Below are 57,496 nucleotides of genomic sequence, written 5' to 3'. Positions count from 1 at the left end.
CTATTGCAAATAATAATGCAAGAGTTATCGTCAATAAGGAGCTGGCAAGAATTTCTCAATCAGCTATGCAAAAGCTGAAAGAAAAAGATATTATTAAAATTTTCCCAACCCAGAAGCCCCACTGTACTACAAGGCTGGTGTTAAAAACACCCAAAACAGAAACAAGTAATCGTACCGTATGGCTGCCGACAACGCTTGCTCAATTACTGGTTCAATACAAGAAAGACCAGCAGGAATTAAAAGAGTTTTTAGGAAGTGCCTATAACGATTATAACCTCGTTATTGCTCTTGAAAATGGGAATCCCGTAGAAAGCCGCATTGTTCGGAACAGATTTACAATGCTATGTGAGGAACACAATTTTGAAACTGTTGTTTTTCACAGCCTACGCCATTTAAGCACAAAGTATAAGCTCAAAATGACGCATGGTGATATTAAATCTGTTCAGGGAGATACAGGTCACGCCGAAGCGGAGATGGTAACAGATGTTTACTCTGAAATCGTGGATGAAGACAGACGGCTTAATGCAAAGAAGCTGGATGAAGAATTTTATGACACCCTTGATACAGAGGAACCGGAACACAAGCCACTTTCGGAAGCACAGAAATCCATCAGTGATAGCGATAAACTTCTGCTTGAATTGCTAAAATCCATGACACCGGAAACGAAAGACAAGCTCTTAAAAGAATCACTTTCTTACTGTTAGCAAAGGGCTTTGTTCCAAACAGAAAAAAACTGCTAATCGAAAAGTGTTAGCAAATACAGCAAAAATCTATGAAACCATCATCTACCTTAAATGAGTGTTAGCAAGCTTTCTTGTAAAATAAATGACTTTTGGAAACTCCCACGGACATAGGCAGCCGTACATTTGCTTTCGTGTTCGTGATATTCAAAAAGCTGTAAACCCTTAAAAATAAAGGCTTACAGCGTTGTTTACTGGCGTCCATGACAGGAGTCGAACCTGCGGCGTTCCGCTTAGGAGGCGGACCCTCTATCCTACTGAGGTACATGGACTTGTATAAAATTTTCAGTGTTGGGCGATTGCTCCAACAAGCCCTTAGGAGGCGGACGCTCTATCCTGCTGAGCTACAGAAACACAAATATAAGGCGGGCCGTATGATACTCATGCGGTCCGCCTTATATAATAACCTAAGTGGTAAAAAAAATCAAGTCCTATTTTCAAATAAACATCCCGTTGAAACATCCCTTTAAAACAGCACCGTACCCTGCATCCACACCTGTCCCTTAAAGCGCCGTCCTATCCGTGGCTCGCCTAACAGGTCCTGTTTGTTGATGGCCACATGGAATACCATATCGTTGCAGTCCAGCTTCAGGTTATATATTTCTTCCTTGGTAATCCGGTTGGCGCTGGTGCTGATTTCCGTGATTTCCCCTATGACGGAGTACTGGTCGCACTCTATGCCGCAGGGCATGAAACATGTCTCTATGATGGAGTACACATCTTCATGGGCAATCCGTCTGGATACCATGGAATAGAGGTCGATGTCCTCTATGGTCAGCGTCTCAATGGCGTCCTCATCGCCGTGTTTTGCGGCTTCCAGGAGACTGCTGCGTTTTTTGGCGGCCTGACGGGAGTCCTCTGCCTGTTTTTCCGTCTTATTGACAGGCAGCAGCACCTTACCCTGGACTGCCAGTCCTGTAAGGGCGGCTCCCTTTGGCTGGACAGGCTGGCGGGCGCTGCGGCGCATCCTGTACTCCATGGAATTTTCCATGTAGAAGATTAGGGATATGCCCACCCTGTATTCATCAAGAAGGCCTGCATAAGTTTCACGCTCCGTGTGGCGCTGGATGGAACATTCCGCCTCTGAACTTACATCCGGGTTCTTGACATAGGGAAAGTAATACTCGCGGCTGAATGTTCCTTTGGGGCTCATCTCGCCTATCATGGCAACTCCCATGCCGGGGGCCACTTCCGTTCGCAGTTCACAGAACCTGCTGCCTTCCTGTTCCGCCAGGCGGCCGGTCATCTCCGCTTCTTTTACCAGACGCTTTAAAAGCTTCGCCATATCCTGTTTTTTCTGGTACATACTGAATCCTACTGTCCGCATAAACTTATGCATCTTGTCACCTTCTTTCACTTAAGATTTTGCTCACCTAAAACCGTACTCATACAAGAATGAGGCCAAAGGAACCCCTTCGCCTCATCACCTTTGCTCATTATATACTACTTCATAGGAGATTACCAGTATTTTTTCTAAATAAACCGTAAAATATTCGTGAAAATAAGTTTGGAAAATAAGGCGAAAAATGCGATTGATGTGTTAAAATTTAAACACTTTTTAGCTATTGACTGAAAATCGCGCCTGTGTTAGTATGGGATTAGCACAAGGCAAGCCGGTGGGATTTGCGTTTGCGGACAATTTTATATCATCGGAAGATGGATTCGGGAGAGACTGACCAAAATGTATGAAAGATACAGAATACGCTTGATATAGCGTATCCGTGTATTATCAGCATACAGAACACAGCGCCGAAGGGGAAGCGGAAAACTCTCAGGCAAAAGGACCGGATACCGGACGATACTCTGGAGAGCATAGCACCGAAGAAGCCAAATCTTTCAGGTCCAAGGACAGAGCGCATGAACATCTTTTGTTCGTGCGCTTTCATAGTCTATGATTGTTAAGGACCAGACAATTTCATGAAGGAGGTAGTGATTATGGGAACAGAAACAGCAGGGGAGGTTTTGTTAAAAACACCTCTCTACGACACTCACGTAACGTATAAGGGCAAGATCGTACCTTTTGCAGGGTATCTTCTGCCGGTACAGTACGAAACAGGCGTTATCGAGGAACACATGGCAGTGCGTACCAAATGCGGTCTTTTTGACGTGTCACACATGGGGGAAGTGATTTGCAAAGGACCGGACGCCCTTAAGAATCTGAACATGCTCCTGACCAATGACTATACGGTCATGGCGGAGGGCCAGGCCAGATACAGCCCCATGTGCAATGAACAGGGAGGCGTGGTGGATGACCTGATTGTGTATAAGGTCAGGGATGACTGCTATTTTATCGTGGTGAACGCTGCCAACAAGGATAAGGACTATGCGTGGATGAAGGCCCACCAGTCAGGGGATGTTGTGTTTGATGATATTTCCTCCCAGGTGGCACAGCTTGCCCTGCAGGGACCAAAAGCAATGGATGTGCTTAAAAAGGTGGCGAAGGAGGAAGATATTCCTGAAAAATACTATACCTGCCTTTTTGACCGCATGGTGGGCGGCATGAAATGCATCATTTCCAAAACCGGTTATACCGGAGAGGACGGAGTGGAGATTTATCTGGCGCCGGAGGATGCGCCTAAGATGTGGGAACTGCTCATGGAGGCAGGAAAGGATGAGGGCCTGATTCCGTGTGGTTTGGGCGCCAGGGATACCCTGAGGCTGGAAGCAGGCATGCCTCTGTACGGACATGAGATGGACGATACTATTTCTCCCAAGGAAGCCGGATTGGGAATCTTTGTGAAGATGGATAAGGATGATTTCATCGGAAAACAGGCTATCCAGGACAAGGGACCTTTGACCAGGAAGCGTGTGGGATTAAAGGTAACCGGCCGCGGCATCATCAGGGAGCACCAGCCTGTTTACATAGGAGAACAGCAGGTGGGTATGACCACCTCCGGCACACACTGCCCGTTCCTGGGATATCCGGCAGCCATGGCCCTGGTTGACATAGGGTTTAAGGATCCGGGGACAGCGCTGGAAGTGGATGTGCGCGGGCGCCGCGTGGCCGCGGAGGTAGTGAAGCTGCCATTTTATAAACGGCAGTAATTTATGGGATATAATAAACAAGTTTTTAAAATATAATAAAGAACAGCATGTTCAAGGAGGTATTAAGAATGAATTTTCCAGAAGATTTAAAGTATGCAAAGTCACATGAGTGGGTAAAGACCCTGGAGGACGGCACGGTTTTAGTGGGAGTGTCTGATTATGCACAGGACGCTCTTGGGGATCTGGTATTCGTAAACCTGCCGGAAGCAGGGGACGAGGTGACAGAGGGAGAGCCGTTTGCAGATGTGGAATCCGTAAAGGCTGTATCCGATGTGTATTCACCGGTAAGCGGCACAGTGGCCGAGATCAACGAGGTACTGTTAGACGCCCCGGAATCCATCAACGAGGCGCCTTATGAGGCATGGTTCATGAAGGTGGAGAATGTAACCGGCACAGCGCAGTTAATGAGCGCGGCAGAGTATGAGGAATATGTGAAGACCCTGGATTAGGGGATTAAGGCGGGGAAGGTATTCCATCCCATGAGAGGTGAGGTGAGATTATATGGGAAGTTATGTACCAGGTACGAAGCAGGAGCAGCAGGAGATGCTTCGTGAGATTGGATATGCCAGCTTTGAGGAGATGTTCTCCCATATACCGGATGAGGTAATGCTGAAGGAAGGGGTCAATATCCCTTCAGGACTCAGCGAGCAGGCAGTTAAGGCAAGAATGGAGGACATAGCCGGTAAGAATGTTGTGTTCCGCCATATTTTCAGGGGGGCAGGGGCTTATAACCACTACATACCTGCCATTGTTTCAAACGTGACGTCAAAAGAGGAGTTTGTCACTGCCTATACGCCTTATCAGGCGGAAATCAGCCAGGGCATCCTCCAGTCCATATTCGAGTATCAGACCATGCTCTGTGAACTCACAGGAATGGACGCCTCCAATGCATCCATATACGACGGTGCCACGGCTGCGGCGGAAGCCATTGCCATGTGTAAGGAGAGAAAGAAAACCACAGCCTATATTTCTGCGGCTGCAAATCCGGGCGTTATCGAGGTCATGAAGACATACTGCTTTGGCAGCAATACAAAGGTTGTTATGGTTCCGGAAAAAGACGGGGTAACGGATGGGGCAGCTCTGGAAGAGATGCTGAAGGCAGACCCCCAGGCCGCCTGCTTCTATGTGCAGCAGCCCAACTATTACGGCAATATAGAGGACGGGGACGCCCTGGGCCGCATCGTCCATGAGGCCGGCGCCAAGTACATCATGGGCTGCAACCCCATGGCCCTGGCTGTTATGAAGACCCCGGCAGAATACGGGGCGGATATCGCTGTGGGCGACGGCCAGCCTCTTGGCATGCCTCTGGCGTTTGGAGGACCTTATCTGGGCTTTATGACAGCCACGGCAGCCATGACCAGGAAGCTTCCGGGCCGTATTGTAGGCGAGACAGCCGATCATGAGGGACGAAGGGCATTTGTTCTTACTCTCCAGGCCCGTGAACAGCATATACGCCGTGAGAAGGCCAGCTCCAACGTGTGCTCCAACCAGGCATGGTGCGCTCTGACCGCCTCTGTATATATGACAGCCATGGGAGCAGACGGTATGGCTAAGGCAGCAGGCCAGTGCATGTCCAAGGCCCACTATCTCAGGGATGTATTAAAGGAAGCAGGACTTGAGCCAAAGCATAACTGTGAATTTTTCCATGAGTTCGTTACCGTAAGCCCTGAGGGCGGGTGCACGGACAGCGCCCACATTTTAAGGGCATTGGAAAGCAAGGGAATCCTGGGCGGACTGCCGCTTTCCGACAGGGAAATCCTCTGGTGCGCTACGGAGATGAACACCAGGGAAGAGATGGATGAACTTGCCTCTGCTGTACGGGAGGCGCTTCACAGGGAATGCGGACAAAAGGAGGTGTGCGGTTCATGAAACTTGTATTTGAAAAAGGGTCAGCCGGGAGAAGACTGGATTTAATCAGTCCCTGTGACGTGCCACAGGTATCTTTTGAAAAAGCACATATCCGTGAGAAACAGCCCCGCCTTCCGCACATGTCGGAAAATGAAATAAGCCGCCATTATACGGAGCTGGCAAAGCGTTCCCACGGTGTCAACGACGGTTTCTATCCTCTGGGTTCCTGTACCATGAAGTACAATCCCAAGGTAAATGAGGAAGCAGCCGCTTTAAAGGGTTTTAGGGGAGTCCATCCGCTGCAGCCGGAGGCTACGGTGCAGGGTTCCATGGAAGTTTTATATCTGGCGGAGAAATATCTCTGCGAAATCACGGGCATGGATGCAATGACATTCCAGCCGGCAGCAGGCGCACACGGTGAGTTTACAGGACTGCTTTTAATCAAGGCATACCATGTACATCACAATGACACCAAACGTACCAAAATTATTGTTCCCGACTCTGCCCACGGAACCAATCCGGCCAGTGCGTCCATGTGCGGCTACGACGTGGTGAGCATTCCGTCCAGGGAGGACGGCTGCGTGGATCTGGAGCAGTTAAAGGCAGCGGTAGGGGAGGACACAGCCGGTCTGATGCTGACCAACCCCAATACCGTGGGATTATTTGACAAGAACATTCTGGAGATTACCAAAATCGTACATGATGCAGGCGGACTGTGCTATTATGACGGCGCCAACCTGAACGCGGTTATGGGCATTGTGCGGCCGGGTGACATGGGATTTGACGTGGTCCATCTGAACCTGCACAAGACATTCTCCACACCTCACGGCGGCGGCGGGCCAGGAAGCGGTCCTGTGGGCTGCAAGGAAATCTTAAAGCCCTTTATACCTGGCGTGCGTGTGGAAAAGGAAGAGGATACATACCACTTTGTGAAGGCGCAGGATTCCCTTGGGGATGTGAAGATGTTCTACGGCAACTTCCTGGTGGTGGTTAAGGCATTGTCCTATATCCTGACCCTTGGAAAGGAGGGCATCCCGGAGGCTGCCCGCAATGCAGTGCTGAATGCCAACTATATGAGGGTGAAGCTGTCGGATGTCTATGACATGGCCTACAACGAGACCTGCATGCATGAGTTTGTCATGAGTCTGGAGAAGATGAAGCATGACAAGGATATATCCGCTATGGATATCGCCAAGGCCCTTCTGGATTACGGCATCCATCCGCCGACCATGTACTTCCCGCTGATTGTACATGAGGCGCTGATGGTGGAGCCTACTGAGACAGAGTCCAGGGAGACACTGGATGAGGCAATCGAGGTATTCCATAAGATTTACGAGCAGGCCCTGGCAGATCCTGAGGCACTTCACAGTGCGCCCCACCTTACACCGATTGGAAGACCGGATGAGGTTACGGCGGCCCGTAAGCCGGTACTGCGCTATACATGGGAATGATGAAAATGAAATAGGACTGCCTGGACAGCCGGCATGTCCCTGGTTATGTATGGATATCCCGGATATCCGTACATGGCCGGGGAAGGGGCTGCCCAGGCAGCCTTTCTATAGAATGGAGACTGACATGATAAACAGACTTGTGTGGATGGAGACAGATAATACATACCCCTACCGGAATCTGGCCATGGAGGAATACATGACCCTTCATGTTCCCCAGGGAACCTGCATTCTGTATCTGTGGCAGAACCGCCATACGGTGGTGATAGGAAAGAACCAGAATTGCTGGAGGGAATGCAGGGTGAATTTCCTGGAACAGGAGAACGGATATTTAGTGCGCCGGCTCTCCGGCGGAGGCGCGGTGTTCCACGATCTGGGGAATCTGAATTTTACATTTATTGTGGGCGCCGGCGATTATGATGTTTCACGGCAGCTGGATGTAATACTGGAAGCCGTAAGGAGTCTGGGAATCCATGCTGAGAAGACGGGGCGTAATGATATCACGGTGGATGGACGCAAGTTCTCAGGCAACGCATTTTACAGAACAGGGGACGGCTGCTACCATCACGGAACCATACTGATACGGGCGGACAAGGAAAATATGTCGCGGTATCTGAATGTATCAAAAGAGAAGCTGGCCTCCAAAGGAGTGACCTCTGTAAAGTCCAGGGTGGCCAATTTATGCGAGTTTAAGCCGGATATCACATTGGAGGAAGTAAAGTCGGCGTTGGTGGAGGCATTTTCCAAGGTTTATGGTCAGCCTGCCGTAAGGATGGAGGAAGGGGAGCTGCCTCAGCCGGACATAGATGCCCGGACAGAGAAATTTGCTTCCTGGCAGTGGAAATACGGAAGGAAGATCCCCTTTGAGTATGAAATGGAGAAACGGTTTCCATGGGGCAATATCCAGATACAGTTTCATGTGGATGAAGGCATGATACAGGATGTGAATGTATTTTCAGACGCCATGGACCAGGAGATGATCGGAATGCTGGCTGAACAGCTTAAGGGCTGCGCCTATGCGGAGGAGGATATATGCAGGGCGGTAAAAGCCATGGGAACAGACGCGTTTCAGGCAGGGGAATATACGGGCGCGGATGAACCGCAGTCATGCCGGATAAAAGAGGATATCATGACCCTTGTGAGGGAATCGCTGTAAACGCAGAACATAAATGGAAGAGAGGTTAGGTTTATATGGCTGACAAATTTGATTTGGTGGTGATTGGCGCGGGGCCGGGCGGATATGAGGCCGCCATTGAAGGGGTTCAAAAGGGAATGAAGGTCGCTCTGGTGGAAAACCGTGAGCTGGGAGGCACCTGCCTGAACCGGGGATGCATTCCCACCAAAACAATCATCCACACAGCAGAGCTGTACCATGAATTACAGTCAGGGCCATCCATCGGCCTGACGGTCCGGGAACCCGCGGTTGACATGGAGATGGTCCAGAAACGAAAGGATGAAGTGCTGGAACAGCTGAGAAAGGGCATTGCCTCCCTTATGAAAACCAACAAGATTTCAGTTTATTACGGTACGGGAACCATACTGGACAGGGAGCATGTAAAGGTGGCGGCGGCTGAGGATACATCAGAGGGAAAATCGGAAGGCAAACCGGAGGGGAAATCAGAGGAACAACCGGGCGGACAGAAACAGGACCAGGTGGTTCTGGAAACCAGCCATATTCTCATTGCCACTGGTTCCGTTCCCGCGTGCCCGCCCATACCAGGCTCATCCCTGCCGGGAGTGGTCACCAGTGACGGTCTGCTGGACAAAAAGGATATGTTTGAACATCTGATTATTATAGGCGGCGGAGTAATCGGTATGGAATTTGCGTCTGTATACAGTTCCCTGGGCCATGGTGTGACTGTTATTGAGGCCCTGGACCGTATTCTGCCCACCATGGATAAGGAAATTGCCCAGAACCTGAAAATGATTATGAAGAAAAGAAATGTGGATATCCATACGGGGGCAAAGGTGGAGGAGATCCTTCAGACAGAGGATGGAAAAGGACTTATATGCCGATATACGGAAAAGGACAAACCCTGCGAGGCCAGGGCGGACGGCATCCTTATCGCTACGGGCCGCAGGGCTTATACAGGCGGTCTTATAACCGATGAAAGCAGCCGGGAAGTGAAGGATATGGCCATGGAACGCGGGCGTATTATCACGGATGAAAAATATGAAACCAGCGTACCGGGCATATATGCCATTGGCGATGTGACGGGCGGCATTCAGCTGGCCCATGCAGCCACTGCCCAGGGCAGAAACGCAGTGGCGCATATGGCAGGAGAGGATATGGTGATCCGCACGGATATCATTCCGTCCTGTGTGTATACCAATCCGGAAATCGGCTGCGTGGGAATCAGCGCAGATGAGGCCAAGGCCCGGGGAATGGAAGCAGTGACAAAGAAGTATATCATGTCTGCCAACGGCAAGTCTATTCTGTCCCAGCAGGAGAGGGGATTTATAAAGGTGGTGGCGGACAGCGGTTCACACCGCATCCTGGGCGCCCAGATGATGTGTGCCAGGGCCACGGATATGATCAGCCAGTTTGCGGTGGCTATGGCCAACGGGCTGACGCTGGAGGATATGGCTAAGGTTATATTCCCTCACCCCACATTCAGTGAGGGGATACTGGAAGCTGTGAGGTAATGGAGCTTTGGCTGCGTTCCTGCTCACTGCCTGCATTGATTTTTAAGGGTTTGGGTATATAATACAGTAGGCGGACAAAATGCCGCCATAGGAATGGAATACTCAGGAAAGGCGGGCAGGAATTTCATGTGCGGCAGATATCATTTCAGCGCGGAGTTATTAGATGAGATAAGAGACATAACGGAGCAGAAGGACTGGAAACTGGAACTGGGAGTTCTGGACCGGGACATCCATCCGGGCGACATGGCGCCGGTCATTGTGGCAGCCCTGGAAGAGGCATCTAATGTACCGGCCCCGGCAAAGAACGCCGGGACAGCTTCTTACGCGGGCCGGGGCGGGAGTCTGCGGGTCTGCAGGCAGAAATGGGGGTATCCCGGGCCGGGCGGAAAGGGGCTGGTTTTTAATGCCAGGTCAGAGTCGGTGTTTGAAAAGCGGATGTTCCGGGACAGTGTGAGCATGCGCCGGGCAGTGATCCCGGTTTCTTGGTTTTATGAGTGGAATAAGAATAAAGAGAAATTTACATTCACTAAGGAAGGGAGCCGGATTCTGTTCCTGGCAGGATTTTATGGCAGGTATGAGGACGGGGAACACTTCGTTATACTGACCACCCAGGCCAATGCGTCCATGGCCCCTGTCCACAGCCGTATGCCTCTGGTTCTTGAGAGGGAACAGGTTAGGGAATGGATTCTGGACAGTGCAAAGACAAAGGAACTGCTGGGCCAGGAACCGCCCCAGCTGGAAAGGGATTGTGAGTATGAGCAGCAGACCTTGTTCTGAGATGTATATGATATGAGCATATGGATGGGCTTATCTGAAATTGGTTATTTGAATATGGTTATCTGAACATGAGGGCGCCTCCTTTTGACGTGAGTCTGAAAGGAGGCGCCTGCTGTTATGTTTTATGAAAGTTGGCCCAGAGCAGATAAAGCGGGGATAAGATTTATCTGTCAGGCTTTAATAAATCCCGGTTTTCCAGCACATACTCCGCCACTGCCCGGTTGGTATCAATCCAGGCCCCATGGGACAGCATATAGCCTATAAGCTCACTGAGCATGTTTACCCGGCTGGCGCGTCCTATGAACTGTGGATGGAGGACAAAGTTAATCATCCTGCCTTCCGCTGCCAGGGAATCAAATTCATCCTTCCAGATTTCTAACATTTCCCGGGGGGATTTCAGTTCATACCGTTCCGGAGCAGAATCCGTGTAAAAATCGTATGCGGTATCGTCAAAAATAGAATCCTTGGGAAGCTCTACCAGAGGAACCTGCCGGCCGTCTATGGTATGGATAAAGGGACCGTCGGAGTCCCTCCAATTGGAGCTGTATAGGTAGCCGTGCTCCAGAAACAGTCTCAGGCTGTAATCGTGTATCACGCCACCCGGTCCGCGGTGTCCTGCTATGGACTGTCCGGTCAGATCCTTTATAATGGTCTCGCAGCGGGTCATGGTGGCATCTTCCTCCTCGTAGGAAGTGGCGGTGGATTCCTCATGGAGGTATCCGTGAAATCCGATTTCATGGCCCCTGCGGCTGATTTCCTTTACCACCAGGGGATAATGTTCCGCTATAACGCCGGGAATGAAAAAGGTTGCCTTTACCCCATACACATCCAGCATGTCCAGGATTCTGGGTACGCCCTGCTTGGGGCCGTATGCGCCCCGGGATAAGTTGGTTATATGGTCATGGTTGCCGTCGCCTCTGGTGGTCCACATGGTCTCTGCGTCCAGATCAAATGCCATCATGACAGCGATACGCTTGTTGTCAGGCCAGGTCATCATAGGGCTGCACCTCCTTTTTCAGGATTCTCCTGATTGGCTTCTGCCTGTGCCAGTACATACCGCGCCGCTTCCTCGCAGGTGGTAATCCAGGCGCCGTGGCGCTTCATATAGGCAATGAAGTTTCCCAGGGCGGCAATCCGGCTGGCGCGTCCTATCATCTGGGGATGAAGCTTCAGGATAAAGATTTTATTTCCCTCTTCCACAAGGCCGTCGAACTCATCCTTCCAGTTTCCGAATACTTCCCGGTTGGTATACATGGAGCGCACAGCAGGGTCGCTGAAGGTGAAATAAAAATAGGTAAAGTCATCCATGGTAATATCACACGGCAGCTCCACCAGCGGAAGGACCTGCCCGTCCTTTTCCCATAGATATGCCCAGTCGCAGTCTTTCATGGAGGAACTGTACAGGTAACCGCGCTGTGCCAGCAGCTCAGGGGTAAATGGATGGATGATGCTCTCAGGCCCCCTGTGTCCCACGGGACGCCGTCCCGTGATGCGTTTTAGTATAGCCTCGCTTTTTTCCAGTATTTCAGTTTCTTCTTCCGCGGATATGCCGCGGACGGATTCATGCATATACCCGTGACAGGCGATTTCATGGCCTCTGGCATGGATGGATTCCACCTGGGCAGTGTATTTTTCCGCAACGATTCCCGGCACAAAGAAGGTGGATTTAATATCATGGGTGTCCAGCATATCCAGACACCGTTTCAGACCTTCTCGGGGACCGTACTGGCCCCGGGAATAATCCGTGAATCCGATGGTGGTACCTTTGGAGGCAGCCCTGGACATGCGCAGGTATTCTGCGTCAAAATCAAATGTGACCATGACAGCAATCCTGGCGCGTCCGGGCCAGGTTATGGCAGGTCCGTTTGTCCTGCCGTCTATTTCATATGACATGGTAAATTGCTCCTTTTATTCATTTCTGGTTTTCATTATAACATGGACAGTTGGTAAGTCAACCAAAGGCATGGGCCAGGTTGGATAAATCTGGTATTACGGAGTAAGACACAGAGTGAGAATTAGGGGGACAAGGGTGGGAAAGGCCATAGACAGGGGCAGAAAAAAGCCCGGAATCTATTGAATCTGATGTATATTTATGCTATGATTATGCAAGTTCTTCCTTTATTAATGCCGGTCAGGCAGAGGGAAGGGATAAGGTTTGCAGAAAGCAGACTTTTTATTTTTATATACATATAACAGAGAGGAGAATTATTATGAAAAAAATTGCACTATTGCTGTGCGCTGTTCTGACAGCAGGCGCACTCACCGCATGTTCCGGCGGGGCAGATGCCACCACGGCCGTTTCTCAGGCCGCCGCCCAGGAGGCTGCGGACAAGGACGGGGCAGGTAAGGACGCGGCGGAGACCCCGGCGGCAGGAGCTGAGGAGAAGTCAGATGAAGCAGGAGAGAATTCCGCGGACACTGCCACAGAGAATCCATTTTCCGGCAAAACCGTGAAGGTGGGCTGTTCCGCTACCTTTGTTCCGTTTGAATCCATCGAGATGGCGGCAGACGGAAGCAAGACCTATGTAGGTATGAATATTGATATTGTAAAGGCTGTTGTGGAAAAAAACGGCGGCCAGGTGGAATTTGTGGACATGCCCTTTAAGAGCCTGATGGCTGCTATCCAGGCCGGCCAGATTGATTTCTGCAGCGGCGGTATGGCGCCTACGGCAGAGAGGGAGAAAACACTGGATTTCAGCGAAATCTTCTTCTATCCCAGAAATGCCATTGTGTACAGGGCAGAGGATAATTACCCGGATTTGGATTCTCTGAAGGGTAAGAAGATTGCCTATGTGTTCGGCACCAACTACCAGCAGGTAGCGGAGAGCGTGGAAGGGGCGGTGACCGTTGGCATCCAGGGCAGCCCTGCCTGTATCGAGGAAGTAAAGAGTAAGAGGGCCGACGCGTGTATCGTTGACGGCGCAGGCGCAACAGAGTTCTTAAAGAACAACGAGGGGCTTAAACTGAGCCTTATGGATAAGGTGGATGATGACTGTTTTGCCATCGGTTTCCCCAAGGAATCCCCTTACTATGAGACATTTAACAACACACTGAAGGAAATGATGGAAAACGGAGAACTGGATGATATCATCGCAAGCCATTTAAGCGAACAGTTCATCCTGGACTAAGGCAATGTAAAAAGGGGCTGCACATATGAAATTAGATTTTACCAGCGTTTGGCAATACTGGCCATTCCTATACCATGGAGCACTGCTCACCCTGAAGATTACGGCAATCTGCGCCGTGCTGGGGTTTTTGCTGGGCATCGTACTGGCTCTTGTTAAAATCAGCAAATATAAACCTCTCATATGGTTCGGAAGGTTTTATACATCCATTTTCAGGGGAACGCCTCTCCTGGTACAGCTGTGTATTGTCCATTTTGGACTGCCGCAGCTGCTGGGTTTCACACTGACCACCACCCAGTCCGGAATCCTTACATTTACACTGAACTCCGCAGCCTATGTCTCGGAAATATTCCGTGGAGGAATCATGGGTGTGGACAAGGGACAGTATGAGGCGTCCATGTCACTGGGGATTGGCTATGGGGATATGATGAAGGACATCATCATTCCGCAGGCTGTGAAGCACATACTTCCCAGCCTGGTAAATGAGGCCATTGCCCTGTTAAAGGAGTCTTCCATCCTGTCCTACATCGGTGCGGTGGAGCTTTTAAGGGCTGCGGACCAGATTACGGTCCTGACCTTCCGGTTCTTTGAACCCTACCTGGTCATTGCGGTTATTTATTACGTATTTGTCATGATATTGTCGGCAGTTGCCAGCCGTCTGGAAAGGTGGGTGAACAGAAGTGATAGAGTTTCGTGATGTGCATAAAAGCTTCGGTAACCTGGAAGTATTAAAGGGGATTAACCTGAATATTGAGAAGGGCCAGGTGGTTACGCTGATTGGTCCCTCAGGATCCGGTAAGTCCACCATCTTAAGATGCATCAACCTGTTAGAAAAGCCCACCAAGGGTCAGGTGTTCATAGACAGTACGGATATTACGGTTCCAAAGGCTGATATCCAGGCTGTCAGAAAGAATATCGGCATGGTGTTCCAGCATTTTAACCTGTTTCCCCATATGACGGTCATGGAAAATATGACCTATGCCCCGGTGAAGGTGAACAAGATACCAAAGGACAAGGCAGCGGAAAACGCCCTGGAGCTTCTGAAACTGGTGGGTCTGGTGGAGAAGGCGGACGCCTATCCTGGAAAGCTGTCCGGCGGCCAGAAGCAGAGAATTGCCATAGCCAGGGCCCTGGCCATGGAGCCGCAGATTATGCTGTTTGATGAACCCACCAGCGCCCTGGACCCGGAGATGGTAAAGGAGGTTCTGGAGGTCATTAAGAACCTGGCTCATACAGGCATTACCATGGCCCTGGTAACCCATGAGATGGGATTTGCCAGGGAGGTATCGGACCGCATCTGTTTTATAGATGACGGGCAGATAGTGGAGGACGCCAACCCGGATGAGTTCTTTAAGAATCCCAAGAGCGACAGAGCCAGAGGATTTTTGGAGAAGGTGCTGTAGAGAAAGCACGGATAAGGAAGGAGTAAGTCCTGAACGGATTGAATTTCTTCATTATGTTGAGAACACATGTGATTGTTAGGCGGACAGGATCCAAAGCCAACAGGTCAGGGAAATACACAGACAGCAGGCCGCCCGGGCAATATGCCCGGGCGGCCTGCTGTTATGTTGCATACTAAAACGCATCTTATGATTTCCCTAAATTAATCCCATCAGGCCCGGAATACCCAGCGACAGCGCCGGTATATAGGTAACGGCCATAAGCAGGAGGAACAGTACCGCAAAGTAGGGAAGCAGCGTTCTGGTCACCTGTTCAATGCTGATTTTGCTGATGCCGCAGCCCACGAACAGTACGGAACCAACAGGAGGCGTGATGTTGCCCAGGCACATATTGAAGATTAACATGACGCCGAACTGAATGTCAGTCATTCCTAAACTCTGGGCGATAGGAAGGAAAATAGGAGTAAAAATCAGGATAGCCGGCGTGATATCCATAAACATTCCCACAACCATCAGGATTATGTTCATCAGCAGCAGGATCACGTATTTGTTGGTGGATATGGACATGATGCCCTCGCTGATGGCTGCCGGGATTCCTGAGTATGCCATGACAAAGGACATGGCGGAGGAAGCGGATATCAGGAACAGGATGATGCCGCTGGTGCATGAGCTGCTTACTAGAATCTTCATGAAGGACTTCACGGTAAGGCTCTTGTAACAGATGGAAAGAATCAGGCAGTAAAGCACGCAGATACCTGCTCCCTCAGTGGCAGTGAAGATGCCTCCCACGATACCGCCGATTACAATGATGATGAGCAGCAGGCTGGGAATGGCTTCCAATGTCACTTTTACGGCTTCCTTCATGGGGGTGCGGCCGGATACCGGATATTTATGCTTTTTGGCGTAAATGAAAGCCACCACCATGGAGCCAACGCCCATCAGTATGCCGGGAATGTATCCGGCCATGAACAGAGTGGATATGGACACGCCGCCTGCTACCGTGGAGTACACGATGAATGCGCTGGTAGGGGGGATCAGGAGTCCGGTGGGAGCCGAGGCAATGTTGACGGCTGTGGCAAAGGCAGGGTCGTAGCCCTCGTCTTTCTGGATGGGATAGATACAGCCGCCCATGGCGGATGCAGCTGCCACGGATGAACCGGACAGCGCGCCAAAGAGCATGTTGCCCACAATGTTGGCCTGGGCCAGGGAACCTGGAATCCAGCCCACAAACAGCTTGGCAAAGTTGACAAGGCGTCTGGCGATTCCGCCGTTATTCATGATGTTGCCGGCCAGGATAAAGAGAGGGATGGCAAGCAGGGAGAAGCTCTCCACGCCGCTGTTCATCTTCTGCATGGTGATGAAGGTAATCTGGTCCCAGGACAGGCTGGAGACGGCAGTTACGATGGATGCGATTACGATGCTGACGGAGATTGGGCAGCTGAGGAACAGCAGGATGCCAAATACCGCAAACAGAATGACTGTTGTAAGTCCGATACTCATTACTCATTCCCTCCTTCTATGGTGATTCCGGTTACATCCTCATAGATGTTGATAATCTGTGCCAGGATGATGAACAGTCCGGAGATGGGCGCCATGGCATATACCAGGCTTCTGGGAATCCCCAGCAGCGCGGAGAACACCTTCTGGGCGCTTAACGCCAGCTTGAATCCGCCTATGGTGATGACAAAGACGGCAAAGAGCAGAATCAGCACATCAATAACTGTCATCAGAATCCGGCGGCCTGCCGGGCTTAAGCTGTCACGCACCAGCACCAGGCACATGTGTTCCCTGGTGATGAAGGCATAGGCAGCTCCGATGAAACCGGTCCAAATCAGGAAGTAACGCACCAGCTCCTCGGTAAAGGCAGCCGGGCTGTTGAGCACGTAGCGTGTAAATACCTGGTACAGGACCAGAAGGGTCATAACGGACAGCAGCACAGTGGCTATGCCGGCTAAAAGACGGGTCATCCACTTTTTGATGACAGATAATATTTCATTCATGTGATTACCTCCCCTTATTCTACCGAATCAATGGTGTCAAGCAGTTCCTTCACACCCGGATACTGTGCGCAGTAATCGTCAATCATACCGCTTGTGGCCTGGCGGAACGCATCTTTGTCAACATCGTTTACGAATTCCACTCCCATCTGGGACTCTGCCTCCTGGATGGCCTCATCAATGGCGGCATCCCATGCAATCTTGTGGCTTTCCGTGGATTCGCGGGCTGCTTCCAGGATGATGTTCTGGTCCTGGGGACTGATGGTCTTCCATACCTTGGCGCTCATGACCATTACATCGGGAATCATGGCGTGCTGGTCTGTGGAATATACCTTGCAGATTTCGCCATGTTTGCCGGTGGTAAGTGCTGTTTCATTGTTCTCAGTGCCGTCGATAATGCCGGTCTGGAGAGAGGTATATACATCGCCGTAGGACATGGCTACCGGGATTCCGCCTAAGGCCTTCATCATATCAGTCTGGGATTTCATATCCTGTACACGGATTTTCAGCCCCTTTAAGTCAGCCGGCGTGCGGATTGCCTTGTTCTTGGTGTAAAAGGAACGGGCGCCTGAGGTGTAGTAGGTCAGGGTGACGAATCCGTCGTCAGAGGAGGAAAGGAAGAAGTCCTGCATCGGATCAGAATCCATTACATGGTAAAAGTCTTCCGTATCGTCAAAGATATAGGGAAGGCCGAAGGCGTGATAGGATTCGTTGTAGGTGGCAAGGCCGGGAGCAGATACCTTGGTCATGGAAATGACACCGGCCATCAGCTGCTCCATGTTCTCATTTTCGGAACCCAGCTGGCCGTTTGGAAGGATGCGGACCTGGATTCGTCCGTTTGTCCGTTCCTCCACCTTGTCTGCAAATTCCGTCATCGCAATATGTACCGTATGGGTTTCGCTGAGGCCGTGAGCCAGAGTAAGCACCATGGGATTTTCCGCTGAGGCCTCCGCGCTGGTCTTGGCGCCGCTCTGGGCGCACCCGGAAAGCCCCAGTACCGCCAGACTCAAAGCCGCTGCCATTGCTGCTGCAAATTTTTTCATTTTCAATATCCCCTTTCTATGTAGCGGCTTCCCCTCTGTAAGCGGGAGGGGAAGCGAATGCCTGTCTTTACATACCAATCAGGTCGAACTGCTCAAAAGATACGATCACCTGATAATCCTTCTTAGGATTAGGGTATTTAATCTGAACGGACTTAAGCCTCTGGCTGTAATACCATCCGCAGTCCGCATCCTCAAATTTTCTCCTGTGGAGGAAATGAGGAATGGTCTCGCCGTCTGCCTTAACCCAGTAAGGTGCTTTCTCACGGTGTATCATATCCAGATACAGCGTCTTTACGGCTGTCTCATAATGGCCTTCCTGATGGAAATCCAAAACAGTGCGTTCTCCGGCTGTCATGGTTATGGAGGTCTTCAGGCAGCCTCCCTTTTCATAGTCCATGGAAATGCCGTCGTCCTCATAGAGCTCAAACCGGCCGTCCCTGTCGGCCGCGCACAGGATTCGTATGTGTTCTGCCTGCTGGGTCTTTAGGTTATCAAGCCTGTCTTCCGCCATGGGAATAATGGCTCCGCTTCTCACAAACAGAGGTATGGATCCCAGGTCCACAGGGAGCTCCACGGTGCGTCCACCCTCATAGGCGGCCCTTGTATAGAAATCGTAGAAGGTTTCGCCTTCAGGCAGGTATACCTTTCTGGAGACGGCGCCCTTTTCCACCACATTGGCCACCAGCAGGGAATCACCCAGCATAAAGTCCACGCCCTCCTCGTAGCACTTCACATCTTCCTGGAATGCACTGCACATGGGCTCCATGATGGGAAGTCCTGTTTCATGGGCCCGCTCCATCAGTGAGTAGAGGTAGGGACTTAACTGGTAGCGCAGTCCGATAGCCTCCAGGATGTAATCCGTACAGTCGCCGTACATCCAGGGTTCTGTCACCGTGTTGTCGGTGTTGGTGGAGTGGATGGAGAAACGGGGCTGGAATATACCGTTTTGAATCCAGCGCACCATAAGCTCTGCTTCCGGCGATGGTCCGTAGAAGCCGCCGATGTCGCAGCCCTGGTTGGCTACGCCGGAAAGGCTCATGCCCAGGATGGTTGCAATGTTGTATTTTAAGGAGTCCCAGCAGGTCAGGTTGTCTCCTGCCCAGGTCTGGGCATAGCGCTGGATGCCGCAGTGGCCGGAACGGCACACGATATAAGGGCGGGTGTTGGTGAAGGTTTCGTGAATAGCCTCATCCGTGATATGGCACATGATATTGGACATGACGGACTTCAGCTGGCCGATGGTACCGCCCTTGCCCTCAAAATCACATCGGCAGTCCTTATCCACCAGGCTGTCATATTCACAGTTGTCGTTCCACACAGAGCTGGTGCCGTATTCCAGGACATTTTCCTTAAGCATTTCCTTCCAGTAAGTCCGGGTGGAGGGGTTGGTAAAGTCTGCGAACACACCCTTGCCGCCCCACCATGTTCCGATACCGGGTTCATCGCTGTCGCTGGCCTTTATAAACATGCCTTTGGCCTTCATCTCATCCAGCTTAGGATGAATCAGGAGGATGCCGGGCTTAACGTTAGGGGACACGGTTACTCCTCTCTTTTCCATCTGAGCAAAGAATTCCCTGGGGTCCTTGAAGCGCTTTTTATTCCAGGTAAAGACGCAGCGCTTGATGCCTTTGTCCGTTTCCACGGTGCAGTAGCCGGAGGAAAGCTGGAAACCGTCAACCGGTATCTTCTCTTCCCTAGTGGTGTCGATGAAATCCAGGATAGCGTCATCGCAGTCATTATCCAGCTCCGGATAGTACATGGAGGATCCCAGGTATCCAAGCGCATACCGGGGAAGCATGGCTGATTTGCCGGTGAGATCCGTATAGCGCTCCACGACCTGACGCACGGAGGGGCCTGCAATGAGGAAGAGGTCAATGTCGCCGCCGTCTGTCCGGTAACGGCTGTGGGGCTTCCAGTAGTTGCTCTTTTCGCGGCCCATATCAAAATCGCACTCACAGGTGTTGTGGTAGAAATACCCCACAGCCTTCCTGGTTCCGCGGTTTAATTTTATGTAAAAGGGGATATGTTTGTAAAGTGAATCGGTTTCCCTGGGGTTGTATCCCATGGCGTCTTTGGGGCTCATGCTCATGAATTTCTGGGCTTTGTTGAAGCTGCCGCTCTTCTCACCAAAGCCGTAGAAACAGTCTTCCGGTGAAATCTCACTGGTGTGAATCCGGCGGTGGTTGCTGTCCTCCATATAGGCCAAATCCACGATGTCGGCGTGAAGCAGGGTACCCTCTTTGTCATACACGCAGATGCGAAACGGATCCTTCTCCACCACTACCTTCAGAATACGTCCTTCAATTACTGCCTCCCTGTCCCCGTCCGACAGGACTGCGTCTGCCGCTTCCACCCGTGTTCTGCGGCCCTTCAGGAAATCATCCATCCGGTCTTCCCATGCTGTCATCACAAGGCTGTAGGATTCCTCCGCGAAATCGCCGTCAAATCCGGCCCTGATACGCAGGATGGAATCTGTCAGAAAAAGAATGCGGATTTCCACACTGTTGGTCATCACTGAAAAGTAACTGTCCTTTTTGGCGACCGTGTAAGCATTCGTACAAACCTTCATAAATTGTTGCCTCCTTGTTTTATTTCAACCGGTTTTATGTTATTATCATATAGAATTAAGGCCGCCTAAACTAGACAATATTTGCAGTATTATGGTGGAAATTAAACATATCTTGCTGTATTAATTTGGAAGCGCTATGGTGTTTCCGTGTGTTTTACGTATATAAAAACATGGGAATTGGATATATGTACCAAAGAAGGGAGAAAACGGATTGATAGACCAGGCTGGAATTATGATGGCTCAGGGAAGGAGCATTGCCGGCGAACGCATACAGGGAGTCAATGACAATATGTCAAAGTCCCATTATCATGATTATTTTGAATTATATTATCTGGAGGAAGGAGAACGGTTTCACATTATCCAGGACCGTCTTTACTGCATCCATCCGGGAGAATTCCTTATATTTTCCCCCTATGTGATGCACCATTCCTACGGCCAGGAGAATGTGCCGTTTAAGCGGCTTCTGGTGTATTTTTCTAAGGAGGAAGTGGACTCCGTGCAGCTGTTAAAGGTGCTGGAAAAGGGAACCGGGGTATATAAGCCGGACCAGCGGGAAAAGCAGGTGGTGCACCGCATGCTGGATGACCTGCTTAAGGAACAGGACGACCCTCAGGCTTATCATGAGGACTATATCCATACCCTGTTAAACATGGCCTTACTGACCATTGCCAGAAACATTCAGACACCGGTGAAGCCGGAAAAGCGCAACCGGATAACAGATGTAATCAGCTATATCCACCAGAATTACCAGGAGGACATATCCATAGACCAGCTGGCCCAGATGTCCTATGTGAGTCCCTACTATCTGTGCAGGGAGTTCAAGCGGTATACCAACAGCACCATTATCCAGTATGTGAATGTTACACGGGTCATGAATGCCCAGAGGATGTTTATGGAAACCAATAAAAATATCACGGAAATCAGCCGGGACACAGGATTCTCTAACATCACTCATTTTAACAGGGTGTTTAAGTCGGTCATGGGAATGACGCCATCGAATTTCAGGAAAATGTATAAGACGGAGGCCGGACATGGCAGAAGGACGATTTGATACGGCCCGGCCCGGCGGGAACCGGGCTGCAAAGATGCCGAAGGGGCAGCCCTATGCGGGGTTCAATATGCAGTTCTGCATCCTGTCGGCCCTGGGTATGTTTTTTGTGGTGGACGGGCATCTCAATAACAGTTATCTGGACATCGGGGGACTGGTGCCCTACTACTCCTTTCACATGCCCCTGTTTGCCTTTATCTCCGGGTATTTTTACAAAAAGGGAAGCGAGCATCGGCTGGGTGCCTATACGAAGAAAAAAATAATCCGTCTGCTGGGGCCGTATATGGTGTACAATCTGATTTATGGCATGATTGTCCAGGGGCTTCACAGAGCCGGCTTTGCCTTCGGGGGAGATTTGAGCTTATGGAATCTGTTTGTGGAACCATTTATCACAGGACATCAGTTTGAATATAATCTGGCTGCCTGGTTTGTGCCGGCCCTGTTTCTGGTGGAAATGGCCAATGTACTTTTACGCCGCCTTTTAAAGCGGGTGGATTCTGAATATGCAGTGTTTTTTTTGTACCTGTCCATAGGGGTATGGGGCATCCTTCTGGCATTTTCCGGCCGGTATCAGGGCGGATGGCTTACGCTGGTGCGTATGATGTTCCTGCTGCCCTGCTACGGCGCAGGTACCCTGTATAAGGAAAAACTGGAGGCAGGAGACAGGGCAGACCATGGGCTGTACTTTGGCATTATCCTGGCTGCCTGGCTGCTTCTGGCCATGTCCGGCCGCCCCCTCATCTACTCCGTGGCCTTCTGCAACGGTTTTACAGGAATCCTGATGCCCTATGTCACGGCTGCACTGGGAATCGCGTTCTGGCTCAGGGTATCCCGCATCCTGGCCGGAGCATTTGGGGAGGGCAGGTATATCAGGTATTTTGGCAGCCATACATATGCGGTGATGATGCATCATATCATGGCTCTCATGGTTCTTAAAACCCTGTTCGCTGCACTGGCAAAGTACACTGCCCTCTTTCCTGGATTCAGTTTTGAACAGTATAAGGCAGACCTCTGGTACTGCTATTTCCCCAAAGCTCTGCCTCAGTTCAGGGTGGTTTATCTTATATGGGCCATTGTGCTGCCGCTGCTGTTCCAGTGGATATTTGACAGGTTAAGGCTTCACTGGGGACGGGAGGCCCTGGGCCGTCCCCGTGCCGGCTTTAAAGGGTAACTGTGGTGCAGAATCAGGTTGTCAGCTGTTTCCTGATGCATCTGGTAGTAGGCGCTGCAGATGTGGTCCGCGATGACTCCCACATTTTCTATGGACACATCCAGCACCATTACCAGGTACTGGCAGCTGCTGTATCTGGTGTACACATCTCCCATACGCAGGCTCTGTTTTATTTTCTCCCCCAGAATATCCATCTCAGCATCCCTTTTGTCCAGGGGGAGAAAACCGTTATTTCTATCTGTCAGGGTAAACAATATGATGAAAGCTCTTTTCTTATCCCTTCTGAGGCGCCGTTCTTCCAGGCGGTAGATTTGTTTAAAGGTTTCATAATCCTGGCAGTAGGCTCCTGGCTGGGTTTCCTTTTCCTCCATTTCCATGGCGATCAGACTCATATCGGGCTGTATGCCGGCCGGTTCCCTGGACGGGGATATGAGGCCGGTGTCATCCTTTAGATTGCGAAGGCGCTTTTTTGCCATGATTTTCTGATCCGCGCAGTCAAACATATCCCGGTATTTGGTGCAGGTCCGGCTGTCTGCACTATCTATGGTGATGGACAGCTTAATTAGGATGGAATCACCCAGCCGCACTTCGCGGAACCGCTCCTGAATCCGCAGGCATTCTCCGGCTGTCATTGGGTCGTCCAGAACAGAGGGAATGAAAATTACGAACTCATCTCCTCCCACACGCCCCACCAGATTGCGGCCGCTGAACATTTTTTTCAGCACATTGGCAATGGTGCACAGCAGCATATCCCCGGCAATATGGCCGTAACGGTCATTTACCTGTTTGAAATGGTCCAGGTCCAGAACGATCATGGTTCCCGGCTGCTTCCGGCACAGATGGTCGTCCACCCTGCGTTCCATGGTGATGCGGTTATACAGTCCGGTCAGTCCATCCAGTTCCGCCAGGGTCTGCAGGGCACAATTTTCCTGCTCCAGCTGTTTGCGCGTCTTTTTGTAAATGTCTGTATGCTGTCTCTGTTTCATTTTACATCCCTCCAGATATCACGTTGTGCCCTGCCCTTTCAGAGCACACTCCAGAGCCCGCTGCATTTTCTGACAGCTGACCGGCTTCATGAAGAAGTAGCTCACACACATTCTGTAGGCCTGTACTCCGAAATCCAGGTCGGAAATCCAGATAAGCCTTCTGGAGAGCGGCTGCGCGCTGGATGCGGTATCCAGGCCTCTCACGCCGTCCAGGGAAACGATGACTATGTCCCATTCCCTTCCTTCCAGGGCAGCGGCCAGTTCCATCCAGTCTTTACAGGTATTAATCTGTATTTCAAGGTGTTTTTCCGAGGCCCATTTAAGAATGTAATCTATCATTAAGGATCGTTCTGACAGGTTGTCGTCACATATGATGATTTCCATGCCGTGCTCCCCCTTTCGTATATGGGTTCTTAGATTTAATTCAAACATAACGTTTTTCTGCCATATTTTCAATGGGGTGGCTTCATTTTGCAGGTTTTGGCCCGATTTTGCATTTGCCATACGGATTTGTTTTTTGTAAAATGAAATCAGGAAAGCATTTCTTGCCGGTACGGGGGGAGGATTTTATGCAAGTTGCCATTATAGACGATTTAGCGGTGTGCAGACAGGAGATAAAGGAATATCTTCTGCGCTATATACGTGAAAATTACCAGGGGGAGGAGCCGGAACTGGATGAGTTTGAAAGCGGGACCAGGTTCCTTGACGCCTTCCGGCCTCAGGTATATGATGTAATTTTTATTGATCAGTATATGGAGGGGATGTCTGGCATGGACACTGCCAGGGAGATACGGAGGGTGGATGAGGAGGCTGCCCTTATTTTTGTTACCACCAGCTGCGACCATGCAGTGGACAGCTATGGGGTCAGGGCCTGCGGTTATCTCATAAAACCCTTTACATATGAGGCGTTCGGGGAAACCATGAGACTGGCCCGTTTGGAGAAGATAATGAATGCCCGTTTCATTGCCCTGGGTGATGACAGGATATTGTTAAAGGAAATCCTCTGGTGTGACCGGGACGGCCATTATGTGCAGATCCATACGGATATGCGGGGAGTCCTGAGATACCGTGTGACCATTGCGTTTCTGGAGGCGGTATTATCCGCCTATCCCCAATTCCTGCCCTGTTACAGGGGACTCATCATTAACATGGACCGCGTGAGGCGCATGGAGGAGCTGGAATTCCTTATGGATACCGGTGAACGTGTTCCGTTTCGCAAGCGGGACCATAAGGAAATCAAGAGCCGGTTTTCACAGTACATGTTCCGGCGGGCAAGGGGGGAGGATTTGTTATGATAGATACTGCCATGATATTACTGTTTCCATTTCTGGATTTTATACCCTTCGGCCTTCCCAGGTATTGGATTCACAGGGATAAATTAAAAATCCGGTACAGGTATGTGGTGGTGCTGCTGACAGCGGTATCGTGCGTGAACAGCGCAGCCTTCTATCTTATCAATCAGGAAGGTTATGAGGCAGCTGCCCGCTGGACTACCCTGATGCGGTATGGTTTTATGTTGTTTAATCTGATGTGTTCATTTTTATTAATCAGAGAGCAGTTCCAGAAGCTTATGTTCACATACCTGCTTTTAATGTCCTGGTCCTTTTTTGTGTTTGGCAATGCCAATTTCATTGAAAGCCGGTTTTTCTGGGACTTTTCAGACAGACATCCGTATCTCATCTATAATACGGCCAGGGTGGCGATTCTGCTTATCACCTATCCCTTTATACTCCATTTTCTGGGACATACCGTGAGGGAAGCCCTGAAGATGGAGGACAGGAAGATGTGGCAGTACATGTGGAAGATTCCGCTGTTTTCCACTTTGTTCGGCATGCTGTACTGCACGGTGCAGGATGTGTATGCCTATGCTTCCTGGCAGTTCCTGATTTCCAGGTATCTGATGCTGCTTGGAACCTGCTATGTGTCCTATGTTTTTTTGAAGGTGTTAGAAATATCCCGCAGAAAGACACAGCTGGAGGAGGAATTAAAGTATGCGGACCGGAGCCTTCTGGCCCAGAAAAAGCAGTATGAAACCGTATCAGCTCATATGGAGGAAATGAAAAAGGCGCGCCATGACCTGCGCCAGCATCTGGCCGTGGTTCAGTCCTACATAGAGAGGAATGACAGGGCGGGTCTGTCCGAGTATATTGAGATTTATAAGACAGAGCTGCCTCCTGATATCATAGAAATATACTGCCGCAACCAGGTAATCAATGCGTTAATCTGCTACTATGCCTCCCAGGCCCGCAGGCATAAAATCCGTTTTGAAGCCCAGGCGGACTACCCGGAGCAATGTCCTGTCCCGGATACGGAGGTGACGGTGATACTGGGCAACCTGCTGGAAAATGCGGTGGAGGCCTGTCTGCGTGAGAAGAATGGTAAATGCTCCATCCGGCTGCGGATATTCAGGAAAAACAGCAGCCTGGTATTTCTGACAGATAACACCTGTTCCGGGACAGTGCCGTTTGACGCTGACGGAAAAACACCCCTTTCCTCCAAGCGGAAAGGGGTGGGAATCGGCGTATCCTCCATCCGGGAAATTGCGGACAGGTATGGAGGAGATACATTATTTGAACAAAAAGCCGGTATGTTTTATGCCTCCGTATGGCTGCAGATCCCGGAAAAGGCGGATAATTAGCCAGCCTTAGTTTGGAGCCAGGGGAATGATGATGGCGGCCACAAAATAAGCTATGATTCCGGGGCCGGAGCAGGCAAAGATGGCCCAAATAAGGCGGATGATGGTGGGGTCAATGTTAAAGTACTCTCCAATGCCTCCGCATACGCCGCAGAGCATTTTATTTATGTTTGAACGGTATAATTTCTTATCCATAGTTCTATCTCCTTTTCTGTAGGAATCTATAAGATTTGGTCAAAGTTTACAGCAATGTTTCCCACGCCGCATTCCAGTTCCATGGTGTAGGGAGCCTTGTTGTTGATGTGAGTTTCGTGTGAGAGCATGCTGTAGTGTTCAGCGCCCACATCAATGCTTCCCACGCCGCACTCCACCTGGTAATTGTACCCGTCTTGGGAACCGGTCAGGTTAAGGGTCACATCTCCCACCCCTGTCTCGATTTCCACATCCCCGTTGACAGTGCCTGAAAATGTAATGGCGCCAACTCCTGTGTCAATCTCCAGTTTGGAGACAGTGACACCAAGGACCGTGCACTCCGCGGCGCCCAGATCCAGGGACAATTTGTCAAGCCCGTATCCGGCCGGAATCAGAATCTCGATTCGAGGAGCCTCATTGCTCCGGCTGCGTCCTGATTCCCTCTTAACCTTCAGTGTGAATTCATCCATGTAGCATTGTGTGCGGTTATAGGTATCCTGTACATTGACCTGGATTTGGGAAATACCCTCTTTTTCTAAAACGCGGATTACCCCTTTGTCTATATCCACATCCAGTTTTCTGGCCTGTGCATAGGAGGGATCGGATACCGTCTTTATCTGTGAGGAGCCGGGGGAGCGGTCTGTATCATCCGGGTCATCCGGGTTATTCCAGTCATCCCAGTTATCCCAGGCATCCCAGTCATCCCGGTCATCCCAGTCATCCGCCCGGTCATCCCCCCAGCGGACCAGCCATGGCATGTGGTTGTGCCATACCCTGGAGGCCAGGCGGGACGGCAGGCTGTTTGTATACCGTCCTCCCATGGCGGCTGAAACGGCAGTGATGCCCAGGCCAAGAAGAAGGAGTATCAGTCCGGTGATGGCGCATATTTTTACGAATCTCTTCATTTTATTACCTCCCTCGGTGAAGCAGGCGGCTAAGCCCATTTACGATACTTCGTATAATGAAGGGGATGAACCTCCCGTAAAACAGTACGGATAGAGCCAGGCACAGGGCACCGGCGCCCAGCAGTATTAATCCTGTGCCGGAGGCCATGAGTCCATCCAGTGGATGGGAAAACATGTGGAACACACCGTAGGGAAGCATAACGATACCGCCCAGGAGCACTGCAAAGGTGGTGGCCCCAAGTGTCACCAGGACAGCTGTCAGAATGCCCAGGACTCCCGCGGCCAGACCCAGCAGACCGCCGCCAACACCAAGGAACACGGGAAAGGCCACAATGATGAGCACAGCCCATAATATGAGCTTTATCACCTTGCTGGTCCTGGGCGGAGGGGGATTGGAAGTTCCATTGTTCTCCTCTGTATAAGTCTGCTCCGGGCCATGGTTAAAACCGCGTTTCTGGTCAAAGCTCTGTTCCCGGTCAAAGTTCTGTTCCCGGTTATAGCCCTGTCCCCGGCTGCCGCTTCCCTGGCCGCCGCTCTCCTGCTCTTCCGGCAGGTCCAGACGCTTTGCCATGGCATAGCCGGGATCACGGAACCGCTCATCCTGATATCCCTGTTCTGTGAATTCTCCGCCGCTCTCCAGATGTCCGGCTATGTCAGCACGGATGATGGCGGCAATCCGTTCAGGGCTTCCTAATTCCTGGATGACCTCTGCTTCCTTATCAGGACCGGCCTCTTCAAAGTAATCTGTATAGTATTGGACCGCATCGTCCTTGTCTTCATCCTGGATGTCCTGCAGAAGATATGCAAGCTCCTTCATAAACTCATCCCTGGTCATAGCTTCGCCTCCTTAAATATCTGGGATATCTTCTGTGAATAAGTTACCCATTCCCCCCGGTACAAATTCAGCTGTACCCTGCCTTTTTCCGTCAGCCTGTAATATCTGCGGTTCCTGCCGTCAATGGCCATATCATACACTTCCAGGCAGTCCTCCTTCTGGAGGCGTCTCAGCACCGGATATAAGGTGGACTCCGAAATATCAATGGCCTGCCGGACATCCTGGGTGATTTTATATCCATAAGTCCCTTCCGCATCCTTAGAGACAACTGCCAGCACAATAGCGTCTAAAAGCGCGGAGCCAGTGTTAAATATCATAAGCACCCCTCTGTTCTAAAAACAATATTATTAGTTGCATCATATTATACAATATATAATATAGTTATACTATACAGCATATAGTATTATATGTCAACACAAGAAATTCAAAAGATTCTGTTATATTTTCTTAAGCCTCTTTAGAAACAATTTACCAATCAGTCAAACTTAAGACACAAATAGCCGGTATACTATAAGACATAAACAAGCAGTCAGAGCTTTTAATATAGATACCATACATAATAAGCCGGTGGGATTGGCAGAGGGCCTTTCTTACCGGCTCAACCTAATTTATGGAGTAATGATTGAAAATAAGAATGGAATCAGCTACAATGGAACAATCAAGATAAAAAGCAGGTAATAGAAATGAACGCAGGAATCATTGCCGGGCAGATGCTGGTTTTGTTTTTTATGATGTTGGCAGGTTTTATTGCCTTTAAGGCGCACATAGTCTCACAGTCCGGCTCTAAGAGCCTGTCCTCGGTTATCATTAATATCTTTAACCCATGTCTCATCATATCCGGAGTACTGAATAAGAAAATCACATACAGTCCCCGCATGGTAGCAGAGAACCTGGTTCTGGTGGCCGTGTTTTTTCTGGTGCTCATTGTCCTGAGCCGTCTGTTCACAAAGATGATGAGGCTTCTGCCGGGGGAGGTAAACAGCTACCGTCTCATGATGATATTTCCCAACCTGGGGTTTATGGGAATCCCGCTGGTGCGCAGCCTGTACGGTGAGGAGGCTGTAATATTCGTGGCATTTTATATTGTTGGTTATAATCTTCTGGTTTATTCTTACGGCATACTTTTGGCTATGGGGACAAGGGATGATTGCGAAGACGCTGGAAAGGAAGCGGCAAAACGGGCCGGGCTTCCCTGGAAGAAGATGCTCAATATCGGAATGGGCGCCTGTATCACGGCAATTTTTATATTTGCCTTTCACATAAGGGTGCCGGAGCCGGCAGCTGATTTTGTGGACAGCATGGGAAACGCGGCAGTGCCCTTATCCATGATGACTGTGGGCATCATGGTGGCCCAGTCGGACTTAAAGTCCCTGGTAACAGACAAAAAGCAGCTTCTCTTTGCCTTTATCAGCCTTTTGGTCATACCGGCAGTCTGCATACCGTTTATGAGAATGCTGCCTGTTGACAAGGTTTCTTATGGAATTTTTATTCTTTTGATTGCAATGCCGGTGGGCAGCGTGGTTATGCTGGTTGAGAAGGAATATGGCGCCACGGATGGAAGGATATCGGCCAAAAGCATTGCTTTGACCTCCATCCTGTCCGTGCTCACCATTCCTGTGATTACATATCTGGCATGACAGGGGACGGTTAAGAAGGGGTGGCTGAACCATCCCGGGATGTACGGTAGATATTCATTCTGTTTCTGCGGGCAAATCCGATGACAGTCAGATTGTATTCAGCAGCCAGCTCCAGGGTAAGGTCTGTGGGTGCGGAGCGGGATACAATGACAGGTATGCCTGCCCATATGGCCTTTTCTGCAATGGGGCGCGGAATCCGGCCTGTGGTATATACACTGGTGCCTGCAAAATCCACACGGTCCTTTAAGGCGCGGCCCACTGTTTTTTCAAAGGCCCGGCTTCGGTCCAGGTCCTCTGTCATGTAAAGGACCGCACAGTCACGGCACAGCATTACGCTGTGGACATTGCCGGTTTTGCGAAACAGCTCCGAGGCATCCAGAAGGTGCTGTGACAGAGAGAGTATGTGATCAGGACAGATGTGTAAATCCGGGAGGCGGACCATGGTGCGGTCCGTTTCCCGGATTTTCAGATCCGCCCGGTTAAGAGACGGACGGATGCTTAAATCCATTATATCCTCAGGGGAGGAGATGACGCCTGAGGTATAAAGCCTGCCTAAGAGCATCTCCTCCAGATATTCCGGAATACAGTGAAGGACTTCGGTGCAGCGGCCGTTGATATGGACGTTTAGGGAACATTCCGCCAGCACTTCGTCCATGGAAGGCGTTTCCCTGCCGTCTTCATACCGTATGACAGGATACTGTTTCGTGAATTCCATCATGTTTATATTCCTTTCCATCACGCTTTTTGGATTCGGATTGCGCAGGCTTTATATTCTGGGATTCTCGCCAGGTCGTCCAGCGCAGCGTTGGTAATCCGGTTCACATTGCCGTCCGCGAAGTGGAAGGTCATGAAGGCCTCCTGCGGGCTGACTTTCTGTCCCACCCGCGCGGTGCTGGTAATCCGGCCGCGTCTGGAGGACACAAGTACTTTGTCTCCATGGCTGATGCCAAGGACCTTAGCATCCTCCTCGTTGACCTCGATATAGGATTCGCTGCAGATTTCATTCAGGCCCTCGGTCCGTTTTGTCATGGCACGGGTGTTATAGTGGTAGAGCATGCGCCCTGTGGTCAGCAGGATTGGGTACTCCTCATCCGGAAGCTCCCTGGATTCCTTGTAAACAGCGGGATAGAAATATCCAAGCCCTCTGGAGAATCTGCCCGCATGGAGAATGGGCGTACCCGGATGATCTTTGGAGGGACAGGGCCACTGCAGGCTCTCACCCGCATCCAGCCTGGCGTGGCTGATTCCGCCGTAGGACGGGGTTACGCAGGCTATCTCATCCATGACCTGGGCTGCGCTGTCATAATGGCAGGGATATCCCATCCTGCCCATAACGTCGCAGAATATCTGTATGTCATCCCTTGCCAGCCCCGCTGGTTCAACAGCCTTGCGGACCCGCTGGAGACGGCGCTCCGTGTTGGTGAAGGTGCCTTCCTTTTCAGCATAGCTGACGCCCGGAAGAACCACGTCAGCGTAGGCAGCTGTCTCTGTCATGAAAAGTTCCTGGACCACCAGGAAATCCAGGCTCTTTAATGCTTTTTCAATATGTCCTGTATCCGGGTCAGTCACGATTGGGTCCTCGCCAAAGATATACAGTCCCTTTATGCTGCCCTTTATGGCTGCCGGGAAAACCTCGGTGGAGGTAAGGCCGGGCCTGGTATTTAATTCCACGCTCCACGCTGTCTGGAATTTGTGGATGACGTCCGGGTTGGCCACCTTCTGGTAGCCGGGGAAATCTGTTGGCAGGCATCCCATATCGCAGGCGCCCTGTACATTGTTCTGGCCCCGCAGCGGGTTGATGCCGCAGCCTGGCCTGCCCAGTTTACCGGTCATCATGGCCAGGTTGGAAAGGCTCATGACGCCTTCTGTGCCAGTGGAATGCTCTGTTACGCCCAGACAGTATATGATGGGCGCCTTGCGGGCGCCTGCGTACATCCGGGCAGCCTGTATCAGGTCCTCCTGACGGATGTGGCAGATTTGGGCCACCTTCTCAGGGGGATAATCCTCTAAAATCTGTTCCAGGATTTCAAAGCCTTCTGTCCGGGAGGATATGAAATCCATATCAGCCAGGCCTTCCTTTAATATAATGTGCATCATACCGTTGGCAAAGGCCACATTAGTGCCCGGCTTTATCTGCAGGTGCAGGGCCGCGTCATTTGTCAGGTCAATTTTCCTGGGATCCACCACAATCAGTTTGGTGCCCCGCCTGACTGCGCGGCGTATCTGAGTGCCTGCTACGGGATGGGCTTCGGTTGGATTGGAGCCTACAAGGAGAATCACATCCACATCCCCTGTAATATCCGCAATGGGATTGGTCATGGCGCCGGAACCAAGGGTCATGGCAAGACCGGTCACAGAGGCAGAGTGGCAGATACGGGCGCAGTTATCCACGTTGTTGGTGCGAAAGGCAGCGCGCATCATTTTCTGGAACACGAAATTGTCCTCGTTGGGTGCTCTTGAACAGGAGAAACCGGCGATAGCGTCATTGCCGTACTTTTTCTGGATTTCCCTGAACTGTTCTGCCATGTAATCCAGGGCTTCATCCCAGGATGCCTGTTCAAGCTGCCCGTTCCTTCGTATGAGGGGATGGGTCAGACGGTCGCCGGAACCCACGAATTTGTAGGAACCGAATTTGCCCTTTACACACAGCAGATTGTGGTTGGACGGCCCGTCAGCCGGTTCTGCGCCCACGATGCGGTTGTCCCTGACCAGCAGATCCATCTGGCAGCCGGTGGCGCAGTGGGGGCATGTGGTCCTGACCTTCCTGACCTCCCAGCTGCGGTACTTTTTGTGGTCCTTGGCTGACAGGGCTCCTGTGGGACAGTGGGAAACGCAGTTTCCGCAGGATTCACAGGTGGTCTCAGACCAGGGCCTGCCGTAGGCAGTGGTGATGATGGTATCAAAGCTGCGGTCCTTCAGGCTGATTACGTTTCTGCACTGCAGCTCTTCGCATATCCGTACGCAGCGCCGGCACATGATGCAGAGCTCCGGATTGTATTCAAAGAATGGATTGGACGTATCCTTTGGGGCGTTTACCCGCTTTCCACTGTCATAGCTGGTATACTCCACGCCGTACTCCATACAGTAATCCTGAAGCTTGCAGGAGCCGTTCTGAGGGCAGGAGAAGCAGTGCTCCCGGTGGTTGCTCATAAGGAGGTCCAGGACAAAGCGCCTGGCTTCCATCACCTTTTCTGAGCGGGTGGAAATGACCATGCCTTCAGTGCAGTGCTCGGAACAGGCAGTGACAAGCCCTTTTTTCCGCCCGCCGTCTACTTCCACCACGCACATGCGGCAGGAGCCGTCAGGAGCCAGTTCTTTCATATAGCACAAGGTGGGTATCTGGATTCCCAGCCCGGCGGCAGCTGAAAGTATGGTGGTCTCCGGCGCCACCTCGCATGGTATATGGTCAATTTCAATATGTATCCTGGTATCCGGATCTATATGGTGAGACATGCTTTATTCCTCCCGTTTTCATGACATGCGCAGGCTCCCGCAGGACAGGCGCCTCCGTTTATATGTGCTTCAAAGTCGCCTCTGCGGTGGCGGAGGGCAGACATCAGGGCAACATTCACAGACTGGCCCAGGCCGCAGGCCGAAAGCTGGGACACCTGCCGGGCCATGTATTCCAGGCGCTCCACATCCCCGTCCTTAGCCCTGCCTTCCACGAAATCCGTGAGGAGTTCCAGAATACGGGTCGTGCCCAGACGGCAGGGAGTGCATTTTCCGCAGGACTCATGGACAAAGAATTCAAAGACCTTCTGTATATATTCCACGATACAGACACTGTCGTCCAGGACCACAATGGCGCCGGAACCCACTGCCAGCCCCTTAGGAGCCAGGGTCTCATATGTATAGGGTGTATCCAGCTGTTCGGGAAAGCCGATGGGGCCGGACTGGCCGCCCATGTGGAAAAATCCGGGTTTTCTGCCTGTAGACGTGCCCCCGCCGTATTTCTCATCCATTATCAGTTGGCGCAGGGAAATGCCAAGGCCCACCTCAAACACGCCTCTGTTTTTGACATGACCGCTTATGGATACCAGTTTGGTGCCGCCGCTTTCAGTTGTGCCGTAAGAAAGGAACTTCTGGCTGCCCTCCTCAAGGATGATGGGCACGCAGCACAGCGTTTCCACATTGTTGACCAGGGTGGGTTTGCCGTACAGACCTACTTCGGCCAGATGAGGCGGTTTGATTCTGGGACGCCCTGTTTTCCCTTCAATGGAGTTGAGCATGGCGGAATTCTCGCCGCATACATAGGCTCCTCCTCCGGAAACCACGGTGATGCTGTAATCAAAGCCCGGAACTCCCAGGATATCTTTTCCCAGGTATCCCGCATCCTCTGCATTTTCAAGGGCTGTCTCAAAAATTTTCTGTATCCTGCGGTACTCTCCGCGTATGTAGATATAACCCTGTTTAGAGCCGAATACATATCCCGCAATGAGCATGCCTTCTATGACGCTCAGGGGCGTTTCTTCCAGCAGCACCCGGTCCTTAAAGGTGCCGGGCTCTCCTTCGTCCGCATTGCATACAATATACTTTGTATCCCCTTCGATCCTGTATAAGCTTTTCCATTTCCGCCCGGCAGGATAACCGGCGCCGCCCCTGCCCTTTAGGTTGGAGCGGCTGATTTCTTCCAGGATTTCTTCTTTTTCCATGGACAGAGCCTTGCGTATGCCTGAAAATCCTCCCAGAGCTTCAAACTCAGGGACAGATACAGGGTCCATTCTGCCCACGCGTCTTAATAAAACAGATTCTTGTATTTCCATGTAAGTGTTCTCCCCCAATTATTGATTGCGTTTACCGGACCTTAAGTCAGCCAGAAGCTGACGTATTTTCCGGCGGTCCAGATTCCCGTATACCGTGTCCTTAACCTTGATGACAGGCCCTATGTCGCAGGCTCCCACACAGGGGATATAGTGGTAGGCAAAGACGCCGTCCTCTGTGGTTTCGCCTATGCCCACACCCAGCTCCTCCTTCAGAATCTGTGCGATTTCCTCAGAACGGGAGAAATGGCATGGAGTGCTGTTGCATACCTTCAGCACGTACCTGGCCTTTGGTTCTGTCTTTAACATGGCATAAAATGTTATGATGTCATATACCCGTGTGGGATTCATTCCCACTTCCTCTGCCACCAATGCAGCAGTTTCCTCATCAATGTAGTTGTAGCCTGAGGCGTTTTGCAGCTCATAGAGGATAGCCAGAAGGTGTTCCTTGTCCCCTCCGTTGTCCCGGATGATAGCCCTCTTTTCCTCGGCGGTCAGTTGGCTGGTGATTTCCATGCTTTATTCTCCTTATGTCCGTTTTCTGAAATAATGTGTATCCATAAAGACTAACCTAACAAATATGGGCAAAATAGTCAATAAAAGTTAAATTAATAACGCGGAATTTGTTGAAAATGCGAGAGCGTGTTTTAGAAAAAAGTGACGAAACAGATCAATTCAGAGCAGATCAATAAAATCAGTCATCTTGGGGTTCTGGGACATTTCCTCCTGGTAGATAACTACCTGATACCGATAGACTTTAGGTGTCAGGGATACATAACGGATCTGTTCATTCTCAACTTTAAGACCACTGGGCAAAAAGGCAAGACCGGTACCCTCAGCTACCATATGTATGGTGGCTGAGGTATTGTCCAGTTCACATACAATATCAGGGTTAACCCCCAGCTGTTTGAATATATGGTCCGTAATACTGCGCATGGTTGAGTTTTGCTTGGATAGAATAAAATGTTCGTTTTTAAGCAGCTCCCACTTAAGACGGCGGTTTTCGCCCCATATTTTGTATGGAAGAGTCCTGGGAACCAATAGAAGGATTTCTTCACGGTTGAGTACTTTATAAGGAAGGGTGATTTTTTGCAGGGAATCCAGGGAGGTAATAATTAAAGCAAGCTGCCCCATGTTTAATTTTTTCAGAAGATTTTTGGTACTTTCATCTGTGGCATATAGTTCCACACCAGGGTATTTTTTCTGAAAAAGACCGGAGGCAGTCAAAAAACGTTCCATTCCTTCCTGGGAAGATATCCCCACGCGGTAACGTTCTTTACCCGTAACAGAGATACTGCGTATCCTATCATATGCCTGTTCTTTTATATGCATAATATCTCTGGCCGCCTCAATGTAATACTGGCCTGCCTCGGTTATGGCAAGCTCTCTCTGATTACGAATAAAGAGCGGCGTGCCCAGCTCTTTTTCTAAATTAATCAGTGTCTGGCTCAGTGTAGATTGGGATATAAAAAGTTTCTCCGAAGCCCGGAGAATATTTTTTTCTTCCGCGATGGCAAGAATATATTCTAATTGCCGTGTATTCATTTACAACACCTCTCTGAAAATTATCGTTTTTCTCGATAATAGAATCCGGAAAAAAGAATTAGTAATTATGCTTATGTTAAAGTATACTATAAATATCAAAAATATACAATATGTCAAAATAAAAGAAAACCCCCTCTCCGTATAGGAGGGGAGAATAAAAAAAGTGCATAATAAATCATGCCGTTATTGTACGTTTTTGACAATAAAAAATATAACAGGAGGAATTTGACATGGGTGGAAATGAAGTACTTGCAGGAATTGAAAAGGAAAAGTTAATCGTAATTTTCCGGGGGGTTCCCACGGAAGATGCCGCAGATGTGGCCAGAGCCCTGGCTGATGGGGGAGTTAAGTTTATCGAAATTACCTACAATCACTGCAAGGATGATCCTGAGGCATATTTTGAGGAACAGATGATGGCCGTAAAGGCTGCTGTGGGTGACCGGGTGTGTATGGGCGCGGGAACTGTCCTGACTGTGGACCAGGTGGAACTGGCCTGCCGTCTGGGAGCTGGTTACATCGTATCGCCAAACTCAAACGATGCGGTTATCAAGCGCACAAAGGAATTAGATATGGTATCCATACCTGGTGCCATGACTCCCACAGAGATTGTTCACGCCAGGGACTGCGGAGCAGATATAGTGAAGCTGTATATAGTAGACGATATAAACCATGTGAAGTACCTTATGGGACCATTGGGGCATATCCCCATGCAGGCTACCTGCAATGTAAGTCTTGATACGATTCCGCAATTCCTTAAGGCAGGGATAAAGGCATTTGGGACAAGGGCCTTTCTGACCAATGACCTGATTGAGAAGAAAGATTATAAAGAGATCGAGAAACGGGCAAGAGAACATATTGAGATAATAAAAGCTAATTCTTAAAAAATTAAGAGGGGAAGGGTTACTATATGATAAATAAAAATAGGTTATCTGTTCTGGCAATAGCAGCACTCATAACAGTCTCTCTGGCGGCATGCAGTTCCGGGAAAAAGGAGTCGGCAGCGGGGAGCCAGACATCTGCAGCCCAGGTGGACGAAAACCAGACATCCGGGACACAGACAACAGAAACTTCTGCCGGGGATACGGCTGGCAAAGATGCGGTCAAGCTGATTACATCCACTTCCCAGCTGCCCGGAGCATCGACCCAGCTTCTGCAGTCCAGGATATCCGAGGTATCAGAACAAAAGGGCGGGGGAAACTTTCAGTTTGAACATTATGACAGCGCCACCCTTTTTAAGTCCAGTGCAGAGTTGGGGGCTCTCCTGGATGGAAATATTGATATAGGATTCATTCAGCTGGGATATTTCTATGACAATGGAGCGCTGTGGGCAAATATGTTTGATATTGCGTTCCTATATGATGACGTGGACGATATGATGCAGGTATTGGACACGCAGGGGGAGGTTGGAAAATGGGTGCAGGATCAGATTTGGGATGAATTTCACGTTAAAGTAATCGCCCCGTTTTACCTGGGAAGACGTGATGTATGGATTTCAGACGGCTCACTTACAGTACAGACCCCTGAGGATTTAAAAGGAGTAAAAATCCGTATGCCAAACTCAGCGTCATTCCTTGACATGGGGACGGCAATCGGCGCGGAGCCCACGCCCCTTGACAGCAGCGAGACATATCTTGCCATGCAGACAGGTACTGTGGATGCCCAGGAGAATATCATTCTGTCTTCGTATGCAAATGCTATGCAGGAGGTGTCAAAGAGCATTGTCATGACAGACCATATGATAACAGCCAATCTGGTGTGTGTTAATGGTGATAAATGGGAGAATATGACTCCAGAGCAGCAGGAACTGTTGACGCAGGTTATAAGGGAGGCTGTTGAACAGAATAACCAGGATGTGATGGCTGAGGAAGCGAAAATATTGGATGAATGTGTAGAAAAGTATGGGATTAATCTGCAGGAACCAGATAAGGATGCATTTAAGGAGTACGCATTCAAATACTATCTTTCCAATCCGGACAACGAGAAAAACTGGAACATGGATATTTTTAACGAGATAATCAAATAGGCCGCCAGGATGAGAGGAGGCATGCAATGAGAGCGAAGATTAAATGGTTATTTCTAAGAATAAGGGATTTTGTGGAAGTTTTTATTCCGGTTATTACATTTTCAGCTCTTTTCCTGGCATTTGTGTATTCTGTTTTCTCCAGGTATATACTGAACCGTCCCCCGGCGTGGGGGACGGAGGTACAGGTAGCGACTTACATATGGACTGTTCTGTTAGGAGCATGTTATGTGCGCAGGCTGAATAAACATGTAAATTTCACTATGATATATGATTTACTGCCGCAAGACGGTCAGAGGTGGTTAAGGATTTTTCGCAATTTGCTCATGGGCGTCACATATGGAATTTTGATGAAGCCCACAGTTCAATATATTGTAAAATACAGAACCGTTAGTCCATCCTTAAAAATTCCGGTTAAATTTTACTTCTTTCCAATCATAATCCTTGTTTTTGGTGTGATGTGTTATTCCTTCGCGGATTTGTACAGGGATATAAGAGGGTGGTTCCGGCAGAAGCGGGGGCAATCAGGGTAGAGAGGGGGAAAGATAGTATGAATATAGGAATTGTTGTGTTTTTAGCGGCTTTTGCCATGATATTCCTTACAGGTATGCCCATTGCGTTAGGTATGCTTTCTGTAGGCGTCATATATATGCTGGCTACAGGAGGGAATATGGGGGTGATACCTAACTGCATATGTGAGGCATATTGGAATAATTATGTCATCATAGCCATTCCGTTGTTTGTATTTACGGCAAATGTAATGAATACAGGTAAGATATCTGATATGATTTTCCGCTTTTCAGATGGTATCGTGGGAAGGATGCGGGGCGGCATGGCTCAGGTTAATGTTCTGGTATCTCTTATCTTTTCAGGAATGACAGGCTCAGCCATGGCGGATGCTTCCGGCGTTGGTATCATGGAAATAGCAGAGATGAAGCGCCAGGGGTACGACGATGGTTTCAGCTGTGCCATAACAGCAGCATCCGCTACAATTGGACCCATCTTTCCTCCCAGTATGACCATGCTGCTGTACTCGTCCCTTACAGGCGCTTCCGTAGGAGCACTGTTTATGGGAGGTATGCTGCCGGGGGTTATGCTTGCGTTATTTTTGGGAGCGTACTGTCTGGTGGTATCCTATAGGAGAAAGTATCCTTATGGTACTAAATATACAATACCTCTTTTTTTGACATACACATTTAAGGCAATACCCGCACTGCTGACGCCGGTCATCCTTTTAGGAGGAATCTATGGAGGCGCGGTGACACCCACTGAGGCAGGTGCGGTGGCAGGGGCTTATGCGCTGATAGTGTCTGTACTGGTGTACAGGATGTTAAACTGGGAGTCTTTAAAAAAAATACTGCTGGAAACAGCGAGGACTGTAGGCACGGTTTCCATAACCGTGGGCTGTGCGTCCGTGATTGTTTATATATCCACACTGGAGCGCATACCTACACTGTTAGGCGGTTTTATTATGGGAATCACAGATAACAGATATGTATTCCTGCTGATATGCAATATTATGTTCCTAATACTGGGTATGATATTCGACAATAACACCATTACACTGGTATTTATTCCCATGATATACCCGCTGGTTCAGGGATTTGGTATCGATCCGGTCCACTTCGGGGTCATGTTCGTAATTAATATGATGATAGGAATGGTGACGCCTCCTTATGGTCCTCTGTTGTTTGTAACATCAGCCATTTCTGAAACGCCATTAAAGGATATCATAAAGGAGATACTTCCTATGATTGCAGTCATGATAGCTTTTCTGCTTGTCATTACATACATACCGGATGTTGTTTTGGTTCTTCCTAAGATATTTCTGAACTATTAAAAACGGTTAAATCGAATTTAAGTAAAAATAAAAAGGAGAAACATTATGAGAGAAAATAAGATGAAACAAATATTGGATGAAGGTAAGCTGGCAGTGGGAATGGGGATATTCACAGGAAGCCCTATCGTGGTCCAGATGATAGGATACTCAGGATTTGATTTTGTCTTTATTGATATGGAGCATACACCTGTGACCATTGACAGGGAACTGCAGGCATTGATCATTGCTGCCAATGAGAGCGGAATGGGGACATGCGTCCGTGTCAAGTATAATGACGAGGTACTGATTCGCACAACTGCTGAGTTCGGGGCAGACGCAGTAGTGGTTCCGCATTGCCGTACAGCTGAAGATGCCAGAAAAATGGTACAGGCTGTCAGGTTCCCTCCTTATGGTGTGAGAGGCTCAGCCACGGATTGCAGAAGCGCAGGCTATGGTTGCTATCCTGACTTTAATTTTGGAGAGTATGTTGAAAAATGCAACCGGGAGACATTGATAATACCACTGGCAGAGGACCCTGAATTCTTTGATAATATGGATGAGATACTGGATGTGGAGGGACTGGGGGGAGTGCAGCTAGGGCCATCGGATCTGGCGCTTGGCTTGGGTATTAAAGAGACATATAACTTTGACAACCCACAGGTGAAGAGTCGGTTTGAACGTTTGTTTAAAAAGGCCAAAGAAAAAGGCATTCCGCTGATGGGTCCCATCGCGCCTCCCAATCTGGAGCGGGCAATTGAGATGGCGGAAAATGGAGTCAGGGTAATGACGCTGAGAAACGATGTAACGAATTTCAAGATGCTCTTAGCCGGCCTGAGGAAGGATGTCTATATTCCGTTAAAAAAGCATTTTGAGACTGTATAGGGAGGGTGACTATATGATATCTTCATCTATTTATACCAATGAGGACCTGGGAAAATATCCGGAGGGAATCCAGAAAGCCCTGGAATATCTTATGAGCAGGGATTTTACACAGATGGAACCAGGCACATATGCCATTGACGGAAAGGATATATATGCGATGGTAATGGATATAACAACCTGTGCTTCCGCAGATAAAAGACCAGAAATACATAAGAAGTATGCAGATGTACAGTTTGTTGCAAAGGGAAGAGAAATGTTGGGATTTGCTCCGGATATAGGAGATTTGACCATTACAGATGGGAAGGAAGAAGGAGATATTTACTTCTATGACGATGTGGGAGACGAGAGCTTTCTCATAGCAACCAAAGGCTGCTATAACATTTTTTTTCCAAATGATATCCACCGTCCGGGATGTATGGTGGAACACCCTGGAAAGGTGAGGAAAGTGGTTGTGAAGGTGAGCATGGACAGGGTATAGGATGCTAAGCAGTAGTAGAAGGGAGTTCGTCAGCACAGTGCTGGTTGACGGATTCCCTTTTTGCATGCAACTTAAAATCCGGTAATCTTTCCAAATATATAAAAGTCATAAATGTTTAGGATATGCTGCATTTATGAAAAGTTTATGATACATGGAAAGCGGTAATGGATTCCAACGAATGTTATCAGTATTTCATGATCTGATGAGTGGCGGAAGATATTAACTTCTGACTATAAACTTTAACCGCAGCCGTACGATAACATAAATAGAAATAAGAAGCCCCAAAAACCCTATAACACCAGTGGGAGGTAAACAATGAGGATAAATTTTAACGCAATCCAGCCTAAAAACACCATTATCAATGCGGCAAGGGTAAACGCCTCCTTTGCAAAGAATAATAGCAGAACCGGAAAATCTGCCGGAACCGGGCGCAGTGACCGGGCCGATTTCTCGCCCCAGGGAAAGCTGATGAGCATGATAGAGAATCTGACAAAGCAGAAGCAGACCATCATTGACAGAAAGAATGAACTGGTGGAGAACACCTTAAAAAACGGCGGTAAGGTGGATGACATCAAGGACCAGCTTAAAAACTACGGAAAGCAGCTGGCCGACCTGGATAAACAGATAGCAGGACTGTATGCCCAGCAGGCCAAGGCATGTGCGGAACCGGATGACAAGAAAAAGACGGACAGGACTGACCCTCATAAGACGGAGGAACAGCGCGAGGTGGAGCGTTTAAGCAGTCTGGCCAATGTATCGGATGGTATCAGGAATGCTGAGAAGATATCCGCCGTAAAGGACCGGGTTGAGGGTGAGATGCATGTGAAGGAAGCTGAGGTCAGCCAGGGCGGTGTGCATGTGGATGCCCTGGTCAGCAAAGGCATGGGCGGCGCTGCCAATGTGGCGGACATGGTTGACAATGAGACGAGCGCATTAAAGCGGAAGGAAATGGAAATTGCGGCGCTGGGAGACCGGGCTTCGGCCCTTGGGGACAGTCAGGCAAAGAGCCTTGGAGACAGCATGGATGCGCTGGAGGAGAACCGGGAAGCGGATGATCCGGTAAGGGAAGATAAGGCAGAAAAGAGCCGTGAAGAAAACAAGACGGAAATCCGGGCAGAAAACAACACAGGAATTTGGACAGAGGAAAGCGGGAATGCAAAAAATACAGGTTCCGGAAAGACGGATACCGGAACCTTAGTTTCATGATTTACAGAATGGATTTATCAGGACAGACCCTGTCCGCGGCCAACTGTAAAATATAATATGACAATAATAACCGCCGGAGCCAGGAACTTTACCAGAAAGGCCCACAGGCGTTTCCAGGCCATGCTGTGGCCTGAGGCTTCAATTTCCTTTGAGGCGTTGTCTGTTCCCCAAACCCATCCCACGAACAGACAGAAGCACAGGGCTCCCAGGGGAATCATCAGATTGTCAGTGAATTTTTCCATGACAGCGTTCATGGGGAGATATTGGACGCCGTTGGTAAAATCAAACCACGGCAGCTTTATGTCCATGGCTCCCTGGGACAGCGAATAACCTGCGCTTAAGAATGACATGGGAATCACAAGGAGCAGGGTTGCTTTTAACCTGGCAAAACCGAATTCTTCCGTAAGCCATGCGATGCAGCTCTCAAGGATGCTGATGGCGCTGGTCAGGGCTGCCACGAACAGCAGGAGGAAGAAGGCAAAACCAAAGAACACGCCGCCAGGCAGCCGGCTGAACACCTCAGGAAGAGCCATGAAAGCAAACCCGCCTCCCATGCCCATGGCTTCGGGACCAGCCGTAATATAAACCACAGGCACGATGGCAAGTCCGGACAGGAGGGCCACAAGGCTGTCCAAGATACAGATACAGCCGGCGCTTTTGGCCAGATTCTCTGTCCTTGGCACGTAGGAGCCGTAGGTCACCATGATGCCCATTCCCACACTGAGGGAGAAAAAGGCCTGGCCCAGGGCGGCTACCACGGTTCCTCCGTTGAATTTCGCGGGGTCCACTGCCAGCATATATTTAAGGCCTTCGGCGGCTCCGTCCAGGGTTATGGCATAGACCACAATTCCGGTTAAGAGCACGAACAGGCCGGGCATTAAAAATTTACTGACCCGTTCAATTCCTTCTGATACGCCCCGCACAACCACGTAGATACACAGAAGGAGGAAGGCGGCGCCCCAGAGAAGCGGTTCTGCAGGCCGTGATATAAAATCTGCAAAATAAGCGGAAAATCTGCTGCTGTCGTTTCCAAAGGCACTGAAATCCGCCCCGGTAAGGTACACCGAAATGTATTTCATCACCCATCCTCCGACTACACTGTAGTAGGACATGATTACAAACAAGGTCAGGACCCCGATGCCCCCGGCAAAGCTCCAGCGCGGGTTCAGCCGGCGGAAGGCGCCCACCACATTTTTCTGGGTGCTGCGCCCGATGGAAAGCTCTGCCAGCATGACCGGGAATCCTACGAACAGGACAATCAGCGCATAGCAGATTAAAAACGCCCCGCCGCCTCCGGCAGCCACCTTTCCCGGAAATTTCCATATATTTCCCAGTCCCACAGCACTTCCCGCAGCGGCCAGTATAAAACCTATGTTGCTGGCCCATTGGCTTCTTTTATGTTCCATTTTCAAAACCCCTCCATTATATCCATCATATATCTGGCATATATCTACACATATTCATCAAAAATCCCGGCCATATGCCGGGAAAATAACCTTGTTTATTCTATCACAATGCCCTGGCACCGTCTATTCCTTTTTACAAATTAATACAGTCCAGCGGGCCTCGGCAGCGAATAGATTTTTTCTATCTGATTTTCTGCCTGTTTGTTTTTTTCTATACAGACAGTCTGTATATTGACTTAAGGGCCGGTGCTCATTATAATTCAACAATGGTTATTGCTGTCCTTCAGAAGAGGACAGGATAGTGATATAAAATACGATTAAGAAAGGATACGACCACAGATGAGAAAGAAAATAGTTGCCCTGTTAATGGCGCTTACCATGGTACCGGCCCTGGCAGCCTGCGGCAGCAGCAATGGCACAGGCAATAATACTGCAGGGGCTCCTGCCGAATCCCAGACCGGGGAAACCACCGCAGCCCAGGAAACTGAAGTCCGGAGCCAGGGGGAGACTAAGGCAGAAGCCAATGCAGAATCTAAGGCAGAAGCACCGGCTCTGTCCGGCACCATGAAGGTAGTGGCCACCAGCGAGAATTATGTAACATTGTTTGACAAATTCACAGAGGATACCGGTGTTAAGGTTGAGCTGCTGTCCATGTCCTCAGGAGAGGTGCTCTCCAAGCTCCGTGCGGAGGGCGGCACACCATCTGCCGATTTATGGTTTGGAGGCGGCATTGACGCATTCATGAGCGCGAAGGATGACGGACTGTTAGAACAGGTTACCTTTGACGCTTCTGGGGACCTGGCAGAGGACTTTAAGGACCCGGAGGGCTACTGGTATTCCAAGGGAATCACCATCGTAGGCTTTCTGCTCAACGACGGCCTCATGGAGGAGCTTAATATAGAGGCACCTGCCAGCTGGGATGATTTGTTAAAGGCAGAATATGAAGGCGAAATCATCATGTCCAACCCGGCTGTATCAGGAACCAACTATGCTGTGGTCAATGCCCTGCTTCAGGCTAAGGGCGAAGAGGATGGCTGGTCCTATTTTGAAGGTCTGAATAAGAATATAGCTTACTATGCAAAACGCGGATCCGATCCTAAGAATAAGGTGACCACCGATGAATATGCCATCGGAATCACATACATCGACGGCACCATCGAGTCCCTGTTAGACGAGTATGATGTGTCCATCGTTTACCCGGCGGATGGTATTCCATGGGTTCCCGAGGGAGTGGCGGCATTTAAGAATGCAGAGAATACAGACGCGGCCAAGTACTTTATAGAGTGGCTGTTCAGCAGTGACGAGAATCTCCAGATGCTGGCAGAGATTGACCAGAAGAACAGCGTAAAGACCATCAAGCCGTCCCTGGAAGGACTGGACCTGGGATATGACACCGGCATGCTGATGAAGGAGGACCTGTCCCTGTTCGGTGAAAAGCGTACGGAAATCCTGGAGCATTTTGAGGCGCTGATGGGAGATAAGGCAGCAGATGAATAGGTTTGACAGCATCCATAGAGATATGAATACAAATAAACACGGAAACATGCATGGAGACATGTATGGCAAAAGGGCATCGAAAGATGTCCTTTTTGGCATTGCAGGATATGGGGCGGATAAAGTGCTGCTGGCAGTTCTGCTGGCCAGCGTTTTCCTGTTTGTGTTCTGGCCCATGCTCTGCATCCTGATACGGAGTCTGTGGGACGGAAAGGGCATAAGCTATGACGCATATGCTGCTGTCTGGAACCAGTACAGGGGAAATCTCTGGAACAGTGTGTTCGTGGGTGTCTGCGCATCCCTGCTGTGCACTGCCTTTTCCACGGCGGCAGCCCTGTTCCTTACCACAAGACGGGGAGCTGCCAGGATGCTCTGCATGGCGCTTCTGCTGATTACCATGGTCTCCCCTCCCTTTGTATCCTCCCTGGCCTATATACAGCTCTATGGACGCCGGGGATGGATTACGTACCGGCTGCTGGGGCTGAGCTGGGATCCCTATAACTGCTGGGGAGTTATCCTGATGCAGAGCCTTTCCTTTGTGCCTTTAAATGCCTTGTTCCTGGGGGGAATCCTGACCAAACTGGATGGAGACAGCATACGGGCAGCCAGGGATCTGGGAGCCAGCCCCAAGGCCATTTTGGGGGACATTGTACTGCCTCTTATACGGCCGGGGATCTGGGTGGCCCTGCTCCTTTCCTTTGTCCGTTCCCTGGCAGATTTTGGGACTCCGGTCATCATCGGCGGAAGGTTCAGCACTATTGCGTCAGAGATATATCTCCAGCTGGTGGGATACTCTAATCTGGAGAAGGCCTCCGCCATGAATATGGTTCTGATGCTTCCCTCCATAGCTGCGTTTTTCCTCTACCGGAAACTGATGAAACGTTCGGATATGCTGACAGAGGGAAGCAGGGGGAGACAGGAGCCCCTGGCCCTTTCACTGGGAAAATGCGGGGCGGCCGGGATTCTGGCAAACCTGGGAAGCATACTGTTCTTTTTTATGATGGCTCTGCAGTACGGATGTATATTCATATCCGGTTTCCTCAAAAGCACCAGAGGTGTGTATTCCTTTACCACCCGGTATCTGGAACAGATGGTCCGTTTTGACCTGGACACCATGGGGCGCAGCGTGGCATATGCGCTCATTGTATCCCTGGCCGGAACCCTCTTTGCCATGCTGTTCGCCTATTACATGGAGCGGAGACAGATTCCGGGCCGGAATTTCTTTGACTGTCTGGTTACGCTGCCCTATATGCTGCCGGGAACCTGCTTTGGAATCGGCTATATCCTGGCCTTTAATTCTCCGCCCTTAAAGCTGACAGGCACTGCCCTGATTGTTATTTCCAACATGCTTTTCAAGCAGCTTCCCACGGCCACAAAGATATGTTCGGCCACCCTGACCCAGGTGCCCAGAGCACAGGAAAAAGCAGTGCGGGACCTGGGCGGGGGGCAGATGTCGGTGCTGAAGACCGTAATACTGCCCGGTCTCAGACCGGCCTTTCTCAGCTGTTTTGTGTATAACTTTTCCAGCAGCATGACTACGGCCGGAGCCATCCTGTTCCTCATAGATCCGGGCCGCAAGCTGGCAGTGTTCAAGCTTTTTGATGCGGTTTATACCGGAGACTACGCCTTGGCCTCCCTGATAGCCACCAGCATCATCCTGGTGGTGCTGGCAGTGGAAGGCATGGCTTATTTAATAACATGGAAGGCAGGTAAGCGACGTGTATCTTGAACTTGACCATTTGAAAAAACACTTTGACGGCAGGGAAGTGGTGCGGGATTTATCCCTTACCCTGGAACAGGGCCAGCTTCTGTGCATCCTTGGGGCGTCAGGGTGCGGGAAGACAACGACCCTCAATATGATAGGAGGCTTCCTGGAGCCGGACAGCGGCAGCGTGCGGCTGGATGGCCAGGACATCACCCGTATCCCTCCGGAACAGAGGCCTGTGACAACCGTCTTCCAGTCCTACGGCCTGTTTCCCCACATGACAGTGCTCCAGAATGTGGTTTACGGCTTGAAATTCCGGGGAGTGAAGCGGGAACAGGCCCGGCAGAAGGGGATGCGTTATCTTGAGATGGTGGGGCTTGGAGATTATGCCTCGGCCTATATCCAGGAAATCAGCGGAGGACAGCAGCAGAGGGTGGCCCTTGCCAGGGCGCTGATTGTGGAGCCTAAGCTGTGCCTTCTGGATGAACCCTTCTGCAACCTGGACGCTGCCCTGCGCACCAGGATGCGCTATGAATTGAAACGGCTCCAGAAAGACCTGGGGCTGACCATGGTGTTCGTCACCCACGACCAGGAGGAGGCCATTATCCTGGCTGACCGTATCGCTATCATGGACCAGGGCGAGCTGGTCCAGAATGACGCGCCCCTGGACCTTTGCCGGAAGCCGGCCAGCCCGTTTGTGGCTGAATTCATGGATCTGGAGAGCCTGGTATGGACAGAGGACGGCAGGCTGCTTAAAATTATCAAGAGATAGGAGGAACCTAAATGCTGGTTGACATGCATCTTCATGAGTGTACTTATTCATCGGACAGCAAAATAAGCCTGGAGGAAATTGTGACCACAGCGCGGGGCAGGGGGCTGGACGCTGTCTGCATCACGGACCATGACAGCATGGGACTCAGGGAATATGCGGCAGAGTATTCAGACAGGACCGGTTTTCCCATTTTTGTGGGTATTGAGTTCTTTTCCCTTCAGGGGGATATCACGGCGTGGGGGATTGAAGATTATCCCGGCTGCCGGGTGGATGCCCAGGATTTTATAAACCATGTTAATGAGGCCGGCGGTTTCTGTGTCTCCTGCCACCCTTTCCGGAACAATAACCGCGGTCTGGAGGAAAATCTCCGCGCGGTCAAAGGGCTCCACGGGGTGGAGGTGTTAAACGGCAGTACGGCCCTGGAGGCCAACCGCAGGGCATTTTCTTACTGCCGGGAATTAGGACTTAAGACCATAGGGGCCAGTGATGCCCACACCAAGGGCCAGATTGGAAAGTATGCCACATGGCTGCCGGAGAAGGTAGACTGTCTGAAGGATTTTGTGGAACAGCTTAAGACCAGGCAGGTGCGTCCGGCAGTGTGGAACGGAAGCAGCTATGATGTGGTCGATATGTTATAACAGATGCCGGTTCTTTGTGGATTGCTTTTCGGATTTTTCTAATTGCCGCTTTTTTGCTTTAAAACTTTGACTAAATGGTGTAAATGGGGTAGTATATTAAAGATGGCGTTACAGGCAGTCCTGTTTCATTTTCATGCAGGACCGCAGGCCGTCTAAATGTATGTCATAAAGGAGAAGTTATGAACAAGCAGAAAAAAACGGATTCCTCACCGGCAGCCGTGCACCAGAACGGCGGCTTTGGAAGCAGCCTGGGATTTGTGCTGGCCTGTGTGGGTTCCGCAGTGGGAATGGGCAATATCTGGATGTTTCCGTACCGCGTAGGGCAATACGGCGGCGGCGCGTTTCTGGTGCCCTATATTCTATTCATTGTATTATTTGGCCTGGTAGGGCTGTCGGCTGAGTTTGCCATTGGACGCCGGGCCAGGACCGGAACCCTGGGCGCCTATGAATATTGCTGGAAAAAAATAGAAAAGGGCAGGCTGGGGTATTTCCTGGGCTGGATTCCTCTTCTGGGTTCTTTAGGTATCGCCATTGGGTATGCCATTATCGTGGGCTGGGTGGTAAGAGCCCTGGCAGGATCCGTAACAGGGGCTATCCTTACAGCGGATGCAGCGGCCTATTTCAGCCAGGCCACAGGTGAGTTCGGAAGTGTTCCCTGGCATGTCCTGGTGGTGGTGACTGCGGCCGGCATCCTTATGTTTGGGGCCACCAAGGGTATTGAGAAGATTAATAAGGTCCTGATGCCTTCCTTCTTTGTATTGTTTGCAATACTGGCCATCCGTGTGGCCTTCCTGCCGGGGGCGGCAGAAGGATATAAATTCCTCTTTGCCCCGGACTGGAGTGATTTATTAAAGGTGGATACCTGGGTCATGGCAATGGGACAGGCGTTTTTCTCACTGTCCATCACGGGCTCGGGAATGATTGTGTACGGCACCTATCTGGCCAAGACAGAGGATATACCCAAGGCATCCATCCGCACTGCTTTTTTTGATACGGTGGCTGCCATGATGGCTGCCCTTGCCATCATGCCTGCTGTATTTGCATTCGGCATTGAGCCAAACGCAGGCCCGCCCCTTATGTTTATCACCCTGCCTGAGATTTTCCGGCAGATGCCTATGGGAAGGCTGTTCGCAGTGATATTCTTCCTGTCCGTGGCTTTTGCGGGCATCACCAGCTTAATTAATATGTTTGAGGCCGTAAGCGAGTCATGGCAGAACCGGTTTAAGCTTCCCAGGAAAGCGGCCGTGGCTCTGTGCAGCGGCATTGCCCTGTTAGTGGGTATTTTTCTGGAGTCAGAGCCTAAGGTGGGTTCGTGGATGGATTTCATCACCATTATTGTGGTGCCCTTCGGCGCAGTGCTGGGGGCTGTATCCATTTATTATATTCTGGGATATAAGGAGATACGGGAGGAACTGGAGGAAGGCAGGAAAAAGCCTTTGGGAGAGTTCTTCGGACCTTTAGCCAGGTATGTCTATGTGCCGCTGGCCGTGATAGTGTTCATACTGGGAATTGTGTATGGCGGGATTGGATGATTGAATGTGCCTGCACCTGCAGAACCCCGGCGGTATTGTATACTGACAGAAAACATGATGGAAAAAGGCGGTGTCTGGGTGAGACAAAAGACAGAGACGCTCTCGGAGCGGGTGGCCGTGAAGATACGGCAGTATATTATTGAGAATGAAATGAAGGCGGGCGATAGGCTTCCAAATGAGCTGCAGATGGCCGAATACTGCGAGGTTGGCAGAGGGACTGTCCGGGATGCGGTAAAACTGCTGCGGTTTGAAGGGTTGGTGGAGGTTGTTCAGGGCAGCGGCACCTATCTTTTGAGGCAGAAGCAAAAGCCCATTGAGATCAGCGGGGGAGAGACGCCAAACCTTTTGGGAGCATTTTTGCCGGAAGAGCTGCCAAATAAAGCGCTGGAGTTTTCAGAAGTAAGGCTGATGCTGGAACCGGATATCGCTGCCCTGGCAGCTACCAATGCGACTTATGAGGACTGCCGGAAACTGATGGAGCTGGAGGCGGAGGTGCGCTGGCAGATCCAGATGCAGGAATCCCATTATGAGAAGGATATAGAGTTCCATCTTCAGATTGCCAGGTGTTCTAAGAATGAGATTGCCTGCAAGCTGATGGAGATTGTAGTCAAGGGAATCCCTCTGTTCTGCAAGGTCACAAATGACGAGCTGGCAAATCAGACGGTGAAATTCCATCATATGATTTCGGAGTCTATCGAACGGGGAGATGCCAGTGGAGCCCGTTACAGTATGATCGATCACTTAAACAGTACCCGAAGAAAGATTATTGAGGAGATTGAACAGCAGAAGGCGGGAAAGTCATCGAATGACTTTTAAAAATATTGTACAATATACACAATAAATATCTGCAAATATAGAAACAAAATCCAACATATCGACAAAATATATCCGATGTGCTACACTGCATTCGTCGGATATATTTTTTTTGTTTACAGAACAATTTAGAAAACGGAGGGAAATCAGTGTGTTGAAAAGAACGTATTTATTATCAGGAATTGCGGTACTGACAGCTCTTGGGCTTATGGCCTGCGGCTCGTCCGGCAGCGGACAAACAGAGGCAAAGGGAAGCGTTTCGGGGAACAGCGGGACGGAAGCTGCTGCCAATGAAGAATCTCTGAATTTCACAATGGCATTGGTGGATAATTCCCAGTCGAATTATTACAAGGGAGCAGAAAAGATTGCCGAGCTGGTGAATGAGGCCACGGAAGGAAAAATCCAGCTTACCATCCAGGCAGGCGGCGTTCTGGGTGGAGAGGCAGATACCCTGGATATGGCGATCCAGGGCGATCTGGACATCGCTACCTGCGCTAATTCGGTTTTGGCCAACTATATTCCAGAAATGTCTATTTTAGACCAGGCCTTTCTCTGGGACAGCGCAGACCAGGCTAATTACGCGGTGCAGAATGAGCTGGGAGATCTGATTTCTGCCGAGGCGGAAAAGCATGGCCTTCACGTCATTGGCTATTTAGAGTCAGGATTTCGGGATGTGTTCTCTAAGAAACCAATTCAGACCCCGGCAGATTTTAAGGGTGTAAAAATCCGGGTGATGCAGAACGAGGGCCAGCTGGCGGCATTTACTGCCTTTGGGGCTAATCCGGTGGCCATCTCTGCCTCCGAGCAGTTCACAGCGCTTCAGCAGGGAACCATTGATGCCTGTGAGAATGCAGTATCTAACTGCTGGATTAATAAGTATTATGAGGCAGGAGTGAATTCAATCACGAATACAAAGCACTGCTTTGTCTACATTCCGATCTGTATGAGCGACAATGCCTGGAACAAGATTCCTGAAGATATGAGAGAGCCCTTTGTCAATGCGGTGCAGGAGGGGTGCAAGGCCCAGTGGACCTACCTGAATGAGGCTAATGCAGAGGCAGTGGAAAATTTAGAGGGTGCAGGTGTGACCTTCTATGATATTGATACCGAGGCATTAAAGGCAGAGTATCAGGCGGCCCAGGAAAAGAATGGTGCTTCCTACGACGAGAAATGGGCAGCAGCTGTCGACGCAGCCAAGAGTGCGGTACAGTAGAAACAGAGGAGAGGATTCGTATGAAATTTATGAAAAAGCTTCTGTCATGCGTTACATCGGCAGAGTATGCAGTCATGGTCGCTGCTTTTGTGGCCATGGTCGCTTCCTATTTCATTTCTGTGCTGAATCGGAATTTTATCCAGGCATCCATGCCCTGGACAGAAGAGATAGCCATATACAGCATGACCTATATGGCACTGCTGGGAACAGAGGTGGGTCTAAGAGATGGCACCCAGGTAGCGGTGACTGCCGTGGTGGACAAACTACACGGTGTGGCCCGCAAGATTGTGGATCTTATCCGGCAGGTGATTCTGGTGGGATTTGCTTTTATCATGATTAAAGCGGGAGGGGCCCTGGTCTTAAAGCAGCTTCAAGCCGGCCAAACTACGCCTGTGATGAAGCTTCCCATGTCTCTGATGTATTTCTCGCTGGTACTGGCCTTCGGACTTATCTTCGTCATTCAGACCATTACGCTGGTACAGCAGATTGCAGAATTCGGAAAGAAAGAGGGAAACAGGACATGAATGCAGGATTGATTTTATTTTTGATTTTTATTCTTTGCCTGGTAATCGGGGTACCGGTGTCCATCTCCTTGAGTGTGGCCTCTCTGGCGGCCGTGGTGTTCGGGGGCCTTCCGGCCTCCTCCACGGCTATCGCCCAAAGGATCTTTGGCGGGCTGCAGTCCAGCTCTATCATGGCCATTGCATTTTTTGTACTGGCTGGCAATCTTATGACGAAGGGGGGGATTTCCAGGCGGATTGTAGATTTTGCGGACTGCCTGGTGGGCAACGTGAGAGGCGGTATGAGCCTGGCGCTGGTACTGGCCTGTGCATTCTTTGCTGCCTTATCTGGATCAGCCCCTGCAACGGTCATTGCCATCGGAACCATGCTCTACGGGGATATGATCAAAAAGGGTTATCCAGGGCCGCGGACCGCAGGACTTCTGGTAGTGTCCGGTGGGCTTGGGCCCATCATCCCGCCATCTATTATAATGGTGATTTACTGTACGCTGACAGGTGCCTCTGTTGGAAATATGTTCAAGCAGGGGATGATGATTGGTATTGTGATTATGCTGGTACTGATGGTGGAGGTACTGTGGTTTGCCCATAAGGAAAAGTGGCCGAAACAGAATGTGAAGCGCACGCCCGCCGAGGTGGTGAAGGTTTTTCTGGACGCCATTCCAGCGCTGCTTACACCCATTATTATTCTGGGAGGAATCTATTCCGGTATGTTGACTGCCACGGAAAGCGCTGCGGTGGCTGTTGTATGGGCAGCTATTGCCGGAGCTTTTATCTACCGTGAGCTGAATCTGCCGGATACAATCCAAATCATCAAGGACTCTGCCAAGAGTTCTGCTATGATCCTGTTCATCATCGCTGCGTCCACAGCCTTCTCGTGGGTGTTCACAATCTCTGGCGCTTCCAAGGCCCTGGTGGATACGGTGATTGGCATGAATTTAAATGCAACAATGTTCTGCCTGGTGGTAGCAGTGATTCTTCTGATTTTCGGAACCTTTATGGAGGGGACAGCCATAGCTGTTTTGTTAGTTCCGGTATTGTGGCCTATCGCTCAGAGCATGGGCATCAATGTAGTGCATTTTGGAATGATTGTGTGTATTTCCAATGTAGTGGGAACTATGACGCCTCCGGTAGCGGTGAACATCTACTCGGCGGCCACAGTGTCAAAGCTGAAGATGGGAGAGATCGCAAAGGCGGAGATTCCATTTTTGGTTGGCTATGTAGGAGTATTTTTTCTGTGTGTATTTTCAGAATGGTTTTGTACGTTTCTCACCTAAGGAGGTTTGATTATGGTACAGGGAGTTGTGACAAGGGAACGGATGGAAAAGTGGAAAATCGTTTCCCCTGAGGAATATGGATTTCATAAAGTGATCGTACCTGGCAGGGAGGACTGTCAAGTGGCGGTAATGTACCGGCTGAACCTGGCGGCAGGCCAGCGTTATGAACTGAAGCCTGGCGGCGAGGAGATGAACGGTGTATGCATTAAGGGAGCGGCTGGACTGGAGCTGGCTGGCCATCAATATCACTGCGGCCGGCTTGACTCCTTCTACACGGCGGGAGGAAACAGTGTGGCCATCGAGGCAGAGGCAGACTGTGTTTTTTACATCGGGGCCTCCGTGGATGAGGGCTATGGAACACCGTTTTTCCGTGCTTTTAATCTGCATCTGCCTTTGGGTGAGATTCATCAGATTCACGGAAAGGGCGTGGGGCAGAGAGAGGTTTTTATGACGCTCAACCAGGAGATTCAGGCTTCCCGCCTGATTGCCGGGCTGACCTGGGGAGGCAACGGTGCCTGGACCAGTTGGCCGCCCCACCAGCATGAGGCAGACTTAGAGGAGATTTACTGCTATTTTGACATGGATGAGCCTCATTTTGGGCTGCACCTAAGCTACACCGCCCCGGGGGATGTAGATAATATCGTTGCACATCCGGTGAAGAGCGGAAGCATGGTGCTGGCACCCAGGGGCTATCATCCTACGGTGGCTTCCCCGGGGACACGGAATGCTTATTTTTGGGTACTGGCAGCCCACTCACATGAGAGCCGCGGTTACGATCTGGCGGTATTGGATCCCAGTCGGGAACAGATGAACTGAAACAAGAAAGGTGAAAAGACCATGAATCAATATCATTCCATTTATCTCCCCCAGTTTACGATGGGCGAGGATGCCTTTGGGACTTTTCCGGAGCGTATAGGCAGGGGGAGGAAGGCGGCCGTTATATGCGGCAAACAGGCATGGGAGGCTTCAAAAGATTATGTGCTCCAGTCCTTGGAGCAGGCAGAGATTATTGTGACAGGGGCGGTGGTTTACGGAAAGGACGCAACTTGGGAAAATGTGAAGCGGCTGGAGAGGGAACCAGCAGTCCAGGAGGCGGATGTAATCCTGGCTGTGGGAGGAGGCAAGTGTATTGACACGGTAAAAGTGGTGGGTGACAGGCTGAGTAAGCCGGTCTACACAATACCCTCCATTGCCTCCAACTGTGCGCCTATCACGCAGATCAGCATCCTCTACCATGAGGACGGATCCTTCCGGGAGATTCTCAAGCTGAAAAATGTTCCTGTACACTGCTTTATCAACCCCAAGCTGACCCTGGCGGCGCCGGTGCGTTACCTCTGGGCAGGCATCGGAGACGCTATGGCAAAGCACGTGGAGTCCGCCTGGTCTGCCAAGGCTGGGGAAGCCCTGGATTATGGCAGTGCTCTGGGAATTACAGCAGGCAGTATGTGCTTTTATCCTATGCTGGAGAAGGCGGAGAAGGCCATGGAGGATGCCGCAAAAGGAGTGATCAGCCGGGAGCTGGAGGAGACGATTTTAAATATCATTATATCCCCGGGTATTGTTTCTGTATCTGCCCATCCGGATTACAACGGCGGTATCGCCCACGCCCTGTTTTATGGCATGACCAGCCGTAAGTGTATCGAGGAGCGGCATCTCCATGGAGAGGTGGTCGCCTATGGAATGCTGGTCAACCTCATGGCAGACCATGACTGGGAAAAGCTTAGCAGGGCCTGGCGGCTTAGCAAAGCTATTAAGCTGCCTGTCTGCTTGGGAGATCTGGAGCTGGATCCCACCGATCCGCTGGAGGATGTGTTGAAGGTGACGATGGAGAATCAGGAGTTAAAGCATACGCCGTATCCGGTAACAAAGGAGATGATCCGGGAGGCTATCACGGCGTTAGAGACTTATCAGGCATAAGGAGAAAGCACAGTGGCAGTGACAATTGAGAATATCAGAGTTATCTGTACGGCACCAGAGGGGATTAACCTTCTGGCCGTGCGGGTGGACACCAATGTGCCGGGCCTTTACGGCCTGGGCTGCGGAACCTTTTCCTATCGGCATCTGGCGGTGAAGCTGGTGGTGGAAGAGTATCTGACGCCGCTTTTAAAGGGAAGAAATGCGGAAGATATAGAGGAACTATGGCAGCTGATGTATCAGAATGGATACTGGCGGGGAGGTCCCATTGAAAACAACGCGATCTCGGGAATTGATATGGCCCTTTGGGATATTAAGGGAAAATTGGCTGGTATGCCTCTGTATCAGCTGTTTGGCGGCAGGGTGCGCGAGGGAGTGCCTGTCTACCGCCACGCGGATGGAAGGGATTTGGAGGAGCTGTGCGAAAATATTGAGAGGTACCGGGAACTGGGTATCCAGAATATCCGCTGCCAGTGCAGGGGATACGGAGGAGAACGTTACGGTGTGATTCCTGAAGCCGCCCCCCAAGGTGCTCTGCCAGGAGTTTACCTGGATGGGGCCCGCTATGTGCGGGACACGGTAAAGCTGTTTGCGGGAATCCGGGACAAAATCGGGTATGACGTCAAGCTGATTCACGATGTCCATGAGCGGGTGGCACCGCCGGAAGCAGTGAAGCTGGCCAGGGAGCTGGAACCCTTTGACCTGCTGTTTTTAGAGGATCCGGTGTGTGCGGAGCAAACCAAGTGGCTGCGGGAAATCCGGTGCCATAGTGGGGTACCCATTGCACAAGGGGAGCTGTTCAACCGCTCTGTTGACTGGCGGGATTTGATTAGCGGGCATTTGATCGATTACATCCGGGTGCATATAAGCCAGATCGGAGGCATCACGCCTGCGCGCAAGCTCCAGATGTTTGCGGAGCAGTACGGAGTCCGGACTGCCTGGCATGGTCCTGGAGATATGTCCCCTATCGCACATGCGGCCAATGTCCATATCGATCTGGCGGCTAGGAATTTCGGGGTTCAGGAGTGGTCTGGCATTGAGCCGCCCAACTTTGTGATCCAGGATTTAAAGGGTCCGAAAGGTGCGCTTTTGGAGGTGTTTCCCGGGCTTCCGGAATTTAGGGACGGCTACGTGTATCCTAACGAAAGGCCTGGTCTGGGGGTGGACATCAATGAACGGGAGGCAGCTAAGTACCCTTGCGAGAACACGGTGACCAGGTGGACCCAAACCAGAAACCGGGACGGAAGCCTCCAGACGCCGTGAGAATATAGATTATAATTGATGAGGAGTGTAAAGAAAATGGTATACGACTATAAGGAAAAATTCAGTGTCCAGGGAAAGAAGTGCATTGTCACCGGCGGGGCACAGGGCCTGTCCAGAGGTATGGCAGAAGGGCTTTTGGAAAACGGAGCCGAGGTGGTTTTGATGGATCTCCAGAAGGAGAAGCTGGAACAGGC

55 protein-coding genes, 1 tRNA gene and 1 riboswitch (2 of these 57 only partly in view) are annotated in these 57,496 nt (G+C 50.4%); of the genes, 36 read left to right on the top strand and 20 right to left on the bottom strand.

Annotated elements, in window-relative coordinates; genetic code table 11:
- Positions 1–704: the end of a site-specific integrase gene (locus CGC65_RS29440; protein WP_007036287.1), read on the top strand. The gene continues 757 nt to the left of window position 1, outside the view; 704 of the gene's 1,461 nt are visible here — the last part of the coding sequence; the start codon falls outside the window, past its left edge; it ends in the stop codon at positions 702–704.
- Positions 705–935: 231 nt separating this feature from the next.
- Here the strand turns inward: CGC65_RS29440 and CGC65_RS29435 are convergent.
- Positions 936–1,012 (bottom strand) — tRNA-Arg (locus CGC65_RS29435).
- A gap of 194 nt (positions 1,013–1,206) precedes the next feature.
- Positions 1,207–2,079 (bottom strand): DUF3881 family protein, encoded by an 873-nt coding sequence (locus CGC65_RS29425; protein ID WP_002569111.1) that lies wholly within the window; start codon positions 2,077–2,079, stop codon positions 1,207–1,209.
- Positions 2,080–2,393: 314 nt separating this feature from the next.
- A riboswitch (glycine riboswitch) is annotated at positions 2,394–2,537 on the top strand.
- 138 nt (positions 2,538–2,675) lie between these two features.
- Here CGC65_RS29425 and gcvT point away from each other — a divergent pair.
- The 7 genes from gcvT (at position 2,676) to CGC65_RS29390 (ending at position 10,504) form a co-directional block, all read left to right on the top strand.
- Positions 2,676–3,785, top strand: a complete 1,110-nt coding sequence (gcvT, locus tag CGC65_RS29420) for a glycine cleavage system aminomethyltransferase GcvT (RefSeq protein WP_002569110.1) — start codon at positions 2,676–2,678, stop codon at positions 3,783–3,785.
- Positions 3,786–3,853: 68 nt separating this feature from the next.
- Positions 3,854–4,234, top strand: coding sequence for a glycine cleavage system protein GcvH (gene gcvH / locus CGC65_RS29415; protein ID WP_002569109.1), 381 nt, complete (start codon positions 3,854–3,856; stop codon positions 4,232–4,234).
- 52 nt (positions 4,235–4,286) lie between these two features.
- Positions 4,287–5,654 (top strand): aminomethyl-transferring glycine dehydrogenase subunit GcvPA, encoded by a 1,368-nt coding sequence (gcvPA, locus tag CGC65_RS29410; protein WP_002569108.1) that lies wholly within the window; start codon positions 4,287–4,289, stop codon positions 5,652–5,654.
- Positions 5,651–7,084, top strand: a complete 1,434-nt coding sequence (gene gcvPB / locus CGC65_RS29405) for an aminomethyl-transferring glycine dehydrogenase subunit GcvPB (RefSeq protein WP_002569107.1) — start codon at positions 5,651–5,653, stop codon at positions 7,082–7,084. The genes gcvPA and gcvPB overlap by 4 nt, the downstream gene beginning before the upstream one ends.
- 124 nt (positions 7,085–7,208) lie before the next feature.
- Complete coding sequence (locus CGC65_RS29400) at positions 7,209–8,237, top strand: lipoate--protein ligase (protein ID WP_002569106.1); 1,029 nt, start codon at positions 7,209–7,211, stop codon at positions 8,235–8,237.
- A gap of 35 nt (positions 8,238–8,272) precedes the next feature.
- Complete coding sequence (gene lpdA, locus CGC65_RS29395; RefSeq protein WP_002569105.1) at positions 8,273–9,727, top strand: dihydrolipoyl dehydrogenase; 1,455 nt, start codon at positions 8,273–8,275, stop codon at positions 9,725–9,727.
- A gap of 126 nt (positions 9,728–9,853) precedes the next feature.
- The gene (locus CGC65_RS29390; protein WP_002569104.1) at positions 9,854–10,504 is read left to right on the top strand and encodes an SOS response-associated peptidase; all 651 of its coding nucleotides are present in this window, start codon (positions 9,854–9,856) and stop codon (positions 10,502–10,504) included.
- Positions 10,505–10,667: 163 nt separating this feature from the next.
- Here CGC65_RS29390 and CGC65_RS29385 read toward each other — a convergent pair whose 3' ends face one another.
- Positions 10,668–11,501, bottom strand: coding sequence for a polysaccharide deacetylase family protein (locus tag CGC65_RS29385; RefSeq protein WP_002569103.1), 834 nt, complete (start codon positions 11,499–11,501; stop codon positions 10,668–10,670).
- The gene (locus CGC65_RS29380) at positions 11,498–12,397 is read right to left on the bottom strand and encodes a polysaccharide deacetylase family protein (RefSeq protein ID WP_002569102.1); all 900 of its coding nucleotides are present in this window, start codon (positions 12,395–12,397) and stop codon (positions 11,498–11,500) included. Before CGC65_RS29380 ends, CGC65_RS29385 begins: the two co-directional genes overlap by 4 nt.
- 317 nt (positions 12,398–12,714) lie before the next feature.
- Here CGC65_RS29380 and CGC65_RS29375 point away from each other — a divergent pair, with 317 nt between their 5' ends.
- The 3 genes from CGC65_RS29375 to CGC65_RS29365 are packed head-to-tail and all read left to right on the top strand — an operon-like array spanning position 12,715 to position 15,032.
- Positions 12,715–13,632: a substrate-binding periplasmic protein gene (locus CGC65_RS29375; RefSeq protein ID WP_002569101.1), complete on the top strand. Its 918-nt coding sequence runs from the start codon at positions 12,715–12,717 to the stop codon at positions 13,630–13,632.
- Between the two features lie 25 nt (positions 13,633–13,657).
- Complete coding sequence (locus CGC65_RS29370; protein WP_002573031.1) at positions 13,658–14,326, top strand: amino acid ABC transporter permease; 669 nt, start codon at positions 13,658–13,660, stop codon at positions 14,324–14,326.
- Complete coding sequence (locus CGC65_RS29365) at positions 14,310–15,032, top strand: amino acid ABC transporter ATP-binding protein (protein ID WP_002569099.1); 723 nt, start codon at positions 14,310–14,312, stop codon at positions 15,030–15,032. The genes CGC65_RS29370 and CGC65_RS29365 overlap by 17 nt, the downstream gene beginning before the upstream one ends.
- Before the next feature lie 195 nt (positions 15,033–15,227).
- Here CGC65_RS29365 and CGC65_RS29360 read toward each other — a convergent pair whose 3' ends face one another.
- The 4 genes from CGC65_RS29360 to CGC65_RS29345 all read right to left on the bottom strand — a co-directional run bounded on the left by CGC65_RS29360 (position 15,228) and on the right by CGC65_RS29345 (position 20,638).
- Positions 15,228–16,529, bottom strand: a complete 1,302-nt coding sequence (locus CGC65_RS29360) for a TRAP transporter large permease (RefSeq protein ID WP_002569098.1) — start codon at positions 16,527–16,529, stop codon at positions 15,228–15,230.
- The gene (locus tag CGC65_RS29355; protein WP_002569097.1) at positions 16,529–17,029 is read right to left on the bottom strand and encodes a TRAP transporter small permease; all 501 of its coding nucleotides are present in this window, start codon (positions 17,027–17,029) and stop codon (positions 16,529–16,531) included. The genes CGC65_RS29360 and CGC65_RS29355 overlap by 1 nt, the downstream gene beginning before the upstream one ends.
- 14 nt (positions 17,030–17,043) lie before the next feature.
- Positions 17,044–18,069, bottom strand: coding sequence for a TRAP transporter substrate-binding protein (locus CGC65_RS29350; RefSeq protein ID WP_002569096.1), 1,026 nt, complete (start codon positions 18,067–18,069; stop codon positions 17,044–17,046).
- Between the two features lie 67 nt (positions 18,070–18,136).
- A complete protein-coding gene (locus CGC65_RS29345) occupies positions 18,137–20,638 on the bottom strand; it encodes a glycoside hydrolase family 31 protein (protein WP_002569095.1) in 2,502 nt (833 codons plus the stop codon).
- A 211-nt stretch (positions 20,639–20,849) separates the two neighbouring features.
- Here CGC65_RS29345 and CGC65_RS29340 point away from each other — a divergent pair, with 211 nt between their 5' ends.
- Positions 20,850–21,689, top strand: coding sequence for a helix-turn-helix transcriptional regulator (locus CGC65_RS29340; RefSeq protein ID WP_002573026.1), 840 nt, complete (start codon positions 20,850–20,852; stop codon positions 21,687–21,689).
- The gene (locus CGC65_RS29335) at positions 21,670–22,857 is read left to right on the top strand and encodes an acyltransferase family protein (protein WP_002569093.1); all 1,188 of its coding nucleotides are present in this window, start codon (positions 21,670–21,672) and stop codon (positions 22,855–22,857) included. Before CGC65_RS29340 ends, CGC65_RS29335 begins: the two co-directional genes overlap by 20 nt.
- On the opposite strand, the gene CGC65_RS29330 is transcribed toward CGC65_RS29335, so the two are convergent.
- Together CGC65_RS29330 and CGC65_RS29325 are read right to left on the bottom strand one after the other, a co-directional pair.
- Positions 22,806–23,843: a GGDEF domain-containing protein gene (locus CGC65_RS29330; RefSeq protein WP_002569092.1), complete on the bottom strand. Its 1,038-nt coding sequence runs from the start codon at positions 23,841–23,843 to the stop codon at positions 22,806–22,808. The genes CGC65_RS29335 and CGC65_RS29330 overlap by 52 nt on opposite strands.
- Before the next feature lie 18 nt (positions 23,844–23,861).
- Positions 23,862–24,227, bottom strand: a complete 366-nt coding sequence (locus CGC65_RS29325; RefSeq protein WP_002569091.1) for a response regulator — start codon at positions 24,225–24,227, stop codon at positions 23,862–23,864.
- A gap of 185 nt (positions 24,228–24,412) precedes the next feature.
- On the opposite strand from CGC65_RS29325, the gene CGC65_RS29320 reads away from it, so the two are divergent.
- Positions 24,413–25,138: a LytR/AlgR family response regulator transcription factor gene (locus CGC65_RS29320; protein WP_002569090.1), complete on the top strand. Its 726-nt coding sequence runs from the start codon at positions 24,413–24,415 to the stop codon at positions 25,136–25,138.
- Complete coding sequence (locus tag CGC65_RS29315; protein WP_002569089.1) at positions 25,135–26,481, top strand: sensor histidine kinase; 1,347 nt, start codon at positions 25,135–25,137, stop codon at positions 26,479–26,481. Before CGC65_RS29320 ends, CGC65_RS29315 begins: the two co-directional genes overlap by 4 nt.
- 6 nt (positions 26,482–26,487) lie before the next feature.
- Here the strand turns inward: CGC65_RS29315 and CGC65_RS29310 are convergent, their stop codons facing one another.
- From CGC65_RS29310 to CGC65_RS29295, 4 genes are read right to left on the bottom strand one after another with little or no spacing between them, the layout of a single operon-like run.
- Entirely contained in the window at positions 26,488–26,673 is a 186-nt protein-coding gene (locus tag CGC65_RS29310; protein WP_002569088.1) for a PspC domain-containing protein, read from the bottom strand.
- A 26-nt stretch (positions 26,674–26,699) separates the two neighbouring features.
- Positions 26,700–27,575 (bottom strand): DUF4097 family beta strand repeat-containing protein, encoded by an 876-nt coding sequence (locus CGC65_RS29305; RefSeq protein ID WP_002569087.1) that lies wholly within the window; start codon positions 27,573–27,575, stop codon positions 26,700–26,702.
- Positions 27,576–27,579: 4 nt separating this feature from the next.
- Positions 27,580–28,410 carry a DUF1700 domain-containing protein gene (locus CGC65_RS29300; protein WP_002569086.1) on the bottom strand — a complete coding sequence of 277 codons (831 nt, stop codon included), beginning with the start codon at positions 28,408–28,410 and terminating at the stop codon, positions 27,580–27,582.
- Positions 28,407–28,727, bottom strand: a complete 321-nt coding sequence (locus tag CGC65_RS29295; RefSeq protein ID WP_002569085.1) for a PadR family transcriptional regulator — start codon at positions 28,725–28,727, stop codon at positions 28,407–28,409. The genes CGC65_RS29300 and CGC65_RS29295 overlap by 4 nt, the downstream gene beginning before the upstream one ends.
- A gap of 366 nt (positions 28,728–29,093) precedes the next feature.
- On the opposite strand from CGC65_RS29295, the gene CGC65_RS29290 reads away from it, so the two are divergent.
- Positions 29,094–30,047 carry an AEC family transporter gene (locus CGC65_RS29290; RefSeq protein WP_002569084.1) on the top strand — a complete coding sequence of 318 codons (954 nt, stop codon included), beginning with the start codon at positions 29,094–29,096 and terminating at the stop codon, positions 30,045–30,047.
- A 10-nt stretch (positions 30,048–30,057) separates the two neighbouring features.
- Here the strand turns inward: CGC65_RS29290 and CGC65_RS29285 are convergent, their stop codons facing one another.
- From CGC65_RS29285 to CGC65_RS29265, 5 genes are all read right to left on the bottom strand, one after another.
- A complete protein-coding gene (locus tag CGC65_RS29285; RefSeq protein WP_002569083.1) occupies positions 30,058–30,765 on the bottom strand; it encodes a formate dehydrogenase accessory sulfurtransferase FdhD in 708 nt (235 codons plus the stop codon).
- Positions 30,766–30,782: 17 nt separating this feature from the next.
- On the bottom strand, positions 30,783–33,500 hold the full coding sequence (gene fdhF, locus CGC65_RS29280) for a formate dehydrogenase subunit alpha (RefSeq protein ID WP_002569082.1): 2,718 nt from the start codon (positions 33,498–33,500) through the stop codon (positions 30,783–30,785).
- The gene (locus CGC65_RS29275; protein WP_002569081.1) at positions 33,485–34,810 is read right to left on the bottom strand and encodes a complex I 51 kDa subunit family protein; all 1,326 of its coding nucleotides are present in this window, start codon (positions 34,808–34,810) and stop codon (positions 33,485–33,487) included. Before CGC65_RS29275 ends, fdhF begins: the two co-directional genes overlap by 16 nt.
- A gap of 18 nt (positions 34,811–34,828) precedes the next feature.
- Positions 34,829–35,323: an NADH-quinone oxidoreductase subunit NuoE family protein gene (locus CGC65_RS29270; RefSeq protein WP_002569080.1), complete on the bottom strand. Its 495-nt coding sequence runs from the start codon at positions 35,321–35,323 to the stop codon at positions 34,829–34,831.
- 159 nt (positions 35,324–35,482) lie between these two features.
- On the bottom strand, positions 35,483–36,352 hold the full coding sequence (locus tag CGC65_RS29265) for a LysR family transcriptional regulator (protein WP_002569079.1): 870 nt from the start codon (positions 36,350–36,352) through the stop codon (positions 35,483–35,485).
- A 230-nt stretch (positions 36,353–36,582) separates the two neighbouring features.
- Between CGC65_RS29265 and CGC65_RS29260 the strand changes: the two genes are divergently transcribed.
- From CGC65_RS29260 to CGC65_RS29230, 7 genes are all read left to right on the top strand, one after another.
- Positions 36,583–37,233 carry a bifunctional 4-hydroxy-2-oxoglutarate aldolase/2-dehydro-3-deoxy-phosphogluconate aldolase gene (locus CGC65_RS29260; RefSeq protein WP_002569078.1) on the top strand — a complete coding sequence of 217 codons (651 nt, stop codon included), beginning with the start codon at positions 36,583–36,585 and terminating at the stop codon, positions 37,231–37,233.
- A gap of 26 nt (positions 37,234–37,259) precedes the next feature.
- On the top strand, positions 37,260–38,375 hold the full coding sequence (gene dctP / locus CGC65_RS29255; protein ID WP_002569077.1) for a TRAP transporter substrate-binding protein DctP: 1,116 nt from the start codon (positions 37,260–37,262) through the stop codon (positions 38,373–38,375).
- Between the two features lie 26 nt (positions 38,376–38,401).
- Positions 38,402–38,905, top strand: coding sequence for a TRAP transporter small permease (locus CGC65_RS29250; protein ID WP_002569076.1), 504 nt, complete (start codon positions 38,402–38,404; stop codon positions 38,903–38,905).
- A gap of 17 nt (positions 38,906–38,922) precedes the next feature.
- Positions 38,923–40,212, top strand: a complete 1,290-nt coding sequence (locus CGC65_RS29245; RefSeq protein WP_002569075.1) for a TRAP transporter large permease — start codon at positions 38,923–38,925, stop codon at positions 40,210–40,212.
- A gap of 45 nt (positions 40,213–40,257) precedes the next feature.
- Positions 40,258–41,073, top strand: a complete 816-nt coding sequence (locus CGC65_RS29240) for an HpcH/HpaI aldolase family protein (protein WP_002569074.1) — start codon at positions 40,258–40,260, stop codon at positions 41,071–41,073.
- A gap of 13 nt (positions 41,074–41,086) precedes the next feature.
- Positions 41,087–41,551 (top strand): NanQ anomerase/TabA/YiaL family protein, encoded by a 465-nt coding sequence (locus CGC65_RS29235; RefSeq protein ID WP_002569073.1) that lies wholly within the window; start codon positions 41,087–41,089, stop codon positions 41,549–41,551.
- Between the two features lie 315 nt (positions 41,552–41,866).
- Positions 41,867–42,757 (top strand): hypothetical protein, encoded by an 891-nt coding sequence (locus CGC65_RS29230; protein WP_002569072.1) that lies wholly within the window; start codon positions 41,867–41,869, stop codon positions 42,755–42,757.
- A 17-nt stretch (positions 42,758–42,774) separates the two neighbouring features.
- Here the strand turns inward: CGC65_RS29230 and CGC65_RS29225 are convergent, their stop codons facing one another.
- Complete coding sequence (locus tag CGC65_RS29225; protein WP_002569071.1) at positions 42,775–44,163, bottom strand: sodium-dependent transporter; 1,389 nt, start codon at positions 44,161–44,163, stop codon at positions 42,775–42,777.
- 339 nt (positions 44,164–44,502) lie between these two features.
- Between CGC65_RS29225 and CGC65_RS29220 the strand changes: the two genes are divergently transcribed.
- The 13 genes from CGC65_RS29220 to CGC65_RS29160 form a co-directional block, all read left to right on the top strand.
- The gene (locus CGC65_RS29220; protein WP_002569070.1) at positions 44,503–45,660 is read left to right on the top strand and encodes an ABC transporter substrate-binding protein; all 1,158 of its coding nucleotides are present in this window, start codon (positions 44,503–44,505) and stop codon (positions 45,658–45,660) included.
- A complete protein-coding gene (locus tag CGC65_RS29215) occupies positions 45,653–47,386 on the top strand; it encodes an ABC transporter permease (protein ID WP_002569069.1) in 1,734 nt (577 codons plus the stop codon). The genes CGC65_RS29220 and CGC65_RS29215 overlap by 8 nt, the downstream gene beginning before the upstream one ends.
- Entirely contained in the window at positions 47,376–48,134 is a 759-nt protein-coding gene (locus CGC65_RS29210) for an ABC transporter ATP-binding protein (RefSeq protein ID WP_002569068.1), read from the top strand. The genes CGC65_RS29215 and CGC65_RS29210 overlap by 11 nt, the downstream gene beginning before the upstream one ends.
- A gap of 11 nt (positions 48,135–48,145) precedes the next feature.
- Entirely contained in the window at positions 48,146–48,772 is a 627-nt protein-coding gene (locus CGC65_RS29205; RefSeq protein ID WP_002569067.1) for a PHP domain-containing protein, read from the top strand.
- A 179-nt stretch (positions 48,773–48,951) separates the two neighbouring features.
- Positions 48,952–50,304: a sodium-dependent transporter gene (locus CGC65_RS29200; RefSeq protein ID WP_002569066.1), complete on the top strand. Its 1,353-nt coding sequence runs from the start codon at positions 48,952–48,954 to the stop codon at positions 50,302–50,304.
- A gap of 78 nt (positions 50,305–50,382) precedes the next feature.
- Positions 50,383–51,120: a FadR/GntR family transcriptional regulator gene (locus CGC65_RS29195; RefSeq protein WP_002569065.1), complete on the top strand. Its 738-nt coding sequence runs from the start codon at positions 50,383–50,385 to the stop codon at positions 51,118–51,120.
- A 148-nt stretch (positions 51,121–51,268) separates the two neighbouring features.
- The gene (locus CGC65_RS29190; protein ID WP_002578420.1) at positions 51,269–52,330 is read left to right on the top strand and encodes a TRAP transporter substrate-binding protein; all 1,062 of its coding nucleotides are present in this window, start codon (positions 51,269–51,271) and stop codon (positions 52,328–52,330) included.
- Between the two features lie 20 nt (positions 52,331–52,350).
- Positions 52,351–52,854 carry a TRAP transporter small permease gene (locus CGC65_RS29185; protein ID WP_002569063.1) on the top strand — a complete coding sequence of 168 codons (504 nt, stop codon included), beginning with the start codon at positions 52,351–52,353 and terminating at the stop codon, positions 52,852–52,854.
- Positions 52,851–54,125: a TRAP transporter large permease gene (locus tag CGC65_RS29180; RefSeq protein ID WP_002569062.1), complete on the top strand. Its 1,275-nt coding sequence runs from the start codon at positions 52,851–52,853 to the stop codon at positions 54,123–54,125. Before CGC65_RS29185 ends, CGC65_RS29180 begins: the two co-directional genes overlap by 4 nt.
- 12 nt (positions 54,126–54,137) lie before the next feature.
- Positions 54,138–54,941, top strand: a complete 804-nt coding sequence (locus CGC65_RS29175) for a 5-deoxy-glucuronate isomerase (RefSeq protein ID WP_002569061.1) — start codon at positions 54,138–54,140, stop codon at positions 54,939–54,941.
- A 21-nt stretch (positions 54,942–54,962) separates the two neighbouring features.
- Entirely contained in the window at positions 54,963–56,042 is a 1,080-nt protein-coding gene (locus tag CGC65_RS29170) for an iron-containing alcohol dehydrogenase family protein (protein WP_002569060.1), read from the top strand.
- 12 nt (positions 56,043–56,054) lie between these two features.
- Positions 56,055–57,302 (top strand): enolase C-terminal domain-like protein, encoded by a 1,248-nt coding sequence (locus CGC65_RS29165; RefSeq protein WP_002569059.1) that lies wholly within the window; start codon positions 56,055–56,057, stop codon positions 57,300–57,302.
- Positions 57,303–57,338: 36 nt separating this feature from the next.
- On the top strand, positions 57,339–57,496 hold the start of the coding sequence (locus CGC65_RS29160) for an SDR family oxidoreductase (protein WP_002569058.1). The gene runs 619 nt beyond the window's last position; the window shows 158 of its 777 coding nt (coding positions 1–158); its start codon is at positions 57,339–57,341; its stop codon lies beyond the right edge, outside the window.

This window comes from Enterocloster bolteae, from assembly GCF_002234575.2.
In the GTDB taxonomy this organism is placed as follows: Bacteria; Bacillota; Clostridia; order Lachnospirales; family Lachnospiraceae; genus Enterocloster; species Enterocloster bolteae.
Note: the sequence above shows the minus strand (reverse complement) of the source record. Positions and strands in the feature narration are given on the sequence as shown.

Bases quoted from the DNA above. Each gene is read 5' to 3' on its own strand.
- CGC65_RS29380 (WP_002569102.1), bottom strand. From the start codon at position 12,397: ATGTCATATGAAATAGACGGCAGGACAAACGGACCTGCCATAACCTGG.
- CGC65_RS29200 (WP_002569066.1), top strand. From the start codon at position 48,952: ATGAACAAGCAGAAAAAAACGGATTCCTCACCGGCAGCCGTGCACCAG.
- CGC65_RS29170 (WP_002569060.1), top strand. From the start codon at position 54,963: ATGAATCAATATCATTCCATTTATCTCCCCCAGTTTACGATGGGCGAG.
- CGC65_RS29240 (WP_002569074.1), top strand. From the start codon at position 40,258: ATGAGAGAAAATAAGATGAAACAAATATTGGATGAAGGTAAGCTGGCA.
- CGC65_RS29325 (WP_002569091.1), bottom strand. From the start codon at position 24,227: ATGGAAATCATCATATGTGACGACAACCTGTCAGAACGATCCTTAATG.
- gcvPA (WP_002569108.1), top strand. From the start codon at position 4,287: ATGGGAAGTTATGTACCAGGTACGAAGCAGGAGCAGCAGGAGATGCTT.
- CGC65_RS29245 (WP_002569075.1), top strand. From the start codon at position 38,923: ATGAATATAGGAATTGTTGTGTTTTTAGCGGCTTTTGCCATGATATTC.
- CGC65_RS29385 (WP_002569103.1), bottom strand. From the start codon at position 11,501: ATGATGACCTGGCCTGACAACAAGCGTATCGCTGTCATGATGGCATTT.
- CGC65_RS29215 (WP_002569069.1), top strand. From the start codon at position 45,653: ATGAATAGGTTTGACAGCATCCATAGAGATATGAATACAAATAAACAC.
- CGC65_RS29235 (WP_002569073.1), top strand. From the start codon at position 41,087: ATGATATCTTCATCTATTTATACCAATGAGGACCTGGGAAAATATCCG.
- CGC65_RS29205 (WP_002569067.1), top strand. From the start codon at position 48,146: ATGCTGGTTGACATGCATCTTCATGAGTGTACTTATTCATCGGACAGC.
- fdhF (WP_002569082.1), bottom strand. From the start codon at position 33,500: ATGTCTCACCATATAGATCCGGATACCAGGATACATATTGAAATTGAC.
- CGC65_RS29360 (WP_002569098.1), bottom strand. From the start codon at position 16,529: ATGAGTATCGGACTTACAACAGTCATTCTGTTTGCGGTATTTGGCATC.
- CGC65_RS29355 (WP_002569097.1), bottom strand. From the start codon at position 17,029: ATGAATGAAATATTATCTGTCATCAAAAAGTGGATGACCCGTCTTTTA.
- CGC65_RS29185 (WP_002569063.1), top strand. From the start codon at position 52,351: ATGAAATTTATGAAAAAGCTTCTGTCATGCGTTACATCGGCAGAGTAT.
- CGC65_RS29425 (WP_002569111.1), bottom strand. From the start codon at position 2,079: ATGCATAAGTTTATGCGGACAGTAGGATTCAGTATGTACCAGAAAAAA.
- CGC65_RS29375 (WP_002569101.1), top strand. From the start codon at position 12,715: ATGAAAAAAATTGCACTATTGCTGTGCGCTGTTCTGACAGCAGGCGCA.
- CGC65_RS29370 (WP_002573031.1), top strand. From the start codon at position 13,658: ATGAAATTAGATTTTACCAGCGTTTGGCAATACTGGCCATTCCTATAC.
- CGC65_RS29310 (WP_002569088.1), bottom strand. From the start codon at position 26,673: ATGGATAAGAAATTATACCGTTCAAACATAAATAAAATGCTCTGCGGC.
- CGC65_RS29180 (WP_002569062.1), top strand. From the start codon at position 52,851: ATGAATGCAGGATTGATTTTATTTTTGATTTTTATTCTTTGCCTGGTA.
- dctP (WP_002569077.1), top strand. From the start codon at position 37,260: ATGATAAATAAAAATAGGTTATCTGTTCTGGCAATAGCAGCACTCATA.
- CGC65_RS29330 (WP_002569092.1), bottom strand. From the start codon at position 23,843: ATGAAACAGAGACAGCATACAGACATTTACAAAAAGACGCGCAAACAG.
- CGC65_RS29285 (WP_002569083.1), bottom strand. From the start codon at position 30,765: ATGATGGAATTCACGAAACAGTATCCTGTCATACGGTATGAAGACGGC.
- CGC65_RS29270 (WP_002569080.1), bottom strand. From the start codon at position 35,323: ATGGAAATCACCAGCCAACTGACCGCCGAGGAAAAGAGGGCTATCATC.
- gcvT (WP_002569110.1), top strand. From the start codon at position 2,676: ATGGGAACAGAAACAGCAGGGGAGGTTTTGTTAAAAACACCTCTCTAC.
- CGC65_RS29175 (WP_002569061.1), top strand. From the start codon at position 54,138: ATGGTACAGGGAGTTGTGACAAGGGAACGGATGGAAAAGTGGAAAATC.
- CGC65_RS29250 (WP_002569076.1), top strand. From the start codon at position 38,402: ATGAGAGCGAAGATTAAATGGTTATTTCTAAGAATAAGGGATTTTGTG.
- CGC65_RS29320 (WP_002569090.1), top strand. From the start codon at position 24,413: ATGCAAGTTGCCATTATAGACGATTTAGCGGTGTGCAGACAGGAGATA.
- CGC65_RS29315 (WP_002569089.1), top strand. From the start codon at position 25,135: ATGATAGATACTGCCATGATATTACTGTTTCCATTTCTGGATTTTATA.
- CGC65_RS29295 (WP_002569085.1), bottom strand. From the start codon at position 28,727: ATGATATTTAACACTGGCTCCGCGCTTTTAGACGCTATTGTGCTGGCA.
- CGC65_RS29345 (WP_002569095.1), bottom strand. From the start codon at position 20,638: ATGAAGGTTTGTACGAATGCTTACACGGTCGCCAAAAAGGACAGTTAC.
- CGC65_RS29290 (WP_002569084.1), top strand. From the start codon at position 29,094: ATGAACGCAGGAATCATTGCCGGGCAGATGCTGGTTTTGTTTTTTATG.
- gcvPB (WP_002569107.1), top strand. From the start codon at position 5,651: ATGAAACTTGTATTTGAAAAAGGGTCAGCCGGGAGAAGACTGGATTTA.
- CGC65_RS29400 (WP_002569106.1), top strand. From the start codon at position 7,209: ATGATAAACAGACTTGTGTGGATGGAGACAGATAATACATACCCCTAC.
- CGC65_RS29275 (WP_002569081.1), bottom strand. From the start codon at position 34,810: ATGGAAATACAAGAATCTGTTTTATTAAGACGCGTGGGCAGAATGGAC.
- CGC65_RS29225 (WP_002569071.1), bottom strand. From the start codon at position 44,163: ATGGAACATAAAAGAAGCCAATGGGCCAGCAACATAGGTTTTATACTG.
- CGC65_RS29305 (WP_002569087.1), bottom strand. From the start codon at position 27,575: ATGAAGAGATTCGTAAAAATATGCGCCATCACCGGACTGATACTCCTT.
- CGC65_RS29300 (WP_002569086.1), bottom strand. From the start codon at position 28,410: ATGACCAGGGATGAGTTTATGAAGGAGCTTGCATATCTTCTGCAGGAC.
- CGC65_RS29390 (WP_002569104.1), top strand. From the start codon at position 9,854: ATGTGCGGCAGATATCATTTCAGCGCGGAGTTATTAGATGAGATAAGA.
- CGC65_RS29260 (WP_002569078.1), top strand. From the start codon at position 36,583: ATGGGTGGAAATGAAGTACTTGCAGGAATTGAAAAGGAAAAGTTAATC.
- lpdA (WP_002569105.1), top strand. From the start codon at position 8,273: ATGGCTGACAAATTTGATTTGGTGGTGATTGGCGCGGGGCCGGGCGGA.
- CGC65_RS29335 (WP_002569093.1), top strand. From the start codon at position 21,670: ATGGCAGAAGGACGATTTGATACGGCCCGGCCCGGCGGGAACCGGGCT.
- CGC65_RS29350 (WP_002569096.1), bottom strand. From the start codon at position 18,069: ATGAAAAAATTTGCAGCAGCAATGGCAGCGGCTTTGAGTCTGGCGGTA.
- gcvH (WP_002569109.1), top strand. From the start codon at position 3,854: ATGAATTTTCCAGAAGATTTAAAGTATGCAAAGTCACATGAGTGGGTA.
- CGC65_RS29230 (WP_002569072.1), top strand. From the start codon at position 41,867: ATGAGGATAAATTTTAACGCAATCCAGCCTAAAAACACCATTATCAAT.
- CGC65_RS29220 (WP_002569070.1), top strand. From the start codon at position 44,503: ATGAGAAAGAAAATAGTTGCCCTGTTAATGGCGCTTACCATGGTACCG.
- CGC65_RS29265 (WP_002569079.1), bottom strand. From the start codon at position 36,352: ATGAATACACGGCAATTAGAATATATTCTTGCCATCGCGGAAGAAAAA.